The organism is Caballeronia calidae (assembly GCF_900044055.2).
Taxonomy (GTDB): Bacteria; Pseudomonadota; Gammaproteobacteria; order Burkholderiales; family Burkholderiaceae; genus Caballeronia; species Caballeronia calidae.
Window position 1 is genome coordinate 1 of sequence record NZ_FCOX02000036.1, and the last position, 55,845, is coordinate 55,845.

Sequence of the window (55,845 nt, forward strand, 5' to 3'; positions counted from 1 at the left end):
TTCGCCTTGGCCAGCAGCGCATCGATCTGTTCTTTGAGTTCCAGCTCGGCTTTCTTCATCCGCTCGTAACTCATCGCCTTATGACGCGACGCATTGGCCTTGATCTTCGTGCCGTCAACGGCAATCGTCCCGAGCTTGACCAGTCCGCATTCCTTGGCCAGCTTCACCACTTGCACAAACAGGTCCGACAGTTCCTTCAAGTGAAAGGCGCGAAAGTCGCAAAGCGTGCGATGCGCCGGATAGTTGCCCGCGGCGAGGACCCGGAACGCGACATCTTCATGCAGCTTCCTGGCCAGCTTGCGCGACGAGAACACCCCGGTCGCATAGCCGTAGACGAGCACCTTCACCATCATCGCCGGATGAAAGGGTTGATTGCGCGGGCCGCCGCCCGCATACCGCGCATGGAAGCTTGACAGGTCGAGCGAATCCACCGTGTCGCTGATGTAATAGGCCAGGTGCCCTTCAGGCAGCCAGTCTTGCAGCGCGTGGGGCAGCAACATCTGCTGCTGCGGCTCGTAGGGAAGATAGCTTATTGGCATCTCCTAACAACGCTTACCCGGCTCGGCCGGATGACATCAGATTTCTGCCGCGCATACTCCTAGCGAGCCGTGAGTTTCTAGTTTTGTTGCCGGCGCAATCGAAGCGCCGTTTCAGGTGAAATCATGTCGCTTGCCGTGGTACGCAGCCGCGCGCCCGCCCCTGGGCGCGCGCCGGAAGTCGTCGTCGAAGTCCATCTCGCCAACGGGTTGCCGTCGTTTTCGATCGTCGGCCTGCCCGATCTCGAAGTCCGCGAAAGCCGCGAGCGCGTGCGCGCCGCGCTCCAGAACTGCGGTTTCGACTTTCCCGTTCGCCGCATCACCGTCAATCTCGCGCCCGCCGACCTTCCGAAGGAATCCGGCCGCTTCGATCTGCCGATCGCGCTCGGCATCCTCGCCGCGAGTGGGCAGATTCCGGCCGAATCGCTGGAACATCGCGAGTTCGCGGGCGAGCTGTCGCTGACCGGTGCGCTGCGCCCCATGCGCGGCGCCTTCGCGATGGTCTGCGGCGCGGCCCGCCATTACACGTCCATGCGCGATGCCGGTGCGCGCATCCCCGAGATCTATGTACCGCTGGCCAGCGCGGCGGAGGCGGCGCTCGTGCCCGGCATCGAAGTATTCGGCGCCGCCGACCTGCCGACGCTCTGCGCACATCTCAACGGCGTGCCCGATGCGCGCCTGCGACCAGTGCATGCCGTCGCGCTTGCCTCGACAGCCGGACCAGGCGCCGATCTCGCCGACGTGATCGGCCATCCCGCTGCGCGGCGCGCGCTCGAAGTGGCGGCGGCGGGCGGGCATCATCTGCTGATGGTCGGGCCGCCCGGCGCGGGCAAATCGATGCTGGCCGCGCGCTTGCCGGGCTTGCTGCCGCCGATGAGCGACGACGAAGCGCTCACGTCCGCCGCGATCCTTTCGGCGAGCTCGCTCGGATTCGCGCCCGAGCAGTGGCGTCGCCGGCCGTTTCGCGCACCGCATCACTCGTCGAGTTCGGCGGCGCTGGTCGGCGGGCGCAATCCGCCGCAGCCGGGCGAGATCACGCTCGCGCATCTCGGCGTCCTGTTCCTCGACGAAATCCCCGAATTCGATCGCAAAGTGCTCGAAACCCTGCGCGAGCCGCTCGAAGTCGGGCAGATCACGATCTCGCGCGCCGCGCAGCAGGCGGATTTTCCGGCGGCATGCCAGCTCGTCGCCGCGATGAATCCGTGCCCGTGCGGCTGGCGCGGCGACCCGAGCGGGCGATGCCGCTGCTCGCCCGATGTCGCGGCGCGCTACCTGCGCAAGCTGTCTGGGCCGCTGATGGATCGCATCGACATTCAGATCGAATTGCCGGCGCTTTCGCCCGCGGAATTGTCGGCACGCGGTTCGGAACGTGGCGAATCGAGCGCCGTGGTCGCGGCGCGCGTCGCCGCTGCGCGCGACATACAGACGCGTCGTCAGGGCAAGACGAATCGCGAGCGCGACGGCCGCGAAGCCGACGACGTCTGCCGCCCCGGTGCCGCCGGCGAAGCGCTGTTGCGCGCGGCGGGCGAGCGCTTCGGCTGGTCGGCGCGCGCGTACTACCGGGTGCTGAAGGTCGTACGGACGATCGCCGATCTCGCCGGCGCCGAGATGCCCGACGCATCCCATGTCGCGGAGGCGGTGCAGTATCGGCGAGTGCTATCCGTCGCCTGAAACCTGCACCGGAGGCAATTGGCCCGAGCTCTGCTAGGTGGAAAGATGCTTGTCAAGACTTGACTTATGCACACTGTCGCGATCCTGGCCATTGTTTCATCTCATCAAACCGCTGACTCACCTCAATTTCACAGACCTTTGATTTTATTGAACTATTTAACTTGCCGCGAACGGAGGCAAAGTAACGTAAACCGCATCAACTGGGCTTTGGCGCGTTACCGCACATTGTTTTCCACAAAGTTATCCACAGACATTGTGGATAGCGGAAAAAGTCCATACAAATCCGTGAATTAGCGCGTAAACTTACGAAGGAACTTTGCCTGTCTGACGCGGCCTAAGACGCTTCTTAAGTCAGTACTCGCAGAATTCGAAGGCTTCCTCTAAAACAGTTTGAAGGACGTAAAGAACTGGTCGGCCTGCTCCGTAGGCGGCGATTTGTCTGACACGATCGCAAGTTGATAAACATGTGCGCCCCGAGCGACGAACCGCGCGCGGATCGTCCGCGATTCTTTTTTCTCTCCGCTCTCTCCCTTCACCTCGATCTCGCTGCCCGCCACGCGGCCGCCCGCCGCAAGCTCGATCTGCGTCGCACGCGCTTCCGGCTTCGCGTTCACATTGCGCGCGAGGCCTTGCTGAAGGAAATCGAGCGTCGCGCGCTGCAGGGCCGGATCGGCGCTGGGCAGCACGACCGTCCCGACGGCGAACACCGCGTCGCCGGCTTCGGCGGTCTGCATGCGCATCGTCATCGGCTGACCGGCGATTTCGATCCTGCGCTCATCCGAGCGTGGCTTCGCCGGCAGCGTCACTTCGTAGCCGTCGTCATTGTTCGTCACCGTGCGCCAGTCGTACGCGGGCGAGCAGGCGAGCAGTGCGCCGCATGCGACCGACGCGCAAACCAGCCGGCTCACGGAGGGAATGTTCGGAAGAAAGCGTGCTGCAGCACGCTGGAAACAAGAAAAACTCAGAGACAAAACTCGCTTCATGACAGATGGATGCGTGAAAACCATCATTATCACGCTGCAATGCCGGCCTTATCGGCGCGTTACGGACCCGTCTCGAAATTGGCGCTAAAATATGCGGCAGTCTCCATGGCGGCCGCGTCCGCCCGTTCGCCGGAGAGGAATTTCGAGGTTTCCCATGTCCCAAGCCACGCAAGACACATCCACGCGCGCCAAGAGCCCGCTGCGCTACATCGTGATGGCGCTCGTCGCGGGCGTGATCGCCTGCACCGGGTATTTCGCCTTCGGCGGCCAGCAGAAGGTGCCGGACGCGACGTTCACGCTGCTCTCGGGACAGAAGATTTCGACGTCGGGCGATCTCAAGGGCAAGGTCTATCTCGTCAACTTCTGGGCGACGAGTTGCGAGACCTGCATGAAGGAAATGCCGCAGATGATCGACACGTACAACAAGTTCAAGGGCCGCGGCCTGGAATTCGTCGCGGTCGCGATGAACTACGACGCGCCGATGTACGTGAGCAACTACGCGCAGACGCGCAACCTGCCGTTCAAGGTCGCGATGGACGACGGCAGCGCCGCGAAGCAGTTCGGCAACGTGCAACTGACGCCGACGACCTTCGTCATCGACAAGAACGGCAAGATCCTGAAGCGCTATGTCGGCGAGCCGACGTTCGCGGAGCTCGATCAACTGCTCGACAAGGCGCTGGGCGCGGCCTGACGGGCGTTCGAACGACCAAGCGAAAAGCAGAAAGCCCGCTGGCGACAACCAGCGGGCTTTTTTATCGCTCCGACGACTCGCCCTTTACGACGATTCCATAGCGCTTGATCTTCTCGTACAGCGTCGCCTTGCCCAACTGTAAGCGATCCGCCGCCACCGCGACCGCGCCGCCGCACTGCTCCAGCGCTTGCGCGATCACCGCCCGCTCGAACTGCTCGGTGCGCTCCTTGAGCGATTGCGTCGAGGTATCGAGCGACGCCGCGCCGCCATCGTCGAGAATGCCGAGCACCATGCGATCCGCCGCGTTACGCAGCTCGCGCACGTTGCCGGGCCAGTCGCGCTGCATCAGCTCCGCGCGCTGACGATCCGTGATGAGCGGCGCGGGCCGCTCGTAGCGCACGGCGGCGTCGAGCAGAAAGTGCTCGAAGAGCGGCACGATATCCTCGCGGCGCTCGTTGAGCGGCGGCAGCGTGATCGTCACGACGTTCAGCCGGTACAGCAAGTCGCGACGGAACGTGCCATCGGCGACGTGCTCGTTCATGTCGCCCTTCGCCGCCGCGACGACGCGCAGATTCGCGCGCACCGGCTGATTCGAGCCGAGCCGCTCCAGCACGCCGTCCTGCAAGACGCGCAGCAGTTTTACCTGCAACGAAAGTGGCATGCTTTCGATTTCATCGAGAAAGAGCGTGCCACCCGACGCATGCTCCAGCTTGCCGACGCGCCGCTTCTGCGCGCCAGTGAACGCGCCCGCCTCGTAGCCGAACATCTCCGATTCGAACATCTGCTCCGGCAGCGCGCCGCAATTCACCGCGATGAACGGCTTGTCGCGGCGCGGCGAAATCTCGTGCAGGCTGCGTGCGATCAGTTCCTTGCCGGCGCCGGTATCGCCGTTGATCAGCACGGAAGCGTCCGTCGGCGCGACGTTCGCGATCAGCCGCCGCACCTGTTCGATCGCCGGACTGCGCCCGATGATGCGGCTCTGCCCCGCCCCCGCAAGCTCGCGCCGCAGCGCCTGGTTTTCGAGGATCAGCGACCTGCGCTCCAGCGCGCGGCGCACCGCTTCGATCAGCCGTTCCGACGCAAACGGCTTCTCGATGAAGTCGTAGGCGCCATCGCGCATGGCCTGCACGGCCATCGAGATATCGCCGTGGCCGGTGACGAGGATCACCGGCACTTCGGGCGCGCGTTCGCGGCATTGCGCGAGCAGATCGAGGCCGCTCGCGCCGGGCAAACGGATATCGCTCACGATCACGCCGGGAAAACTCGCGTCGATGGCGCGCGCGGCGGATTCGACGCTGCCGTGGCCCGTCACGTCGAAGCCCGCGAGCTGAAGGCTCTGGACGCTCGCGCGCCGCACGAGTTCGTCGTCTTCGATGAAGATCACCTGCAAACCGGTGCTCATGTCTTGCCTCTGCAAAGTGTTACGCGCGTCGCAACGTCAACACGAATTCTGCGCCGTAGGAGCCGTCCGCGTCGGCCTGCGTGCCGCCTTCCGGACCGTCCGCGACGATCGGCGCAACGCGATTGCGCGCGGTGAGCGTGCCGCCGTAATCGCGCGCGATCGCCGATGAAATCGCGAGCCCGAGGCCCAGGCCCTGCCCCATTTCCTTCGTCGTGAAGAACGGCTCGAAAAGACGCGGCAGCGCGTCGGCGGGAATGCCCGGACCGTTGTCGCGCACGATGATCTCGATCGCGTCCTCGCGCGCTTCCAGCTCGACGACGATGCGCGGCCGGTCACACGACGCGACCGCATCGAGCGCATTGCCGATCAGGTTGATGAACACCTGCTCGAGCCGCAAGTCCTCGCAGCGCACGAAGACCGGCGCACTGCCTTCGGCGAGCGCCGGCGCGACATCGATGACGACGTTCTTCATGCGCGGACGCAGCATCGAGAAGACATTGCGCAGCGCCCGCGCCACGTCCGCGCGCGCGTTCTTCGGCCGCGCCTTCGTGACGAAGAGCTTCAGCTGGTTCGTGATATTGCCCATGCGCTCGGTCAGCGACGCGATCGCTTCCAGATTCTCGCGCGCCGCCGCCTGATCGCCGCGGTCGATCAAAACGCGCGTGTTGTCGGAGAAGCTGCGCAACGCGGCAAGCGGCTGATTCAGTTCATGCGTGATGCCCGCCGCCATCTGGCCGAGCGCGGCGAGCTTGCTCGCCTGGATGAGCTCGTCGTGCGCGGCGCGCAAATCCTGTTCGGCGCGCGTGCGCTCGTTCACTTCCCGCATGAGCTGCTCGTTGGCTTCGGAGAGATCCGCCGTGCGCTCCGCGACGCGCTGATTCAGCTCGGCATACGCGGTCTGCAGAAGCTCACGGCTGCGGATCATCTCGCGCACGCGCGCGCGCCGCATCCGCCAGTAAAATGCGAGCGAGCATAGCGACACGAACACGAGCGCCGTGACGACGACAGCGGTCTGCGCGGCGCTTTCGACGGGATCGAGCGCAGCCATCGTGATGAGTTGCCAGTCCGGCTCGCCGATCGAGCGATGCGTCGCGAGATACGCCGGCGCACGGCGTCCGTCCATCCCGCCGCCGACGCGCACGATCTGCGCGCCGCCCTCGAGCGTCTTCACGATGGTCATCGGCAGCGGCGTGATGGCTTGCTGCGCGTACTGGCGCGTCGCGTACACGGACGCTTCGATGTTCTGCGGCAGCGGCCGCACCGTGTGATATTTCCACGCCGGCACCGACGAAAGAAAGATCACGCCGTGGTCGTCGGTGACGATGAGCGGCTCGGATGCATCGGCGCCTTGCAGCCATTCGAGATTGAGCTTCACGACCGCGACGCCGATGATCTCTTTCGTGCCCTCGCGATAGACCGGCTGCGAAATGTAATACCCCGGTTCGATCGAAATCGTGCCGATGCCGAAGAACCGGCCGACGCCGCCCTTCACGGCATCGATGAAATACGGCCGGAAGCTGTAGTCCACGCCGACGAAGCTGTCCGCGCCGTTCCAGTTGCTCGCCGCGACGCAGGTGCCGTTCGCGCGGACCAGATAGGTGACGGTGGCGTGCGCGCGCGCGTTGAGATCTTCGAGATAGCGGTTCGCGCGTTCGACGTTCGCCTGATCCGGATGATCGAGCGCGTTTTGCACGACAGGATGCCGCGACAGCAGATACGGCAGATATTCGTAGCGGTCGAGCGTGCTCTTGAGCGTGTTCGTCGTGCGATCGACGCGCGCGGCGGCATTGAGCCGAAGCTCGTCGATACCGCTTTGCCACGCGAGATGCCACGTGAGCGCGCAGCACGCCACGAGCGCGGCGAACAGCGCGAAGTACACGAGGATGCGGCGCGTCACGTGAGCAGATTCTCGCGGTTGAGGATCTGTCATTGTGGCATACGCGCCTTCGGGATAAGGCCCTGCGGACGCCGGAAACGACTGCGGCGAAGCACTCGCTGATTGAGGCTTCGCCGCTTGCATGATCGCGTCGTCCGAGGTTGTTGCTGAACGGCTTAGACGGACTTCACTTCTTCGGTGTCGGTCACGTCGACATCGCGTGACAAGGCCGCCTTCAGCTTGCTGCGGTCGAGCTCCTTCTCCCACGCCGACACGACGACCGTCGCCACGCCGTTGCCGACGATGTTCGTCAGCGCGCGGCATTCCGACATGAAGCGGTCGATGCCGAGAATCAGCACCATCCCCGCGAGCGGGATCGTCGGCACGACGGCGAGCGTCGCCGCCAGCGTGATGAAGCCCGCGCCGGTCACGCCGCTCGCGCCCTTCGACGTGAGCATCGTCACCGCGAGCAGCGTCAACTGCTGGCCCCAGGTGAGATCGGTGTTGGTTGCCTGCGCGATGAACAGCACGGCCATCGTCATGTAGATGTTGGTGCCGTCGAGGTTGAACGAGTAGCCGGTCGGCACGACGAGACCCACGACCGAGCGCGAGCAGCCGAGCTTTTCGAGCTTGAGCATCAGTTGCGGCAGCGCGGCTTCCGACGAGCTCGTGCCGAGCACGATCAGCATTTCTTCCTTGATGTACGCGACGAACTTCAGCACCGAGAAGCCGACCATGCGCGCGATCGCGCCGAGCACGACGACCACGAAGACGATCGACGTCAGATAGAACGTGCCGATGAGCTTCAGCATCGGCACGAGCGAGCCGATGCCGTACTTGCCGATAGTGAACGCCATCGCGCCGAACGCACCGATCGGCGCGAGCTTCGTGATGATGCCGACCATGCCGAACAGGATGCTCGACAGGCCTTCGATGAAGTTCGTCACGACCTTGCCGCGCTCGCCGACGTGCGTCAGCACCGCGCCGAACAGGAGCGCGATCAGCAGGATCTGCAGGATTTCACCCTGCGCGAACGCCGATACCAGCGTGTCCGGGATCAGGTGCATGAAGAAGTCGACCGTGCTCTGGCCGTGCGCCTTGGTCGCGAAGGAATCGACGGCCTTGTGGTCGAGCGTGGACGGATCGACGTTGAAGCCGACACCCGGCTTCAGGATGTGCGTCGCCGCGAGACCGAGGATCAGCGCGAACGTCGACACGATTTCGAAGTACAGAAGCGCCTTGCCGCCGACGCGTCCGACCTTCTTCATGTCCTCCATCCCGGCGATGCCGGTCACGACGGTACAGAAGATGATCGGCCCGATCACCATCTTGATGAGTTTGATGAACCCGTCGCCGAGCGGCTTCATGTCCGTGGCGAGAGTGGGATAGAAGTGCCCGAGCGCGATGCCGATGATGATGGCAACGATCACCTGCACGTACAGGACTTTATAGATGGGTTTTTTCACGATGGTTCCAGGCAATAACAAGCAGTTGGCGGAAGGTCAGCCAGCGGCGAGCATGACGCGCGGAAGCGTTTCTCGTGCGCGGTGAATCTGTGGGATGCGCACGTCGAATCGCGCCGCGTAAGCGATAGCCGCTTCGTCGACGGATTCAGGGACGTTTGGATGCGAGAGGGGTCATCGATTTGTCTCCTTGAATTTTATGGGCGGCTCGAAGGCCGTGACGCTTATATTGCAAGGGCGATGCCAGTTTTCGATCTTTTTAAGTCTTTGATTTTTATTGGTTTTTGTTCGGCATCATTTCAGCAGAATCCGAGTTTCCGGAAATCCGGAAACCGGACGTCCGGGGTTCTGGAAGACGTCGACGCCGTGACGCTTCCAACCACTGGCGCACGCTCGAAAAAAAACCCACGGTCGCCCGTGGGTTTTCTCATTCGCCGCGCAAGCCGCAGGCCCTCACACCACGCCCGCGCCGTGCGCCTGCACGTCCGCGTGATAGCTCGACCGCACCATCGCGCCGACGGCCGCATGCGTGAAGCCCATCTTGTACGCCTCTTCCTCGTACATCTTGAAGGTATCCGGATGCACGTAAGCCCGCACCGGCAGGTGATGCTCCGACGGCTGCAGATACTGACCGATCGTCAGCATGTCCACGTCGTGCGCGCGCAGATCGCGCATCACCTGAAGAATTTCCTCTTCCGTCTCGCCGAGGCCGACCATCAGGCCCGACTTCGTCGCGACTTCCGGATGCAGCGCCTTGAAGTCCTTCAGCAGCTTCAGCGAATGGTGATAATCCGAACCCGGACGCGCTTCCTTGTAGAGGCGCGGCACCGTTTCGAGATTGTGGTTCATCACATCGGGCGGAGCGGCGGTCAGGATGTTGATCGCGCGATCCAGACGGCCGCGGAAGTCCGGCGTCAGAATTTCGATGCGCGTTTCCGGCGAATGCTCGCGCACCTGCCGGATGCACTCGACGAAGTGCGCCGCGCCGCCGTCGCGCAGATCGTCGCGATCCACGGAGGTGATCACCACGTACTTCAGCTTCAACGCGCCGATCGTGCGCGCGAGATTCAGCGGCTCGTCCTGATCGAGCGGATCGGGACGGCCGTGGCCGACGTCGCAGAACGGGCAGCGGCGCGTGCACTTGTCGCCCATGATCATGAAGGTCGCGGTGCCCTTGCCGAAGCATTCGCCTATGTTCGGGCAGCTCGCCTCCTCGCACACCGTATGCAGGCTGTGCTCGCGCAGAATCTTCTTGATCTCGTTGAAGCGCGAGTTGCCCGTTGCCGTACGCACGCGGATCCATTCCGGCTTCTTCAACTTTTCGATCGGGATGACCTTGATCGGAATGCGCGACGTCTTCGCTTGTGCCTTCTGCTTGGCAGTGGCGTCGTAAGCGGTGGGCGACGAAGCAGAAGCGGCGGTATCGCCAGCCAGGTTTGCGGTTGCGTCAGTCATTCGGTCGATCCGGTTGTTGCAGCGGCAATTGCGGGGTGGCCGCCGATTTGATGTGCCAGCCGTTCGGCGAGCACGAAGGCTACGTCGCGCCAGCCGGCAGCGACGCCGAGCGTCGCCATGTCGACTGTTTCGAGCCCCGCGTAGCCGCACGGGTTGATGGCGAGGAACGGCTGCAAGTCCATCTGCACATTCAGGCTCACGCCGTGATAGCTGCAGCCGTTGCGAATCTTGAGTCCGAGCGCGGCGATCTTCGCGCCCTGATGCAGTTGATGCAAACGAACGTTCGCGCCTCGATCCGCTTGCACCGCGGAAGGCGCTGCGACATAAATGCCCGGCGCGCCGGCCTTGCGATCGGTGGCGAGATTATACGTCGCGAGGGTTTCGATCACGGCCTCTTCGATGCGTCGCACCAGTTCGCGCACCATCAGCTTGCGGCGGCGCAGATCGATCAGCAGATAAGCGACGATCTGGCCCGGCCCGTGATACGTGATCTGTCCGCCGCGATCCACCTTGACGAGCGGAATGCCGCTTTCGGCGAGGAGAAGATGCGCCGGATCGCCCGCGAGGCCGAGCGTGAAGACCGGCGGATGCTCGACGAGCCAGATTTCGTCCTGGGTGTCGGGCGTGCGGGCGTCGGTGAACGAGCGCATCGCGTCGAAGCTTTGCTGGTAAGGCTCGACACCACGCCAGCGCAACGCGGCCGAATACTCACCGGAACTGAGCACGGTGTCGGACGCGTCGGTAAATTCTTGTGAAAGTGCAAGCGGTGTGGCGGACATGGTGCCGGTAGTTTACCGAAATCGTCCCATGCCCGCCGATGGTGAATTCGCATGCCTTCGATGGCAATTTTGAATAGTTGATGTCAGACAGTGCGCCAGCCCGAACGGAACCGTTGCGCAAGACGCTCGATGCTGGTCGAGAGCCAGTGCATCGCGCGTTCGTCGCAGCGCGGCAGGATCGTGAAGACGACATGCGCCGGACGGTCGCCTTCGACCGACAGCCACAATCGCTCGCGTTCGCGCAGCTTGAGGTTGTCGCCGGGCGCGAGCCAGTAGTCCTCGATGTCGTTGCTGCGCGTCGCCCAGACGGGCTTGCCGTGCACCGTGAGGCGCGTGCCGCGCGCGATGCGCATCGGCACGGTTTCGCCGGGCTTGATTTCGAAGGTGACGCTTGTTGATATTTCTCGCATGATCCACTCCACCAGAGGAACGTTTCGATGACTACAATCCTAGGCGTGGCAAGGCTTCAGACAAAACGATCAATTTTCACCGCTATGTGAGCCGTATTGACAACGACAACGCCGACCATCCACATGGACCTCCGCCAGCTTCCCGCCCTGAACGCGCTGCGCGCCTTCGAAGCCGCCGCCCGTCACGAGAGCTTTTCCCGCGCCGCCGACGAACTTTTCGTCACGCACGGCGCGGTCAGTCATCAGATTCGCGCGCTGGAAGCGGAGTTGGGCGTGTCGCTGTTCGCGCGCGACGGCAAGCGCGTGCGCCTGACCGATCGCGGCCGCCAGTACGCCGCCGAGGTGCGCGCGGCGCTCGTCTCGCTGGCCGAATCGACGCGCCGCATCCGTTCGGGCGATCGGGACCGTCGGCTGATCGTGTCGATGCTGTCGTCGTTCTCGGCGCGGTGGCTGACGCCGCGCGTCGGGCGCTTCATCGAAAAGCATCCGGAAGTCGACCTCGAACTGCTGTCGACGAACGCGCTCACCGACTTCAATCGCGACGATGTGGACGTCGCGATCCGCTTCGGTTACGGCAAGTACGCGGGGCTGCACGCGGAAGAGTTGCTCGACGAAGTGTTCTTTCCGGCGTGCTCGCCGAATTTTCGGGGCGGCGAGTTGCCGCGCGTGCCGCGCGATCTGGCGAACACGACGCTCCTGCGCTCGGACGAGGAACTGTGGCGGCCATGGTTCGACGCCGCCGGACTCGCCGACCTGCCGGAGCCGAAACGCGGTGTTTTGTATGAGGATTCGTCGAATCTGCTGCAGGCGGCCATCGACGGGCAGGGCATCGCGCTCGTGCGCCGCTCGCTCGCGATGCAGGAGATCATCGCGGGAAGGCTCGTCCGGCTTTTCAACGTCGACGGCCCGAGCCCGTGGAAGTACTACTTCGTGTGCCCGACCGCGCTCCTTCAGACGAAGCGCGTGCAGGCATTCAGAGAATGGATTTTCGATGAAGCCGAGCAGTTCAGGCTGCTCTACGAGCGCACGCCGGCGGTGTGCGATGCGCCCGCGGGCAAGATCAGAGCACTACCTTGACCATCGGATGGCCGGTGAGCGCGCGATAGATATCGTCGAGATGGGCGCGATTCTGCGCGCGCACGGTGCAGGTGAGGCCCGTGTAATTGCCGCCGGAAGACGGCCGCGCCTCGACCCGCGACGCGTCGAACTCGCTGTCGAACGCCTTGAGCACATCGACGATCGTGTCGTGGAATTCCGGATGCGTCTTGCCCATCACCTTGATCGGGAAATCGCAGGGGAAGTCGAACAGTTCGTCGGCGCTGTGTTTCGCGCTGTCGGTGGGGTCGATGGATTGTGGCTTGTCAGTCATGGCTTTCTCCTTCACTTCGCGCGTTTCACCTCTTCCGCGAATTCGCGCGCTTTGGCCCGCTGGTAGGCGTCGTAGAGTGCAGCATAGATCGGACCGGGGCGGCCGTCGCCGACGCTCGTTCCGTCGAGCGTGGTGATCGGCATGACTTCCTTGGTCGCGGAGCTGATCATGACTTCATCGGCCGAGCGCAATTCCGCTTCGGTGATGTCGCGCTCCTCGAAAGGGATGCCCGCCTCGCGCGCCAGTTCCTCGATGAGCCCGTAACGGATGCCTTCGAGAATGCGCGGTCCGCGCGGCGCGCCCAGCAGCGTGCCGCCCTTCACGATCCATACATTTGAGGACGAACCTTCGGTAAGCAAGCCGTCGCGCAACTGGATGGTTTCGAGCGCACCGTTTTCCGCGGCGTGTTGCGCCATCAGCACATTGCCGAGCAGCGAGATCGACTTGATGTCGCAATGCAGCCAGCGCTTGTCTTCGGCGGTCACGGCCACGGCGCCGCGCGCGCGATCCGCCATGCTCGGGAACACGAGCTGGCCGAGCATGATGAACACCGTGGGCGTGATGCCCGCCGGGAACGCATGCCCGCGACGCTTCGCGACGCCGCGCGTCACCTGAATATAGACGAGCGCATCGCCGTTGCCGGCGTTCTCCCGGATCACGCGGTCGATGAGCGCGCGCCAGCCGGCGTCATCGAACGGATTGTCGATTCGGATCTTGCCGAGACTGCGATTCAGCCGCGCGAGATGCTGCTTCAGCCGGAACGGCAGACGCGCGCCATCGGCTTGCGCGTAGAGTGGCACGACTTCATACACGCCGTCGCCGAAGATGAACCCGCGGTCGAGCACGGGAATGCGCGCTTCGGAAAGCGGCCCCCACTCGCCGTTCAGATACACCGTCGGATCGAACACTTCAGGCTGGCTCATCGGGACCGCTCCTCTTTCGACTATCGATTACTTACGTTTTTGCCACCACAGCAGCGCCGAATCCCACAGGCGGCCGAAGATGCCCGCCTCCGGCACGTCCTGGAGCGCGACGAGCGGGAACTGCGCGACTTCCTTGCCGTCCGCCATCATCTTGACGGTGCCGATCTGCTGGCCCTTCTTGATCGGCGCGACGATGAGATCGTTGCGCGAGATGGCCGGCTTGACCTTGTCGCCCAGACCCTTCGGCACGGTGATGTACTGGTCCGTCGTGACGCCGGCCTGCACGTTGTCGGCCGCGCCCTTGTACACGCGCGGCGATTCGATCACCTGATTCGCCTTGTAGAGACGCAGCGCGTCGTACGCGGTGTAGCCGTAGTTCAGCATCTTCAGGCTGTCCTGCACGCGGTTGTGCTCTTTCGGCTCGCCCATCATCACGGCGACGAGACGGCGGCTCGCGTCGGGCACACCCACGAGCGAGCGCTTCGCGGTCGCGATCAGGCAATAGCCCGCGGCCTTGGTGTGGCCGGTCTTGAGGCCATCGACGGTCGGATCGAGCCACAGCAGGCGGTTGCGGTTCGGCTGCTTGATCTTGTTGTACGTGAAGTCCCGCACCGAGAAGATGCTGTAGTACTCGGGGAAGTCGCGGATCAGGCGCGTCGACAGCACGGCGAGGTCGCCCGCGGTCGTGTAGTGCTGCGGATCGGGCATGCCGTTCACATCGGCGAAATTCGTGTGCGTCATGCCGATGCGCTTCGCCGCCGCGTTCATCAACGTGACGAAGTTGCCTTCGCTGCCGCCGACGAGTTCCGCGAGCGCGATGGCCGCGTCGTTGCCCGACTGGACGATCATGCCGTACACGAGATCGTGCACGGTGACCGGCTTGTTCGCCTCGATGAACATGCGCGATTCGTCGGTCCGCACGCGGCGCACGGCCTCGCTCGGCATGACGGTCTGATCCATGTTGATCTTCTTCGCCTTCAGCGCGTCGAAGACGAGATACGCGGTCATCAGCTTCGTGAGCGATGCCGGCTCAACGCGTTCATCCGGATTGCCCGATGCGAGCACCTGATTGCTGGTTGCATCGACGAGCACCCACGAGCGCGCGGTCACGTCGGGCGGCGGAACTTGAGCGAAAGCGCTTGCTGCCGCCAGCAGGGCGGGCAGAACGAAAGCGGTTTTGACGGAAACGGAAACAGAAGAAACGGACAGGCCGGAAGGGACAAAGCGCATAGGATCGATCGGCGGAAAAAACACGCTACGACGATGGCGATCGGGGATCGGAGGATCGGCGAAGCACGGGTTGAACAGGCAGACCGTCGCTGCCGTCGGGCTTCTCGCCATGACAGCGGCGCGCGCGGCGCCGCGGCGAAGAAGCGCTCGTTCGACAGACGGACGCGAAAACGGTTCTCGGAAGCCGGGGTTTCGAAAGAAGCGGCCGGAAACAGCGAAAAAATTCTGCGCCATTATACGCGCGGCACGCTGTCGATTTCCTTCGAATCTATGCGGTTACCGCTCGTTTTAACGTTTTTCGGGCTGCGCTTAGCCGCTTTTACCGATCACGAAACAATGCGCGCGCGAAGCCCTTCAAAGCGCTTGCGCGGCTCGCCTGATGCGGGACCGCTCAACGCCATGCGTCGACGATCACGCGCTTGAGAATGTGCAGCTTGCGGTGAAAGAAGTGCTCGCCGCCGGGAATCACGACGACCGGCAACTCCTGCGGCCGCGCCCAGTCGTAGACGGATTGAATGGGCACGGTGTCGTCGACTTCGCCGTGAATCACGAGCGTCGTATCGGGCACGGGCGCGACCTCCCAGCGGCTCGCCGCCGTGCCGACGAACACCATGCGCTCGATGTCCTTGCCCGCTTCCAGCATGCGCTTCGCGACATGCGACAGCACGAAGGTGCCGAACGAAAAGCCCGCGAGCACGATCGGCACGTCGGCCTGGCCGGGTTGCGCGCGCATGTGGTCGATCACCGCGAGCAAGTCGTCCTGTTCACCGATGCCGTTGTCGTGCTCGCCGCCCGTCTGCCCGACGCCGCGGAAGTTCGAGCGGTACGTCACGTAACCGAGCTGGACCATGGTGCGCGCGAGCGTCTGCGCGACCTTGTTGTCCATCGTGCCGCCGAAGAGCGGATGCGGATGCGCGACGAGCGCGATGCCGCGCGGCGCGGCATCGGTTTTATCGAGCGCGCATTCGATCTTGCCGACGGGCCCGTCGATGAGGAATTTTTCGGTTTGCGCGTTCATGCCGGTTGATCGATGAGAAGACGTTCGACGACTTTGCCGTTGACCAGATGCGAATCCACGATTTCGTCGATATCAGTTTCATCGACATACGTGTACCACGTGCCTTCCGGATACACGACGACGACCGGCCCGAGCTCGCAGCGATCCAGACAGCCGGCCTTGTTGATGCGCACTTTGCCTTCGCCCGCGAGGCCCAGTTGCTTCACGCGTTTTTTCGCGTGCTCCTGCATGGCCTGCGCGTTGCAGTTCGCGCAGCTCGGACGCGGGGCGTCGGCATCGCGCTGATTCAGGCAGAAGAACACGTGGTACTTGTAGAAGGAATCCATGAGCGTGGTGCGGTGAGAGTGTCGGTCGATTATAGCGAGCGACGTTCGTGCCCGCCCTGCCCGCCGGAGCCGCACGCGAGCGCTTGCGTCTTCTCACGCAGCGCGCCGCGCGCGCCGCCGTGCGAGCCACGCGCGCTCCGCCGCCGACGCGAGCCAGCCGAGCGCCGCATACGGCCACACCCACGCGAGCCAGTGCGCCAGCCCGTTGAAATGCAGATAGCGGCCCTGCCGCCAGTCCGCGAGCACGATGTCGAAGTACGGATTCACCGGCAGCAGATTGACGAGCGCGAGCGAAACGACGAGCGCCGCGCCCGCGAGCGCCGCCCTGAGGCCGCGCGGCAGCGACACCGACAGCACGCCCGCCATCGTCGCAATGGCGATGCCTTCGAGCGCGCCGTCCGTCGCCCAGTCGAAGGTCAGGCCCGCACGCGATTGCAGGAAGGTGGCACCGGCTTTCGCGAAGAGCGTCATCCCGATCAGGAAGAGCATCAGCCGGATGCGCGGCGCGCGCCTGCGCGTGAGCAGCGTCGCGAGCACGAGCGCGGCGAACAGGCTCGTCGACGTGATGAGCGCTTCCCACAGATCGTCGGGCAGCAGCGCGCCGAGCCGGTCCGGCCAGCTTTCGACGTCCCACGCGGCAGGCGTCCATGCGAGGACGGCGTCCTGCATCGCCGGGTCGAGTTCGTCCCACAGCACGCGCGGCAGGTCGCCGCCGCCGAAGAGATACGGCGCGGGGAACATCGCCGCGAACGGCCACAGCGCCGTGAGGCCGATCACGTACGCCGCGTCGCGCTCGAACCACGTGAAGCGGATGCGCCGGAGCAACCCGCGATCGAGCAGCGCGCTCGTCGCGGGCGCGATCAGTACGCCGCCGACGAGCGCGCCGAACGCATTCGCGGCGAGATCGAGATTCGAGGCGACGCGCGTCGGCAGATACGTCTGGATCGCCTCCATCGTGCCGGACAGGAACGCGCCGCCGAGCAGCGCCGCGCCCACGGCGAGCGTGCCGCGCATCCGCGGATAGAGCGCGAGCACGATCAGCGCTCCGAGCGGCATGTAGCCGAGCACGTTGGTGACGACGTCGAACGCCGTCAGATATTGCGGCACCGGATCGGCGAGATACGCGAGCGGCCCGAGACCGAGCGAGCGCCAGCCGGAAAACGGATAGAGCGAGCCATAGACGACGAGCGCCGCGTATGCGGCGAGCGCCTGCCGGGAAAACGCCGACGGGCGGCGCTGCCATTGCTTGATGGTCATGAGCCGCCCGGACGCCTCCGTGCTGGGCGGATGATGAAACAGCGAAAAGTCATCGTGAAGCGGAAAGGGGTTGCGCGGCGAGCCACGCGGAAATCTGGGCGATCACATCGTCCGATGCGGCCGCGAGCGCCCGCGCGCCGCCCGATGCATCGGCGCTCGATGCGGGCGCGCTCGCCGCGAAGCTGCGCTGGCTGAGCACGCGGCCCTGTTGCGTGAGCGTCGCGCGCACGGAGACGAGGCCGCGGCTTTGCTCGGGCGCGTCGAAGACCTGCTCGAAGCCCGTCAGCTCGACTTCGAGCAGCGGCACGGCGCGCACCGGATCGGCGCCCGACAGGATCGGGCCGCGCGCCGCGAGCGCCTCGCGCAGGCGCTGCGTCAAGAGCTGCGCGGGCGGCATCGTCCAGTGGCTCGTGGAATAGTTGCCGGTGCGCTGGGCATCGACGTAACTCAGGCGATACGCGAACGCGTCGGTTTCGAGATTGCGCGGCGCGCTGACGGCGAGCACCTTCACCGGCGGCATCGGCGCGGCGTTCGCCGCCGCGTTGGCCGTGGATATCGCGCCGAGGTCGTAGCGCGCATCGGGCGTTGCGGTCGATGTCGATCCGCAGCCCGCGAGCATCGTGATCCAGGCGAGCGCAAAGGCCGCAGCCGCTCTTTTGATGTCGAAAATTGCCATATTGTTGTCTCGATCAATGCGTCGATCAATGCGCCGGCTGCGCAGGCCACGAGAAACCGGGCTCGCCCGGCCCCGGCGCCTGCTGCGGCGCGCCGAACAGCACGCTGCGCGGATTGGTGCTGAACGCGTCGGCGGCGCGATCGACCGAGCGGGCGGCCGCGCTCACGTCGTCGCTGAAGGAGTAAAGGCGCGGCAGCGCCTCGAAGCCGACGCGCGCCGTCACGAAGCGCAGCGACTCGTTCATGTCCGCGAGCGCCGCGCTCGCGTCCTCCGCGGCCTTGCCCGCCTTGTTCAGATTGGTGACGAACGGGCCGTCCGGGCGATTCAGGTTCTGCACGAACTGATTGGTCGAGGCAAGCGTGGTGTTGACCTGCTTCAGGGTTTGCGGCAACTGTGCCGTCGCGGGCTGGACCTGGCTCGCGAGCGTCGCGATGCCATCGGCCGCGCCCTGCAGGCTCTTCGTCGTGGCCATGAGCTGGTTGCGCACGTCGTCGCTGAGAAACTTGTCGGCGTCATCCGCGAGACGCTCGAACTTCTTCAGGATCACGTCGCCGCGCTGCTGCAACTGCTCGAACAGGCCCGGACGCATCGGCACTTCGGCGACATGCTGCGGCGATGAAGCCAGCGCGGTCGGATCGGTGCCGGTGTCGTCGAGCTGCACGAACGCGATGCCCGTCACGCCCTGAAAGCCGAGCGTCGCAAAGGTCGAGTGCGTCATCGGCGCGTTCTTGTCGACGAGAATGCGGATGCGGATCTGCCCCGGATGCGCGCGGTCGAAGCGGATCGATTGCACCTTGCCGACACCGAGACCGCGATAACGCACCGACGCGTCCGTGAAAAGCCCGGTGACGTTGGTGCGCGCGATCAGGTCGTACGGCACGCGCACGGTGCGATCCACATTGAAGAAGAACACGGTGAACGCGATGGCCAGCACGAGGACGATCGTGAAGAGCCCAGTCCAGAACGCATGTGATTTGTTTTCCATCGGCAGGTTCCTTTGACTTGCGGACGCGTCGTGCGGCTACTTGTTGACGGCAATCGGCGCGTCCTCGAGCGCGGCCGGGGGCAGCTTCGCGCGACGCTCGGGCGGCAAGGCCTGCAGCGCGCGGCGCCCGCGCCGCCCCAGAAAATACTCGCGGATGAACGGATGGTCCACCGCGCACGCCTCTTCCACCGGCGCCGCGACGAGCACGCGCCGGTCCGCGAGCACGGCGACGCGCGTGGACAGCGCGACCATCGTATCGAGATCGTGCGTGACCATCACGACAGTCAGCCCGAGCGCGCGATGCAGCGTGGCGATCAGATCGACGAACTCGTCCGATGCCTTCGGATCGAGGCCGGCCGTGGGTTCGTCGAGAAAGAGCAGCTCGGGCTCGAGCGCGATCGCCCGCGCGATGCCCACGCGCTTCACCATCCCGCCCGACAGCGCCGACGGCATCTTGCTCGCGTGCTTGCACGACAGGCCGACCATTTCGAGTTTCAGCATCACGAACTCGCGGATCAGATCCTCGGGAATCTTGCCGAGCTCGCGAAACGGCTGCGCGATGTTGTCGTACACGGTCAGCGACGAAAACAGCGCACCCTGCTGGAACATCATCCCCGAGCGCGTGCGCAGCATCTTCGCGGTTTCGTCGTCCATTTGCGCCCATTCCTCGCCGAGCACGCGAATGGTGCCCGAAGTCGGCGATTCGAGCCCGAGAATCTGCCGCACGAGCGTGGTCTTGCCCGAGCCCGAGCCGCCCAGCAACGCGACGATCTCGCCGCGCCGCACGTCGAGATTCAGATGCTCGTGGATCACCGTGCGTCCGTAGCGCTTCGTCACGTCGCGCACTTCGATCACCGGCTCCGCGATGACGGGCGGCGGCTGATGGCGAACGGCGGTGGCGAGCGAGGTCGACATTACAGTCCTACGTTCTGGAACAGGATGGCGAACACGGCGTCCGCGAGAATCACGACGGTGATCGACGTCACCACGGAGGTCGTCGTGCCTTCGCCGAGACTCTGCGAGTTCGCCTTGATGCGAAAGCCGAAGTGACACGCCGCGAGCGCGATCAGCATGCCGAACACGACGCCTTTGCCGAGCCCGATCCACAAATTGGCAATCGGCACGACGGACGGCAGCGAGCGGATGAAGAAGTTGATGTCGATGGACAGCACGAGCTTCGCCGCGAGCGCGCCGCCCGTCAACGCAATGATGTTGGTCCACATGACCAGCAGCGGCATCGCGATACCGAGCGCGATCACGCGCGGCAGCACGAGCCGCAGGCCGTGCGGGATGCCCATGACCTGCATCGCGTCGAGTTCCTCGGTCACGCGCATCACGCCGATCTGCGCTGTGATCGCGGAGCCCGAGCGCCCGGCGACGAGAATCGCCGAGAGCACCGGTCCTAGCTCGCGGATCACCGAAAGCCCGAGGATGTTCACGATGTACTGGTTCGCGCCGAACGCCTGCAATTGCTGCGCGGACAGATAGCTCAGCACGATGCCGATCAGGAACGCGACGAGCGCGGTGATCGCGAGCGCCTGCGCGCCGGCGCTGTAGATATTGGCGGAAATCTCGGTCCACGGAATTCGCTGCGGACGCCGAACGAGCCCGATGAGATCGAGCACGAAGCCGCCGAACATCGCGAGACCGCCGTAGAGGTGATCGAAGAAAGCGAAGATGAGCTGGCCTAGCCGCGTGACGGGATCGACGCGATCGACGGGTTCGGGTTCCTCGCGCTCCGCATCGAGCAGCGCGACGCGCTCGAAGATTTCGCGCTGCGTATCCGACAGCGCGATGGTTGCGGGCATCTTGCGGCCCCAGACGCGCCAGAGCGCCTGCCCGCCGACGTGATCGAGCCGCTCGACCGAAAGCAGATCCCATTGGCCGATCGCCTCGCGCCCGATGGCGCGCAGCCGCCGCGTGACGCCGCTCTTCGCGCGATCGCGGGCGAGCGCGAGCGCGGTCCACTGGCCCGAGAGCCGGACCACCTTGCCCTGCTGACCGGCTTCCACTCTCAGGCGTGGCGGCGTGTCGAAGTCCAAGGATGGATGGCGCGATGAGACGCGGTTAAAGGGGAGAGGACATTGTAGCGAAGTGTTTGGTGAGGGCGGAATTGGCCGGCACGGGAGATTCGTGCTTATGCCGGTCGGCTGAGTTTTGCGGAAGCGTTGGAAGAGGAAGACTGGGACGTAATGTTCTCCAATGCAATTTAGCAAATATGCTAACATCCGAAGATGTCGATAAATGGACGATCACGTACTACAGCGAACGGATTCAGCGCGAGATTCGCGACTTGCCTTCGGGCATTTACGCCGGTTATCTGCGTCTTGTGTCGGTCATGAAGCGAAAGGGGGCGGATTTGCACATGCCGTATTCCCGCGCCCTGGGCGATAAGTTGTTCGAGCTTCGTCCGACTGGAGAGGAAGGTATTGGGCGCGTTTTTTATTGCACCCTGAAGGGAAATCGAATCGTCATGCTGCACTCCTTCGTCAAGAAAACGCAGCAGACGCCGCCGAAGGAAATGCGTCTCGCCCGCAAACGCTTGAGGGAGGTTCAACAGAATGGCTAAGACTCGATGGCAACGGGAACTGGAAGAGCGTTACAAGCCAGTTCCACACAGCGACGAAGACGTTGAGCGACAGATCGCGGCCGACCCTGAATTAAAGGCGGCATACGATGCGCTCGCCCCTCAATACGAGGCACTCACCGAATTGCTCAACGCCCGCAAGGAAGCAGGTCTCACGCAAGCGCAAGTCGCGGAACGAATGAAAACGACTGCATCGGCCGTCGCGCGCCTCGAAGGATCATTGATCAGCGGCAAGCATTCGCCGTCGATCGAAACACTGCACAAGTACGCCGCCGCCTGCGGCAAGACCTTGCGCATCGCGTTCGTTTGACGTTCTCGCGGTCGTAGCGATGCCCTTCGCGCCGCTACAATACCCGCCATGAACCCAACCCCCTTCGCCCCCGACGCGCCCTGGCGCATCGACCGCACCCGGCTCGCGGCGCTCGCCGAGCGGCCCGCCCGCGACTGGACCATCGACATCGTCGACGAAACGGGCTCGACGAACGCTGACCTGATGGAGCAGATGCGCGCCTCGCGCCATGACAGCGCGCCCGCGCCGATCGTCCGCATCGCGTACTCGCAAACCGCCGGGCGCGGGCGGCGCGGCCGTGCGTGGCTCGCCGAACCGGGCAATGCGCTCCTGATGTCGGTCGGCTGTGTGATCGGGCGTCCGATCGAAGGGCTGTCGGGACTGAGTCTCGCCATCGGCACTGCCGTGCTCGATGCGCTCGCGCGCCTGCCGCTCACGCCGTCCGCGCGGGCCGCGCTGAAATGGCCGAACGATGTCCTGCTCGACGACGGCAAGCTCGCCGGCATTCTCATCGAGACCGCGTGGAATACGCCCGAAGCGACGGCGGTCGTGATCGGCATCGGCATGAACCTGCACGGCGCGGAGCAGCTCGCCGCGCAGGTCGACGACGCGAGCCGACTCGCCGCATCGTCCGTGCAGGGCACCGCGCCCGCAGCGCTCGCGCGCGCTTGGCCCGACGCCAATCTCACCGATACCCTGGCCGCGCTACTCAACGCGCTCGACACGGCGCTGCCGCGCTTCGAAGCCGAAGGCTTCCGGCCGTTCCGCCAACGCTGGCTCGACATGCACGCCTGGGCCGGACGCGAAGTCGCGCTGATCGATCAAGGCATGGAGGTCACGCGCGGCATCGCGTCGGGCGTCGATGACAGCGGCCAGTTGCTGATCGACACACCCGAAGGACCGCGCGCCGTCACGACCGGCGAGCTCACGCTGCGCCTCACGAAGGAGCGTCCGTGAACGCATCCGCGAGCGAGGCGCCCTATCTGCTCATCGACGCGGGCAACAGCCGCATCAAGTGGTCGCTCGTCGATCACGACGGCGCGTCGCTCGTGAACGGCGCGTTCGAACACGCGCATCACTCGACGATCGCCGACGACGCCGCGCTCGACAACTGGGCCGACCTGCCGACGCCGGCGAGCGCATGGATTTCGAATGTTGCCGGGATGCCGGTGCAGAACCGCATCCAGCGTCTGATCGACGCGCGCTGGCCGACGCTGCCGCGCACCGTCGTGCGCGCCCGTGCCGCGCAGTGCGGCATCGTCAACAACTACGCCGATCCGACGCGTCTCGGCAGCGACCGTTGGGCCGGCATGATCGCCGCGCGCGCGGCCTATCCGGGCGAGCATCTGCTCGTCGCGACGTTCGGCACCGCGACGACGCTCGAAGCGTTGCGCGCCGACGGCGTCTTCACCGGCGGTCTGATCGCGCCGGGCTGGTCGCTGATGATGGAATCGCTCGGCAGCCACACCGCGCAACTGCCGACGCTCGATGCTTCCTCGGCACGCGAGGCGCTGAATCAGACACGCAGCCTCTTCGCCACCGACACGGCCGCTGCGCTTTCGGCCGGATGCCTGCTCGCGCAGGCGAGCCTGATCGAGCGTGCATGGCACGATCTGAAAGCGGACTGGCAAGCCGACGTCCGACTCGTGCTCGGCGGCGGCGCGGCAAATGAAATCGCGGGCGCGCTCAACGTCCCGCATACCCGACACGATTCCCTCGTGCTGTCCGGCCTCGCGCTCATCGCGCGCGACGCGACGGCGCGCCATTCATCCTGATTTGCTGATTTGATTGACGGACGGAGCCCAAGAATGCTGCGCTGGCTGATCGCCCTTCTGATACTCGCCAACCTGCTGATGTTCGCGGTCATGCGCGGCCTGTTCGGACCGCTTCCCGCGGCCGGCGCGCGCGAGCCGCATCATCTGTTGCAGCAGGTTCATCCCGAGGCGCTCGCGACGCGCCCGCTGCACCCCGAAGAAGCGTTCGATCAGCCGCGTGTCGGCGGACCGGCGCCGGCGGCCAACGTGCAAACCGTGCCGCTCGGCCAATGATGCGCCGAGCCCGGATCAGGACGCCGCGCGGACCTTCTTGAGGAGCGCGGTCGTCGATCGGTCGTGTTCGAACGCGATGGCGAGCGCCTTGCCGCCCCAGCCGCGCACGAGCGCCGATTCGGCGAGCTTGTCCATGTCGTAGTCGCCGCCCTTCACGAGCACGTCGGGACGCACGGCGTCGATCAGCTCCAGCGGCGTCGATTCCTCGAACTTTACGACCCAGTCGACGCTTTCCAGCGCCGCGAGCAGCGCCATGCGATCGTCCTCGCGATTGATCGGGCGATCGTCGCCCTTGCCGAGCGTGCGCACGGAGGCATCGCTGTTCACGCCGACGATGAGCGTCGCGCCCAGCGCCTTCGCATCGGCGAGATAGGTGACGTGGCCGCGATGCAGAATGTCGAAGACGCCGTTCGTGAAGACCACGGGACCGGCGAGCGTGGGACGGCGCGCGGCGAGCGCTTCGCGCGTAATGAGCTTGCGTTCGAAAATGGCGGGCATGGTGGCGCTCGCTCCGATGTCTGAAAGCGCGCATTGTGCCACGGCCCCCGGCACGCGCCCGTTTCAATGTGGATGGAAAAGCGAAACGGCCCGCCGGTTCTACCCGGCGGGCCGTTTCGTCTTCAAAGCCTCGATGCGCAGGCGATCAGGCCGGCTGCTCGGCCGCCCCGCCCGGCGCGGCTTGCAGGCGCTGCGTCACTTCCTTGCGATAGCGATTCAATTCCTGCGCGGTCACGAACGAACGCTCGAACAGAATCGACAGGTTATGCAAGATGCGCTCGACGACCTTCTTCTCCCAACTGTCGTCGAAGCGGATTTGATCGTCCAGCCAGCGCTCGAGCCATTCCGGATCGGGCAGGCGCGACTGCACGGTGTCGCGCGGGAACAGCGCCTGATTCACGTGCAGATTCGTGGGATGCAGCGGCTTTTCCGTGCGGCGCGCGGATGCCATCAACACGCCGATCTTCGCGAACGCGGCGCGCGCAGTGTCGCCCGCGGTCGAGAGCGCCTTCTTCATGTAGCGCAGATACGCGCCGCCATGACGGGCTTCATCGCGGGAAATGGTCTCGTAAATGTGCTTGATGACCGGCTCCGTGTGCCATTCGGCCGCGCGGCGATACCAGTGATTGAGGCGAATCTCGCCGCAGAAGTGCAGCATCAGCGTCTCGAGCGGCGGCGCCGGATCGAACTCGAAGCGCACGGCGTGCAGTTCCTCTTCGGTCGGCACCATGTCGGGCTTGAAGCGCCGCAGGTATTCCATCAGCACGAGCGAATGCTTCTGCTCCTCGAAAAACCACACGCTCATGAAAGCGGAGAAGTCGCTGTCATGGTGGTTGTCACGCAGGAACATTTCGGTTGCGGGAAGAGCGGACCATTCGGTGATCGCGTTCATCTTGATGGTCCTGGCCTGCTCGTCGGTGAGCAGGGAAGCATCGAACTTGTCCCAGGGGATGTCCTTCTCCATATCCCAGCGGACGGATTCCAGCGATTTATAAAGTTCCGGATAAAGCATGGTGTTCATAGTCCACCCCTGATGCCACTTATGCGACGTTATATCTATAGACTTTCGGCCCACGCACGCGCCGAAATGATTGCGCGCGAGCAGCCAAGCTTTCAATTTTACGCGGGATTCGGTCGGCCAAAGACCAAAAGCGACAACGAGCGCACAAATATGGCGCTGCGGCAACGCCTCGCGTCCCGCAAAAACACTGCACTTCCCGTGCAGATGTTACGTGTTGTGCGTCTTGTTCTACCGTGGGTGAGGAGCGAAACCTGTGCCTGAGGTAGGGTCGAGTGACGCCGGGCCTGCCGCCGAAACCGTGCCGACGCGCAGTATGGCGTGTTTGCGTGACCGCCTTGCGATGCGCAAGTCATGCGCTCGCGGCGCCGATGCGCGCCGCCGCGAGCGTTTTTGATCATAGCACGGCCGATTGACGCCAATCCGCGACAGTTTCGTCGATCGGAGTCAATCCGCCAATGTGATGCACGCCGTCCTGAAATTTGCGGCGCAGCGCCGGACTGCTTCCGCCGACCCAGATCAGCACGTGCGGCGGCAGCAGGTTGCGCAGGTCGGCGAGGCCGTTCGCGATCGCCTGCGCGGGAAGCACCGCCGTGAAGGACAGCGCGACGATATCGACCTTATGCGCGGCGACTGCATCGACGATATCGTGCAGCGGCGTCTGCAGCCCCAGCTGGATGCACTCGCAATCGGAGAGCGTGAACATCGCTTCGGCCATCAGGATGCCGAGGCCGTGGCCTTCGCCGGAAAGCGTCGTAAGCAGCAGTCGCGGACGGCCGCCGCGCCCGCGCACGGCGTCGGAGAGCGGACGCATCAGCGAGCGCATCGTCGTCTGGACCGCCTCGCTGAACAGATGCTCGTGATAGACCTGCAACGTGCCCGCCGCCCAGGCATTGCCGACGCGCGCCGACAGCGGCGCCGCGACGTCCAGCACGAAGCGCTCGAGCCCGTCGCGCGTCGCCCGTTTCAGCAAGCCGAAACGGAACTCTTCGTAGGCACTCGCGCGCAGCAGGGAAATCAGGTTGTCCAGCTCCGCATCCGGTGCGTCCTGTCCTACGCCGGAACTCTCGGCGAGTCCTTGCAACACGTCGATCGGTTGCGCGAGCACCTTGCTCGGACGATGGCCCGCATCCAGCAGGCGCTTGACGAGCCTGAGCTTGGTCACCTGCTCTTGCGGATAGAGCCGTTCGCCGCCGGGCGAGCGCATCGGCTGCGGAAAGCCGTAGCGCCGCTCCCACACGCGCAGCGTGTCCTTCGTCAGACCAATCTCCTGAGCGATCGCGCCGATGCCGATGCCCGTGGCGCCCGATGCCGGAGCGCCCCGTGGCGCGGGCTCCGGCATGTCGCCGCCATCGGAGACCGGTTCCGAATCGAAGTCTTGTTCTGATGAGTTTGTCATGGACAAATCGATGGAAACGTTGACCATACAGGCGATGCAGATTACATGCCCGACAATTCGTGCTGGACAAATTTTCCGTGCCGTCGATGTTTCATCATAGACAAAATCGAGACAATCGACGCTGCTGAGATTCGTTTCCGCACGCGCTCATCCATGGTGGCGCGACAAGCGCATGCCGATGACGGGACGCGGCTCGATGCGATTTCGCATCGACAGGTTCGCGTGCCCGGCGGCGCGTTGCGCGCCGCCGGACGTTGAGTTCAGGAAAACTCAGACGGGCTTCTTGCGTGGCGCCGCCTTGCGCGCGGGCGCCTTCTTCGCGGCCGTAGCGTCGGACTTCTCTTCGGTGCCGTTCCCCGGCTGCGCCGCATTGCTCTCGCCAGCGGCGGCCGGCTGCTCGCCCGCCGCGCCCGTCGCGTTGAGCGGGCCGGTCATGCCGGGCTGAAGCATCGCGAGATGCGCGAGCTGGTTGAACTGCGATTGCAGCACGTTCCACCAGCCGGTCGGATCGAAACCGGGCGGCGGCGCGGACGGCCCGGCAGCTGCTTCGTCGCTTTCGGCCGCTTCTTCACGGGGCTGTGCCTGGGCGCTCGCCTCCTGCTTCGCCGCGCCGCCCATCGGCCAGCCGGAGGCCGCGGACTTCGCCTTCTCCGCCGCCGCGTTCTGCGCGCTTTTTTCCACCGACGACTGCGCGAACGCGCCGAACGAGCGCAGCGTGGCGAGCGTCGCGCGCTGCACTTCGAGCGCCTGGATCGCCGACTGCAACATGTTGAGATTGAGCTTCAGCCATTGCTCGACGGCGCGCATGTCCGTCACGCGCTTGTCGAGTTCTTCGATGTTGGTGAGCGGCGCGAGCATGTCCGACATCATCGAGAGGGAGGGACCCACGCCCTGCCCGCCACCCGGCATCGCGGCGGCGAAAGGATTCAGGCGCATCAGCTCCCACATCTTGCCCATCATGTCGGCCTGGCCGAATCCGGGAAAACCGGGAATCGTGTAGGGCGGCGTGCCGCCAGCGTTATCGGTCATTCGACTCTCCTTGTTTTCGGGGTTTGATTCGCTTCGCTCAGAACGGCGCGCCGCCCGGAAAATCCGGCGCGCGCCGCTCGCGCAGAGAGCGCACGCCTTCGTGCACGTCCGGCCCCGCGAAGCCCATGAATTCCAGCGCGAGCGACGTGTCGAAGGTCGGCCCCGCCGAGCGCAGCCAGTTGTTGAGCGCGTACTTGGTCCAGCGGATCGCGGTCTGCGAGCCCTGCGCGAGACGGTTCGCGATTTCGATCGCCTTCGGCATCAGTTCGTTCTCGTCGACCGCGAGCGACACCAGCCCGATGCGCTCCGCTTCCTCGCCGCTCACCGGCTCGCACAGCAGCAGATAGTACTTGGCCTTCGCCATGCCGCACAGCAGCGGCCAGACGATCGCCGCATGGTCGCCCGCCGCGACGCCGAGCCGCGTGTGCCCGTCGATGATGCGCGCCGACTTCGACGCGATCGAGATATCGGCGAGCAGGCCCGCGACGAGCCCCGCGCCGACCGCCGGGCCATGCATCGCGGAGACGATCGGCTTACCGCAGTTGATCACGTTATAGACGAGATCGCGCGCCTCGCGCCAGACGCGCGCGCGCACGTCGAAGTCGTTGGCCATCTCCTCGACGAGCCCGAGATCGCCGCCCGCCGAAAAGCCCTTGCCTTCGCCTCGAATGAGCGCGACGCGCGTCTCCGGATCGCGATCGATGTCGCGCCAGATTTCCGCGAGCTCGCGGTGCATGCCGGCGTCGGCGGTGGACAAGGCGCTCTTGTTCGCGCCCGCGCCGGGCATCACCACTTCGAGCACGCCGTGCGGATGGCGGCGCAGCTCGAGCGACTTGTAGTTCGCGTAGAAGGAAAGATCGCTCATGTCTTCAGACCCAGTGTTAGCGCGGCTGATAGATCCATTTGCCGTCGCGGATCTCGACCATCACGCGCGCGCGCTGGTCGAGGCCGATGTGATCGTTGGGCGTCATATTGACCTGCCCGTTGGTGTCGGCGAAATTCTTCGTGCCTTCGAGCGCATCGCGCAGCGCGGCGCGGAACGCGGGCGTGCCGGGCGCGCCCGCCTTCATCGCGATGGGCACCGCGCGGTTGAGCAGCATGCCCGCGTCCCACGCATACGAGCCGAACGCCGACACGGTGCCCGCGCCCTGCTTCGCCTCATACAGTTTGATGTATTCGAGCGCGAGCCGCTTGGCCGGATGATCGTCGGGCAGCTGCGCGGCGACGAGCACCGGGCTCGCGGGCAGGAAGGTGCCGTTGCAATCCGCGCCGCACACGCGCAGGAAGTCGCGGTTGCCCACGCCGTGATTGTGATAGACCTTGCCCTTGTAGCCGCGCTGCGCGAGCGTCTTCGGCGGCAAGGCAGCGGGCGTGCCGGCCGCGCCGACGACCACCGCATCCGGCTTCGCCGCGAGAATCTTGAGGATCTGCCCGGTCACGCTCGGATCGGTGCGGTTGAAGCGCTCATTCGCTACCACTTCGATCTTGTGGAGCTGGGCGAACTTCGCGACTTCGGCATAGAACGTCTCGCCGAGCGCGTCCGCCTGACCGATGTACGCGAGCGTCTTCACGCCATGATTGCTCGCATGCTCGGCGATCGCGGAGGCCATCATCGCGTCGGTTTGCGGCGTCTTGAAGACCCAGCGGCGTTTGTCGTCCACCGGCTCGATGATCTTCGACGACGACGCGAGCGAGATCATCGGCGTTTGCCCTTGCGCGACGACATCGATCATCGCGAGGGAGTTCGGCGTGATCGACGAGCCGATGATCGCATCGACCTGATCTTCGCTGATGAGCTTCTTCGTGGTTTGCACGGCTTGCGTGGTGTCGGAAGCATCGTCGAGCACGATGTAATCGACGGGCTTGCCGCCCATTTCCTTCGGCAACAGCGCGACGGTATCGCGCGCCGGAATGCCGAGCGATGCGGCCGGCCCCGTGAGCGAGAGCACGAGGCCGATCTTCACGTGCTGCGTCTGCTGCGCGAATGCCGCTGTCGTCGCGGCGAGCGCGAACGCCGCGCCCGCCAGGAATTTCCACTTGCCTGCCGCCATCGAAAGTCTCCTTTTTTTGATCGTTCTTGTGCTGCAAAAGCAGCCCGGCAAAGTGTAAGGCGTGCCTCATGCGCACCGCATCGGGCTAAACCCGTTGCGGCGCGGAAGACCCGGCGCGGCTTCAGTGCTCCGGCTGCACGACCGCCTGATCGATCGCGCCGAAGATCGACTTGCCGTCTTCGTCGAACATCTCGATCTTCACGCTGTCGCCGAACTTCATGAAGCTCGTTTGCGGCGCACCGTGCTCGATGGTTTCGAGACACCGCTTCTCGGCGATGCAGCAGTAACCGCGCTTCGCGTCCTTGTTCGAGATCGTGCCGGAGCCGACGATCGAGCCCGCGCGCAGGTTGCGCGTCTTCGCGGCGTGCGAGATCAGCTGGCCGAAGTGGAACACCATGTCCGTGCCGCAATCCGGCTGACCGACCTTCTTGCCGTTCCAGTGCACGATCATCGGACGATGCACGCGGCCTTCGCGCCACGCGTCGCCGAGTTCGTCGGGCGTGACGGCGACCGGCGAGAACGCGGTGGCGGGCTTGCTCTGGAAAAAGCCGAAGCCCTTCGCGAGCTCGGCGGGAATGAGATTGCGCAGCGAGACGTCGTTCACGAGCATCAACAGGCGCACGCCGCGCAGCGCTTCGTCGGGCATTGCGGCCATATGGACATCGGAGGTGATGACGGCGACTTCGGCCTCGAAGTCGATGCCATACGATTCCGTCGCGCACACGATGTCGTCCGTCGGGCCGATGAAGTCGTCGCTGCCGCCCTGGTACATCAGCGGATCGGTCCAGAATTCGGGCGGCATGTCCGCGCCGCGCGCGCGCCGCACAAGCTCGACATGATTCACGTACGACGAGCCGTCCGCCCATTGGAACGCGCGCGGCAGCGGCGCCATGCAGGCCTTCGGATCGAAGGAAAACGTATTGCGCGCGCGGCCGAGGTTCAGCGCTTCGTAGACTTCCATGAGCTGCGGCGCGTAGAAGGTCCAGTCGTCGAGCGCGCGTTGCAGCGTCGACACGATTCCATCGGCGATCGCGGCCGTGCGCAGATCGCGCGAGACGACGACGAGCTGGCCGTCGCGCGTGCCGTCCTTCAATGTTGCGAGTTTCATGGAGCGGGTGCCGGTGACTTGAGGTGACGTTAAGGGAAATCTATTTTACGATGGTGAATCCCTCGCCGGCACTCGGCCGAACGGCATAGGCCTTTTCGCACATGCAATCCACCTCCCTCACCGACGACGAAGACACCGTCGACGCCGCCGAAGAGAAAACGCGCTCCGGCATTCAATCGATCGAAGTCGGCTTCCGTCTGCTCGACGTGCTCACCAACGAGCCGCGCGCGATGATGCTGCGCGACCTCGCGCAGCGCGCGGGCATGAGCCCGGCGAAGGCGCATCGTTATCTCGTGAGCTTTTTGCGGCTCGGAGTTGCGTCGCAGGATCCGGTTTCCGGGCGCTATGAGCTCGGCGGCTTCGCGTTGCAGATGGGTCTCGCGCGGCTCGCGCGCGTCGATGGCGTGAGGCTCGCGCGCATCGCGCTCGCCGAACTGCGCGACCGGCTGGACCAGACTGTCGGCATCGCGGTGTGGGGCAATCAGGGGCCGACGGTCGTGCACTGGATGGAGTCGAGCCATCCGGCGAAGGCATCGCTCAAGCTGGGCGACGTGATGCCGCTGCTGACGTCCGCGACCGGCCTGCTGTTCGCCGCCTATCTGCCGCGCAGCAAGACGCAGCCGATGCTCGATCGCGAGCTCGCCGCGATGAAGCAGACGATGGCCGATGTCGAGCCGCAGCTCGCCGACGTGCGCGAGCATGGCGCGGCGCGCGTCGAAGGCATGTTGCTGCCGACGATTCACGCGTTCTGCACGCCGGTCTTCGATTCGACCGGCGAACTCGCGCTGGGGCTGATCGCGCTGGGGCACGAAGGCACGTTCGACACGCGCTGGGGCGGCGAAATCGACTCCGCGTTGCGCGAATGCGCGCGCGGGCTGTCGTATGAACTGGGGTATAAGGCGGGCGAGCGCTGACCTGCGGGCTCGCAGCGTTTGGCGGAAGGGTCAGGAACATCGTTTCGACCGCGCTTGTCTTATGCCTTTCGCCTGACCTGCCTGATCCGCAATACGCGTCCCTTCCTCCTGCACGATGTCACTGTTCGAATCTCGCCGTCATCGCCCCGCGCCGGGCGAGCCGCTCCATGCCGCCTCCGCAACTTCCGCGCCGCGACGCTGGGTGCCCTGGCTGCTGGCCGCGTTGATCGTCGCCGGTTTGCACTGGAGCGCAATGCGGTGGATCGACCGCAGCCGGCTGCCGACGAACGCGCCGCCGGAAACGCCGCCCGTCGAAGTGCAATTGCTGACGCCGAAGCCGGTCGCGCCGCCCGCGCCCGCGCCGCCCAAGCCGGCCGCGCCGACAACGCCCACGCCGCCGAAGCACGCCGCGCCCGCGCCGAAACCGGCAGCCGCGCCCGTACTGAGCGCGACGACGCCGCAACCGGACGCGCCCGCGGCAGCCTCCGCCGGTCCCGCATCCGGTTCCGCCCAAGCGGCCGCGCCATCGCCCGCATCTCAATCCGCTTCACAGCCCGCAGCGCAGCCCACGGACGCATCGGGCGACAAATTCGATGTTCCGCCCACGGGCGAGCTACGTTACGACACGCTCGTGAACGGCATGATGAATCAGACCGGCACGATCCACTGGGCCAACGACGGCCAGCATTACGAAATGGTCGTCTCGATTCCGCTGCCTTTCGTCGGTCCGTATGTGTATTCGAGCAAGGGTCATATCGACGGATTCGGCATCGCGCCGGAACAGTATTCCGAGCAGCGCGGCCGCCGCGCCGCCGACATCGCCATCTTCAATCGCGAAACGAAGCAGATCGTCTACACGAAGACGCCGCAAGCCCAGCCGCTCGCGGACGGCGCGCAGGACCGCTTCAGCGTCGTCATGCAGCTCGCGAGCCTCGTGCGCGGCGCGCCGGACAAGTACAAGCCCGGCGTGACGCGGCAATTCAGCGTCGCGGACAACGACAGCAACGAAATCTGGCCGATCGAAACCGTCGGCGATGAAAACGTGCAGGCGCGCGGCGGCTTCACGACCGCGCGGCATTTCACCCGCCTGCCGCGCAAGGAGGGCGACCGCCGCAAGCTCGACATCTGGCTCGCGCCGTCGATCGGCTGGCTGCCCGTGCGGATTCTGCAAACCGAGCCGAACGGAATGCAAATCGAACTGCTCTGGGCGGGCAAGCTCGCGCCATCGACAGCGGCGACGGCAAGCGGAACCGCAGGCACGTCGAATGTGTCTGATGAAAGCGCACCGGCCGTGTCAGAGCCGGACAAGCCGTAACGCACGCGTCACACTTCGTGGCATCCGCATTGCGGGAAGCGTATGGCATCGCGAGCAGTCAATCGGAGACAGCATTGCAAACCGCACTCTTTACGGAGCCGATATGCAGTTGACGATCAATCGCATCGACACACGTTACGTTCTCGACAACGAAGGCGGCGGACCCTGGCTCGTCTTCATTCATCAACTGGCGGGTGATCTGTCGGTCTGGGACCAGATGGCCGGCTATTTCCGCCACGATTTCACCGTGCTGCGCTACGACCTGCGCGGGCACGGCGACACCACCGCATCGCCGGACAGCTTCACCATCGACGATCTCGCCGATGATCTCGCGCAGTTGCTCGACCAGCTCGGCGCGCCGTCCGCGCATGTGGTCGGGCTGTCGATCGGCGGCATGGTCGCGCAGAAGTTCGCGATCAACCATGCGGACAAGGTGGAATCGCTGACCGTCGTCGGCGCACCGGCGTTCATCCCCGAGGATGCGCGCCCGACCTTCGCGCAACGGGCAGCGTCCGTGCGCGAAAACGGGACTGCGAGTATCGTGGAATCAACGCTCGAACGCTGGCTCACGCCTGACTTTCGCAAGGCGCATCCCGAAGTGGTCGAGCCGATCGGGGAAACGATCGCGCGCACACCCGCCGAGGGGTTTGCACGCGCGGCGGAAGCGGTCAGCCGTTTCGATGCGCGGGACAAACTCGCTTCCGTGAACAAACGCACACTCGTGGTAGCGGGCGAGCACGACGTTGGCACACCGCATGCTGCTTCAAAGGTGATCGCGGACACGGTTCCGGGCGCGAGATTCGAACTACTCAACGCGGCGCACCTGTCACCGGTCGAGGAATCGCAGCGCTTCAGCGCGTTACTTGGGGCCTTCTTACGCGATTCCACATGATTCGTCCTGTTTGTTGCTGAAAAAGAAAGCCTCGATACAACCGGCATCACTTCGAGGCCACCCCTTGAATTCCAACCCAATCGCTCCAATTACGATTCAGGATTGCCAGGAGCAAACAAGGAATAAGGAGTGTCGCCATGCAAATGATCTACAACAGCCCCAACTATTGCGTTGTCGAGTTTCCGCCGCAAGACAACCATCTCGCCATGAAGGCGGGCGGCTACGAGATCGTCGACAAGAACACGCAACGGGAAATCTTCATCGACGGCGCACTGGCCGCGAAGTTTCGCGAGCACGTGCAGCAGCTGATCGCGGAAGAGCCTTCGCTCGAGGATGTCGATGAGTTCCTCGGCCAGTTCGATATCTTGATGAACCAGCCAGTCGTGCTTCACTGATGCACCCGTTGCGCTGACGGCCTGCCGCCAGCGCCCGCCGCCGCACGGACCTGCGGCCCAGGCGACACTCGCCACTTTCAAAAGACCCCGCCCGGCAACCGGCGGGGTTCTTTTTTGCGCGGAATCACGCCCTTCTTCACGTCTCTTCAGCCGGAAGCGACCGCTTCGCGCTGCGGCTACAATGTCAGGCTATTTCACATTTGGTGCAGGCCTTGTCCGTCATGACCCCGAACGCCATTCCAAAAGCTTCCGCGCGTGCGTACACACGCGGCGCCGCGCTGCCCGCGCTCCTGAAAAAGCGCATCCTGATCCTCGATGGCGCGATGGGCACGATGATCCAGCGCTACAAGCTCGACGAAGCCGCGTATCGCGGTGAGCGCTTCAAGGACTATGGCCGCGACATCAAGGGCAACAACGAACTGCTGTCGATCACGCAGCCGCAGGTCATCCGCGAGATTCACGAGCAATATCTGGCGGCGGGCGCGGACATCGTCGAGACGAACACGTTCGGCGCCACGCGCGTCGCGCAAGCCGACTACGGCATGGAAGACCTCGCGGCCGAGATGAACATCGAGTCGGCGAAGCTCGCGCGCGAAGCCTGCGACAAATACTCGACAACGGACAAGCCGCGCTTCGTCGCGGGCGCGATCGGGCCGACGCCGAAGACCGCGAGCATTTCGCCGGACGTGAACGATCCGGGCGCGCGCAACGTGACCTTCGACGAACTGCGCGACGCGTACTACGAGCAGGCGAAGGCGCTGCTCGACGCCGGCTGCGATCTGTTTCTCGTCGAAACGATCTTCGACACGTTGAACGCAAAAGCGGCGCTCTTCGCGCTCGATCAACTGTTCGACGATACCGGCGAACTCGTGCCGATCATGATCTCGGGCACCGTCACCGATGCATCGGGCCGCATTCTGTCGGGACAAACGGTCGAGGCGTTCTGGAACTCGCTGCGTCACGCGAAGCCGCTGACTTTCGGCCTGAACTGCGCGCTCGGCGCGGCGCTGATGCGCCCGTACATCGCCGAGCTGGCGAAGCTGTGCGATACCTACGTGTCCTGCTATCCGAACGCGGGCCTGCCGAATCCGATGAGCGATACCGGCTTCGACGAGACGCCGGATGTAACGTCTGGATTGCTGAAGGAATTCGCGACGGCGGGCCTCGTGAACGTCGCGGGCGGATGCTGCGGCACGACGCCGGAGCACATCGCGGAAATCGCGAAGGCGCTCGCCGAAGTTAAGCCGCGCGCGTTCCCGTCGCAGTATCGCGACGCAGCCTGACATCAGAAAGAGATAACAGACATGACCGATCACACGATGCGTCTCTCCGGCCTCGAGCCGTTCAACGTCACCGACGGCTCGCTCTTCATCAACGTCGGCGAGCGCACGAACGTGACCGGCTCGAAGGCCTTCGCGCGCATGATCCTGAACGGCCAGTTCGACGAAGCCCTCGCCGTCGCGCGCCAGCAGGTCGAGAACGGCGCGCAGGTCATCGACATCAACATGGACGAAGCCATGCTGGATTCGAAAGCCGCGATGGTGCGCTTTCTGAATCTGATCGCATCGGAGCCGGATATCGCGCGCGTGCCGATCATGATCGACTCGTCGAAGTGGGACGTGATCGAGGCCGGCCTGAAGTGCGTGCAGGGCAAGGCGATCGTCAACTCGATCTCGCTCAAGGAAGGCGAAGACGCGTTCAAACATCACGCGAAGCTGATCCGCCGCTACGGCGCGGCATCGGTCGTGATGGCGTTCGACGAGCAAGGCCAGGCCGACACGTTCCAGCGCAAGACGGAAATCTGCAAGCGCTCCTACGACATTCTCGTGAACGAAGTCGGCTTCGAGCCGGAAGACATCATCTTCGATCCGAACATCTTCGCCATCGCGACGGGCATCGAGGAGCACAACAATTACGCGGTCGATTTCATCGAAGCGACACGCTGGATCAAGCAGAATCTGCCGCATGCGAAGGTGAGCGGCGGCGTGTCGAACGTGTCGTTCTCGTTCCGCGGCAATGACCCTGTGCGCGAGGCCATTCACACCGTATTTCTGTATCACGCGATTCAGGCGGGCATGGACATGGGCATCGTCAACGCGGGCCAGCTCGGCGTGTATGCCGATCTCGATTCCGAGTTGCGCGACAAGGTGGAAGATGTCGTGCTCAATCGTCGCGACGACGCCACCGACCGCCTGCTCGAAAACGCCGACAAGTTCAAGACCGGCGCGGCGAAGAAGGAAGAGAACCTCGAATGGCGCAACCAGCCGGTCGAGGCGCGGCTCTCGCATGCGCTCGTGCATGGCATCACGAACTTCATCGTCGAAGATACCGAGGAAGTGCGGCAGAAGATCGACGCTGCCGGCGGCCGCCCGATCAACGTGATCGAAGGGCCGCTGATGGACGGCATGAACATCGTCGGCGACCTGTTCGGCGCGGGCAAGATGTTCCTGCCGCAAGTGGTGAAATCGGCGCGCGTGATGAAGCAGGCGGTCGCGCATCTGATTCCGTTCATCGAGGAAGAGAAGAAGCGTCTCGCCGATGCGGGCGCCGACGTGCGGCCGAAGGGCAAGATCGTCATCGCGACCGTGAAGGGCGATGTGCACGACATCGGCAAGAACATCGTGTCGGTCGTGCTCCAGTGCAACAATTTCGAAGTGATCAACATGGGCGTGATGGTGCCCTGCGCGACCATCCTCCAGAAGGCGAAGGAAGAAGGCGCGGACATCATCGGGCTTTCCGGGCTCATTACGCCGAGTCTCGAGGAAATGGCCTACGTCGCGTCCGAAATGCAGCGCGACGAATACTTCCGCGGCAAGCAGACGCCGCTGCTCATCGGCGGCGCGACGACTTCGCGCGTGCACACCGCCGTGAAGATCGCGCCGCATTACGAAGGGCCGGTCGTGTATGTGCCGGATGCCTCGCGCTCGGTGTCGGTGGCGTCGAGCCTGTTGTCGGACGAAGGCGCGGCGAAGTATCTCGACGAGCTCAAGAGCGAGTACGACCGCATCCGCACGCAGCACGCCAACAAGAAGGCGCTGCCGATGGTCACCTACGACGAGGCGCGAGCCAACAAGACGAAGATCGACTGGAACGCGTACACGCCGAAGAAGCCGAGCTTCATCGGGCGCCGTGTGTTCAAAAATTACGATCTCGCGGAACTGGCGAATTACATCGACTGGGGTCCGTTCTTTCAGACGTGGGATCTCGCCGGCCCCTATCCCGCGATTCTCAACGACGAGATCGTCGGCGAATCGGCGCGGCGCGTGTTCTCCGACGGCAAGTCGATGCTCTCGCGCGTCATTCAGGGCCGCTGGCTGACGGCGAACGGCGTCGTCATGCTCTTGCCCGCGAACACCGTGAACGACGACGACATCGAGATCTACACGGATGAATCGCGCTCGCAGGTCGCGATGACATGGCGCAATCTGCGTCAGCAGAGCGTGCGTCCCGTTGTGGACGGCGTGATGCGCCCGAACCGCTCGCTCGCGGATTTCATCGCGCCGAAGGATTCGGGCGTGAAGGATTACATCGGCATCTTCGCGGTGACGGCGGGTCTCGGCGTCGATAAAAAGGAACGACAGTTCGAGGCCGATAACGACGACTACAGCGCGATCATGCTCAAGGCCCTGGCCGACCGCTTCGCCGAAGCCTTCGCCGAAGCGCTGCACGCGCGCGTGCGTCGCGAGCTGTGGGGCTATGCGCCCAACGAAACGCTCGACAACGATGCGCTGATCGCGGAGAAGTACGTCGGCGTTCGTCCGGCGCCGGGCTATCCGGCGTGCCCGGACCATCTGGTCAAGCGCGATATGTTCGAAGTGCTTCAGGCGGATGAAATCGGCATGAGCGTCACCGAATCGCTCGCGATGCTGCCCGCCGCGAGCGTCTCGGGCTTCTATCTCGCGCATCCGGACAGCACGTACTTCTCGGTGGGCAAGATCGGCGACGATCAGCTGGCGAGCTATGCCGAACGCATGGTGATGTCCACGTCGGACGCGGAGCGCGCGCTCGCGCCGCAGCGTTGAAGGCTCGAAGCAACGACATATCGCGCGCGCTATAGCGGGAATGCGCTGGAAACCGGCGGAAAGTTTTTGGTTTCCGTAGACTTGTCAGCGCGATCAGCCGTCAACGCGACGGGCATCGCGCTCTTTTCGTCAACGGAGAAAGTCGCATGAAGAAGATGACGTCCGCCGTAACCGTAGCAATCACCGCGGCTTTGCTCGCAGCTTCGAGTTCCGCTGCGTTCGCGCAGGCGAGCAGCACTCAGGCGTCCTCGTATTCGCCGCCGCAGTCGGAGCACAAGAAGAAACCGAAGAAGCCGAAGAAGCCGCACACGCCCGCGCAACCGGCAGAACCGGAAGGCGGCCAGTCCAAGTAACGCTCGATAGCGCGACCGAAGCCGTCAGACGTTTCATCGGAAGAAAAAAACCCGCATCGGAAGCGATGCGGGTTTTTCTTTGTCGACGCCTTGGACGCCGGGAAATCAGACGCCCCAGAGAATATCCGCGTTGTGCTTTTGCGCGAGCCGCAGCATGTCGACGAACGGAAAGGCGCGCTGCGCGAGTCCGACTGCATGCTCGTGCGGATGGTGGCCTTCCTCGCCTTCGTGAAAATGGCCCTCGTGCTCGGCGCGCTCTTTCTTGTCGGTGGCGACAGCCGTTTCGAGTTTCTGGATGGCCGCAGGGATGTCTTCGTGCGTGATGACGCCCCGTGCGGTGAGCGGCTTGCCGATGATACCGAGCAGGTACTCCGCAAGATCCTCCATCATGATGACGTCCGGCGCGGCGGGGCTTTTGAATGTGATCAGCATGGCATGGTCCTTTTGCTTATGTTGGGTTATTGGCGGTTCGAACACGCAGACGAGCCGGTCTCCCTGACAACATGACGACACCCTGATTCGACATATTAGCACCTGCTAAAATCCCAGTTTTATACGTATATAAATGGCCTCGGTCCGTTATATGTCTGCGAGGCTTCGCAGACATGGCGAGTGGCGTTTCCTTTGCCGCAAGCGCGCCACGGTCGATCCATCGCCATACCGGCATCAACGCTCCGGACTCGCTCCACTGGATCACATTCAGCATGCTGCCCGCACATAAACACACTCTCGAAACGCTCCTCACCGACGCGGTCAAGCAGGTCGCGCTAGCCACTCAAGGCGCCAGCGAAGCCGCCTTCGTCACGCCCGCGATCGTCCTCGAACGGCCGAAGGTCGCGGCGCACGGCGACGTCGCATCGAATGTCGCGATGCAGCTCGCCAAGCCGCTGCGCGCGAATCCACGCCAGCTCGCGCAGCAAATCGTCGATGCGGTGCTCACTCTGCCGGCGGCGAAAGGTCTCGTCGAAAGCGCCGAAGTGGCGGGTCCCGGCTTCATCAATCTGCGTCTTGCCGCCACGGCGAAGCAAGACGTGATCCCGGCCGTGCTGGGCGAAGGCGCCGCGTTCGGCCGCTCGACGCGCGACGCGGGCAGGCACGTGCTCGTCGAATTCGTGTCGGCGAATCCCACGGGTCCGCTGCACGTGGGCCACGGCCGTCAGGCCGCGCTCGGCGATGCGCTCTCGAATCTGCTCGAAACGCAGGGCTACGACGTGCATCGCGAGTTCTACTACAACGACGCGGGCGTGCAGATCAACAATCTCGCGACCTCCACGCAACTGCGCGCGCGCGGTCTCAAGCCGGGCGACGCGCAATGGCCCGAAGCCGCGTACAACGGCGAGTACATCGCCGATATCGCGCATGACTACATGGCGGGCGAAACGGTCGCGGCGAAGGACGGCGAGCCCGTGAAGGGCAAGGGCGACGTCGACGATCTCGAAGCCATCCGTCATTTCGCCGTCGCGTATCTGCGCCACGAGCAGGACATGGACCTGACCGCGTTCGGCGTCAAGTTCGACCAGTTCTATCTGGAGTCGTCGCTGTACAAGGAAGGGCGCGTCGAGAAGACGGTCGCCGAACTCGTCGATGCCGGCAAGACCTACGAGCAGGACGGCGCGCTGTGGCTGCGCACCACCGACGACGGCGACGACAAGGACCGCGTCATGAAGAAGTCCGACGGCACGTACACGTACTTCGTGCCGGACGTCGCGTATCACGTGACGAAGTGGGAACGCGGCTTCACCAAGGTCATCAACATTCAGGGCTCGGACCATCACGGCACGATCGCGCGCGTGCGCGCGGGTCTGCAGGGACTCGGCATCGGCATTCCGAAGGGCTATCCCGACTACGTGCTGCACAAGATGGTGACCGTCATGCGCGACGGCCAGGAAGTGAAGATCTCCAAGCGCGCAGGCAGTTACGTGACGGTGCGCGATCTGATCGAATGGTCGGGCGGCCTCACGCCGGGCCACGAGACCGCGCCCGATCAGATCGACGAAGACACCATCCGCCGCGGCCGCGACGCCGTGCGCTTCTTCCTGATCTCGCGCAAGGCCGATACCGAATTCGTGTTCGACATCGACCTCGCGCTCAAGCAGAACGACGAGAACCCGGTCTACTACGTGCAATACGCGCACGCGCGCATCTGCACGATCCTCAACGACTGGAAGGAGCGCTACGCCGGCGATCTCGCGCAAGCCGCGAAGGCCGATCTCTCGCCGTTGTCGAGCGACCGCGCGATGGCGCTGCTCAACAAGCTCGCCGAGTTCCCCGAGATGCTCGCGCACGCCGCCGAGGAACTCGCGCCGCACGCGGTCGCGTTCTATCTGCGCGATCTCGCTGGCGAATTTCACTCGTTCTACAATGCGGAGCGCGTGCTCGTCGACGACGACAAAGAGCGCACCGCGCGCATCGCATTGCTCGCGGCGACGCGCCAGGTTCTCGAAAACGGTCTCGCGACCATCGGCGTCTCCGCTCCTCAAAAGATGTAATCGTCCGCGGTCCTTCGCCGCACGCGCTCCGAAATCGGAAGATTCCGGCGCGTGCGGACGGGAGCGTGGCGCAGGTGTGTCTTGACCCACGGCTATAATCGTCGCCCAACCAGAAGACTTTCTCGCAGGTGATTCATACGATGGCAAAACCACGCCGCACATCGAAGCAGTCGAAGCAAACCGGGGGAACCTTTCTCGGCATCGTGCTGGGGCTGATCGTCGGCCTCGCGATCGCCGTGATCGTCGCGCTTTACATCACGCGCGCGCCCACGCCGTTCGTGGCGAAGGTCGCGCCGCCGCCGTCCGAAGCCAACTCCGCACCGTCCGCCGCGCAACCCTACGATCCGAATCGTCCGCTGCAAGGCAAGACGCCGGGCCAGCCGGTGCCGCAAGCCGCGCAGCCCACGCCGCCGAACACCGCGCCCGGTCAGAGCACCAATCAGTCGCAGTCGTCGGGCATGCTCGACGAGCCGCAGATCGTCGAAGTGCCGCCCTCGGGCGCGACCGCTTCCGCCCCGAAGACCGCCAGCCCGGCCATCGCGAAGAAGCCCGAGACCGCGCCCGCCGCACCGGGTGCGACGAGCAACGCCAACGCCACGCCGCCGAAGGGCGGCTCGGCGCCCGCGACCGCCAAGACCACGCCGCCCGCGCCGGGCGAGCCCAATACCGGCTACTTCCTGCAAGTGGGCGCGTACAAGACGCAGGCGGATGCCGAACAGCAGCGCGCGCGCCTCGGCTTCCAGGGCTTCGAGTCGAAGGTCACGCAGCGCGATGCGGGCGGCGTGACGTACTATCGCGTGCGCATCGGTCCGTTCGCGAAGTTCGAGGAGATGAACACCGCGCGTCAGCGTCTGTCCGACGCCGGCGTCGATACGGCCGTGATCCGCTTCTCGAAGCAATAAGGCAGCAATCGAAGTCGACGCGCCCGCGCTGCCGCGAGACGGCGGCGCAGGCGCGGACGCTCAGGCATTTAAGCGTGGCTTAAGCGTCGTATGTCCCACTAACGGGCCTGCTTGTGTCGTTCTTGCGTACCCATTGCGTACTCTCTCCAATCATGAAAAAACTGTTTAGCGCGTTGGCTCTTTCCGCTGGCATCGCAGCCGCTTCGTTGAGCGTCGCCGGATCGGCGACGGCCGCGCCCACCGCGGGCAAGGACTACACGGTGCTGCAGGCCGCGCAGCCGGTCGCCGCGCCCGCTGGCAAGGTCGAAGTCATCGAGTTCTTCTGGTATGGCTGCCCGCACTGCAACGAGTTCGAGCCGTACCTCGAGGCATGGGCGAAGAAGCAAGGACCGGACGTCGTGTTCAAGCGCGTGCCGGTGGCGTTCCGCGACGACTTCATCCCGCACTCGAAGATGTACCACGCGCTCGACGCGCTCGGCGTCGCCGAGAAGGTCACGCCCGCCGTGTTCAACGAAATCCACGTGAAGAAGAACTATCTGCTGACGCCGCAGGCGCAGGCGGACTTCCTCAAGACGCAGGGCGTCGATCCGAAGAAGTACATGGACGCCTATAACTCGTTCTCGACGCAAAGCGCGGTGCAGCGCGACACCAAGCTCCTGCAGGACTACAAGATCGACGGCGTGCCGACTGTCATCGTGCAGGGCAAGTACGAAACCGGCCCGGCGATGACCAACAGCCTGCCAGGCACGACGCAGGTGATGGACTTCCTCGTCCAGCAAGTCCGCGACAAGAAGCTTTAAAGCCTCTCGCGCCGGCATGAACGCAGTTCCCCTGAAGGTCTTCATCACCGGCGCATCGAGCGGCATCGGCCTCGCACTCGCCGAGGAATACGCGAAGCGCGGGGCCGTGCTCGGTCTCGTCGCCCGCCGTGTCGATTCCCTCGAGGCCTTCGCGGCCCGCCATCCTCAAAGCTCCGTTTCGATCTACCCCGCCGACGTGCGCGACGCCGACGCGCTCGCCGATGCCGCGCGCCGCTTCATCGCGGAGCACGGCGCGGCGGATATCGTCATCGCCAATGCGGGTATCAGCCGCGGCGCGCTGACGGGCCACGGCGATCTCGACACCTTCCGCGCCGTGATGGACACCAACTACTTCGGCATGGTCGCGACCTTCGAGCCGTTCGTCACGTCGATGACGTCCGCGCGGCGCGGCACGCTCGTCGGCATCGCGAGCGTCGCGGGCGTGCGCGGGCTGCCGGGCGGCGGCGCGTACAGCGCGTCGAAATCGGCGGTGGCGAAGTATCTGGAAGCGTTGCGCGTCGAGATGCGGCCGCTCGGCGTGGCCGTCGTCACGATCGCGCCGGGCTATGTGCGCTCGGAGATGACCGCGCACAATCCCTATCGGATGCCGTTCCTCATGGACGCCGACCGCTTCGCCGCAAAAACCGCCGACGCCATCGAACGCAAGGTGCGCTACGCGACCTTTCCGTGGCAGATGCGCATCGCGGGCATGGTGTTGCACGCGCTGCCGCGCTGGCTCTACGACGCGATCTTCGAACGCGCGCCGCGCAAGCCGCGCGCGAGCGAATGACGTAAAAAAACCGGCTGCGCAAAAACGCAGCCGGTTTTTTATCTGCCGACCGTAGTCCGACCGGGGCGCACCCCGGTCAGGCGAAGATCAGAACGCCACGTACGCCGGGCTGTTCGGCAACTCGAATCCGACATACACGTGCCGCCCGAAGAAGAACGGCAAGCCGAAGTCGAAGAAGTCGGTCATGCCCAACTGGCCACCCAGGCTGTTGAACGCGAACTTGCCGCCGCCCTGCGTCAGACTGCGCGCGCTGACGAGCTGGAACGGCACGGTGGCGCTGTTGCCTTCAGTGCCGCGAATCGTCGCCGACAAGGACTGCTCCGAGCTCGGGCAATAGAACGCGCTCGTGCTCGAGCACAGCGGGAAGCTGTCCTGGAAGAAGTTGCCATTCGATCCGGAATCGAAGAACGTCTGGTAGCTCTTCCCCTTGTAGGTGCCGCTCAGATCGCCGTACGGGTCCGTGCCGTATTTCGTGACGCCGGAAAGCCCGTTGTTGCTCTGCGTGCCGATGCCGAATATCAGCACGCCGGTCGCGCTCGCCGCGCCGTTGTCGGGAACCGGCGGCAACTGCACGATCACGCCGTTGTTGTTGGCCGCGAACTTCGCGACGGGATTCGCGACCTGCTGCGCGAGCGGCACGGCGATGCCCGTGCAATTCGCGCCGTTGACGCACGAGAAGTACATCGCGTTGAGCGACGTGCTCACGCATCCGCTGCCGCAGTCGTAGGTCTGCGGGCCGATGCCGAGAATGCCGTTCGCGCCGATGTCGCCGACCGTGTTCTCGTCGTTGCCGGACGGGCAGCCGTTGGAGCCTGTCGGCGCCGCCGATGCGTCCAGGTCGCCGATGATCTGCACCGGCACGCCCGACGCCACCTGGGTGCCCATCTTCACGTCGGCCGTGCGCACGGTGCCCCACGTGTAGCCGTCGGCGAAGCCTGCGCACTCGGCGAGCTGGCCGCCGTTCGATGCGCGCGTGGCGGGCAGGCTGCCGAGCACGGATTGCGCCGCCGAGCCGAGAATGCGCAGACCGAACGAAGCCGTATCGAGCTGAATATTGTCGATGGTCTGACACACCGACGAGCCCGGCGCGCACACCGTCACCGACACGTTCGGAATGTTGACGAAGCCCGCGACGCCGGAGTTCACGTTGATCGGCACCGCGTTCGTGCCGTTGGGCGCGATCGGCTGCGCGGTCGCGGTGCTGGTGTTCGAGCTGCCGCCGCCCGAGCCGCCGCCGCCGGAGCCGCCGCCTGAACTCCCGCCGCTGGAACTGGAACTGTCGTCGCCACCGCCGCCGCAGGCCGCGAGCATGACGGAAAGACATAGCACGCCGAGCCAGCGGATCAGGCCGCTGCGTCGAAGAGAGGAGATGGCGGGAAGGCCGAGTGTCGTTCTATGCATACTGGATTCTCCCCTCGCTTACTGGATATCGCTGGCGGACACGCCGGCCGGCAACGATTGCGGCAGATACGCGCTGCCCCCGAACGCGCCCATATGACCGCCCGATTCCACGACGAGCCCGGAATCCTGCACGCTCACCGGCCCACGGCCGCCGCGTGCGGCGCGCTGCGCCTTCAGGCCTTGCTGATACTGCGGAAAGTAGGTGCCGAGCAGGCCCGCGAGATCGGGCATGCGCGGACCATGCCATGCGATCCCGAATACGACGCCCGCATCGGAAAGATATTCATTGACGACGGTGCCGCTCGCGAGCGTGGTCGAGCGAACGGTGTAATTCGATGCCGATGCCGCCGATGCGCCCGACGCACCGCTTGCGACAGCCGAGCGCGCGACAGCCTTGGCGGACGTGGCGCCTTGCGGCGCGCTCATCGGCTCGCCGCCGAGCACTGCGTAGGCGGGCGCAGCCGCGCACACGCCGAGCGCGCCGGCAACGAACGCCAGCACGCTTATGAGATGCCCATGAGGGGGTTGCTTCGGTGCCTTCACTGGGCCTCCTATCGGATATCGGCCGTCCGCGCGCCCTCTGCTTACGGCCGGCCCTTGACGATTGAGTGACAGATGCGCCACCGCTTTTCGCGCTGCTTTTTCGGCGCGAATACCATAAGTATGCCAGCCAAGAGGAATAGTCCTAACGTTCGCAAGCGCACACAAGAAAAAACGCGAAGCACAATGGTATGCGCTTCGCGTCGTTTTTAACCGCTGAGTACGTCGAACCGATGACTACACGGATGAGCCTCAGAAGCCGAGGCTGGCGAGCAGATCGTCCACTTGCGACTGATCCTGCACGACGTCGCTGCGGCCTTCGGGATTGATCTGCGGCCCGTTGAGCAAGCCTTCCGGACTGCCGCTCGCCGATGACATCAGCGCCGCCGCCGATGCCGCGAACTGCTCGCGCCGCTCGGGCGCGATGTTCTCGAGCAGCACGCCCAGCAATTGCTGTTCGATCAGATACACGACGTCCGTGATCTTCTTGATCACCTGGCCGGTCAGATCCTGGAAGTCCTGCGCGAGCATGATTTCCAGCAGTTGCGCGTTGGTCGCCTGAGTGCGTTCCGGCACGCTTTGCAGAAACGTGCGCGTTTGCGCGAGCAGCGCGCCCGCTTCGCCCTGCGCGAGCGGCGCGTCGTACCATTTGGCCCAGCGCGCGTCGAGCGCCTGCGCTTCCGCCTGCATCGCTTCCTGCATCGGCTTCGCGAGCTCGATCGCGTTGAGCGCGCGCTCGGCGGCCTGCTCGGTCATCGTCGCGACATATTTCAGGCGGTCGCGCGCGTCGGGCACGGCTTGCGCCGCGGCTTCGACCTGCTTGTCGAGGCCGAGCTCGCGCATCGAGTCGCGCAACGTGCGCGTCAGCTGACCGATGCGCGCGAGGATGCGGTCGCTGGACTGGCCGCCCTCGCTTTCACTCTCGGCAACCGCGGCTGCGAATTCAGTGGTCAGATCGTTCACGATCAGCTCCCCGTTTTGGCCATCTTCTCGAGAATCTTGGTGAGCTTCTCGTCGAGCGTGGCGGCCGTGAAGGGCTTCACCACGTAACCGTTCGCGCCCGCCTGCGCGGCCGCGATGATGTTCTCCTTCTTCGACTCCGCCGTCACCATCAGCACCGGCAGATGCGAAAGCGCCGCGTCCGCGCGGATCTGCTGCAGCATCGAGAGGCCGTCGAGATTCGGCATGTTCCAGTCGGTGATCACGAAATCGAAGCCGCCGCCGCGCAGACGCGCGAGACCCGCCGCGCCGTCTTCGGCTTCGTCGACGTTGCCGTAGCCCAGCTCCTTGAGCAGGTTACGCACGATACGGCGCATCGTCGGAAAATCGTCGACGACGAGGATCTTCATGTTCTTGTCCATCACTACTCCCTTGAGTTCTCAATGCGGCAGCGCCGCGTATTCAATCCAGATGATTCAGACGCGCTGCACGCGTTCGCCCATCGAGGCAAGCCGCGCCATCACGCGCCGGCTCATTTCAGAGAGCGGCGCGATCTCGCTCGCGCCGCCCATTGCAATCGCTTCGCGCGGCATGCCGAACACCACGCAACTCGCTTCGTCCTGCGCGAGCGTGTACGCGCCCGCCTGCTGCATTTCCAGAAGACCGGCGGCGCCGTCGCGGCCCATGCCGGTCAGGATCACGCCGATCGCGTTCTTGCCCGCGTGCTGCGCCGCCGAGCGGAACAGCACGTCGACCGAAGGCCGATGCCGGTTCACCGGCGGCGCATCCGACAGATGCGCGACATAGTTCGCACCGCTCCTCGCGAGCACCAGATGCGCGTGGCCCGGCGCGATATACGCATGACCCGGCAACACGCGCTCGCCGTGCTCCGCTTCCTTCACCGTGATGCGGCACAAGCCGTTCAGGCGCTGCGCGAACGACTTCGTGAAACCCGGCGGCATGTGCTGCGCGATCAGCACCGCGGGTGCATCGGGCGGCAGCGGCATGAGCACTTCGCGAATCGCTTCCGTGCCGCCCGTCGATGCGCCGACGATCACGAGCTTCTCCGTCGACACGAGCGGGTTGTTGAAGTGCGGCGCGGGCTTGTGCGCCGTTGCGCTCGCGGGTGCGCTCGGCGCATGCGTGGTTTGCTTCACGCGTGCGCGCGATGCGGCGCGCACCTTGTCGGCGAGCTTTTCGGCGTAGTCGAGCATGCCGTCGCGAATGCCGACCTTCGGCTTCGTGACGAAATCGACCGCGCCGAGCTCCAGCGCCCGCAGCGTGATTTCGTTGCCGCGCTCCGTCAGCGACGACACCATCACGACCGGCATCGGCCGCAGGCGCATCAGCTTTTCGAGGAAGTCGAGGCCGTCCATGCGCGGCATTTCGACGTCGAGCGTCAGCACGTCCGGGTTGTGCAGCTTGATCAGTTCGCGCGCGACGAGCGGATCGGGCGCGGTCGCGCACACGTGCATGTCGGGCTGGGAATTGATGATCTCGGTCATCAGGCTGCGCACGAGCGCCGAATCGTCGACGCACAGCACCTTGATCTTCGACGCGGCCTGCGTCTTCGTGTTCATGGCGTGGGCGAGTGTCATGCTTCCTCCACGGTCTTCATGCGCGACGTGAACAGTTCCGCGCGCGGGCGCTTCACGTTCGATGCATTCGTCGTGAACAATTCCGCACGCGGCTTCGCGCCCGCCGCGTTCGACTGAAACAGCTCGACGCGCGCACGCGCCTTCGCGAGCCGCTCCGCGCGCTCTTCCGGCGTGCGCTGCACGAGCGCCTGCTCGCGCTCGACCACGACCGGATCGTGCTGCGTCTTGAGCTTCTTGACCATCACCTGGCCCGAGCGCGGCATGAACGCGACCTTGCGCGGATGCATGCCCTGCAAGTCCTCGGCGACGATGCGAATCTTTTCCAGCGCGAGATAGCGCCGCACGAACTCCGAGTTCCGGTCGCCGATATTGATGGTCGTCATGCCCGCGAGCACGGCGCCGCCGCCGAACACCTTCGCTTCGAAACGCTCGCGCCGTCCGCCGCGCTTGATGAGCTCGTTGATGAGCACTTCCATCGCGTACGCGCCGTAGCGCATCGAATCGGACGCTGCGTGCGATGCATCGGAGCCGTCATCGGGCAGCATGAAATGATTCATCCCGCCGATGCCCGCCGTGCGATCGTGAATGCACGCCGCGACACACGAGCCGAGCACGGTCACGAGCACCATGTCCTCGCTCGTCATGTAGAACTCGTTCGGCAGGAGCTTCACGCCCTGCTTCTTGAAGTGGTTGTCGAAGTAGAGGTTCGACGCCATCGGGAGTCCGCTCATGCCGTCTCTCCCGCGAGCGCACGCGACGCTTTCGGTGTGGCCGCCGGCTTCGCGTCGCGGCTCAGTTCATAAACGGTCTGCCCGCGCAGCCTGAACGCCTGCGACACATACGTGAAGTTCTCCGAATGTCCCGCGAACAGCAGCGCGCCCGGCTTCATCAGCGGCTCGAAGCGCGTGAGGACTTGCGCCTGCGTCGGCTTGTCGAAGTAGATCATCACGTTGCGGCAGAAGATCGCGTCGAACGGGCCTTTCACGTCGTAGCGCGCGTCGGTGAGATTCACGCGGCCGAAGTTCACCATCGCGCGCAGTTCGGGGCGCACCTTCACGAGGCCCGCGTGCGAGCCCGTGCCCTTCAGAAAGAAGCGCTTCAGACGCTCGACCGGCAAGGCCTTCACCTGATCGAGCGAATAGACGCCCGCTTCGGCCTTCGCGAGCACCTGGCTGTCGATGTCGCTCGCGAACACGGTGCACTGGCGCGCCGCGTGATCGCCCAACGCTTCGACGAGCGTCATCGCGATGGAATACGGCTCCTCGCCGGTCGAAGCCGCCGAGCACCACACCGAGAAAGGCTGCTGCCGGCGCTTCACGAACTCCGCAAGAATCGGAAAGTGATGCGACTCGCGAAAGAACGCCGTGAGATTCGTGGTGAGCGCGTTGGTGAACGCTTCCCACTCGGCGTTGTCCTCGTGGGTTTCGAGGCGGTCGAGATACTGCCTGAACGTATCGATGCCGCATGCGCGCAGACGGCGCGCGAGGCGGCTGTACGCCATGTCGCGTTTATGGTCCGACAGCGAGATGCCCGCGCGCCGATGAATCAGCTCGCGAATGCGGGCGAAGTCCGCTGCCGTGAATTCGAAATCGCGCTCGACTTCCGGGCCGCGCACGGCGCCGGGCAAGTCGATGCGCGGGTTGCGCGTTGCCATCATGATGTTTCGTGCTTCGTCGCGCTCGACCATGCGAGCTCGCGTGTCCCGTGCGTTTCGATGAAACGCCGCCTATCGATCCTGTAGCGCGATGCCTGCATGGCCGTCTCGTTTCAGACTCGGTTAGAAGGTTTCCCAGTCGCCGTCGTCGGCGGTCGTCGCCTTGGCGCGCGGCGCGGGCTTCGCGGCGCTTGCCGGCTTGACCGCCGGCTTGCTCGCGGGCTTCGCCGCTTCGCTGGCTGCTTCCTTGATAACGGCCGCTTCCGGCGCAACTTTTGGCGTCTCGACAGACTTCGCTTTCGACGCCACGGCAGGCGCCGAAGGCTCGACGCGCGCCGCCGGCGCGAGACGCGCCACAGCCGTCGATGCGCTCGTGCGCACCGGCGCCGCCGCGCTTTCCACGCACCATTGCCCGACCACGTCCTTCAGCTGACGCGTCTGCTCTTCGAGCGATGCGGCGGCCGCTGCCGCCTGCTCGACGAGCGCGGCGTTCTGCTGCGTCACGCTGTCCATCTGCGTGACGGCGCGATTGACCTGCTCGATGCCGTCCGACTGCTCTTCCGACGCCGCGCTGATCTCGCCCATGATGTCGGTCACGCGGCGCACGGCCTGCACGATCTCGCCCATCGTCTGGCCGGCGCGCGCAACGAGTTCCGTGCCGCTGTCCACCTTCGCGGCCGAATCGCCGATCAGCGTCTTGATTTCTTTCGCCGCCGCCGCGCTGCGCTGCGCGAGCGAGCGCACTTCGCCCGCGACCACCGCGAAGCCGCGGCCTTCCTCGCCGGCGCGCGCCGCTTCGACGGCCGCGTTCAACGCGAGAATGTTGGTCTGGAACGCGATGCCTTCGATCACGCCGATGATGTCGACGACCTTGTTCGAGCTCGACGCGATCGCGTGCATCGTCTCGACGACCTGCTCGACGACGTCACCGCCGCGCGACGCGATATCCGACGCATTCACCGCGAGCTGGCTCGCCTGGCGCGCGTTGTCGGCGTTCTGCTTCACCGTGCTCGTGAGCTCTTCCATGCTGGACGCCGTTTCCTGCAGCGACGCGGCCTGCTCTTCCGTGCGCTGCGACAGATCGGTGTTGCCGCTCGCGATTTCATGCGCGCCGACATCGATCGATTCCGCCCCGCGATGCACGGCGCCGACCATCGCGGTCAGATTGCCGCGCATGCGCTCGATGCCCGCGAAAAGGCGGCCGATCTCGTTGGTCGTGTCAGTGTGTGCGCGCTGCGTGAGATCGCCGCGCGAGATGCGATCGAAGTGATCGACGGCATCGTTGATCGGCTTCACGATCAGGCTGGAGAGCGCCATGCGCGTGCCGATGAGCATCAGCACCGCGAGCACGAGCACCGCGCCGATCGTCATGTTGAGCGCCGCGATATGCGAGGACGTATCCACGCGCGATTTGTCCGCGTGATCCTGATGCGACGCGACGGCGGCGGTCACGGCCTGATCGAACGAAACGAACATCGGGCTGATCTTCGTATCGGCGATCGCGTGATACGCGGCCATGTCGTTCGCGCGGATCGCGGCGAACTCCGGCTCCACGCCGGTCTTCACGAGCGTCTCGCGCTGCGCGACGAGCGCGTCGAGCGTTTCCTTCGGCAGCGTCGGCTTCGGCGTGTCGAGATAGAGCTTCCAGTTCTCGTTGCTCTTGTCGAGCAGATACTGGCCGCGATCCAGCGCCTTCTTCGCGTCCTCCTCGCTGCCCGCTTCGGCCAGCGAGCGCACCTTGTCCAGCGTCACGCGTGCGCGCAGCAGATACGACGAGGTCTCGGAAAGCGCGCGCATCGCGACCATGTCTTCCTGCGCGAGCGAGGTAAGCGACGCACCGGCGGAGTTGAGCCCGACCAACGCGAGCGCGCCGATCAGCGCCGCGCATCCGGTGAACAACAGGCCGACGAGCGTCAGCGTCGTACGGATCGACAACTTCTTCAGCATGGCTTCGTTCCTGCGTGTATTTCCAAGTGCTTGTTTGCTTTATGCGGCGACGGAGTCGATCAACTCCATCTCGCGGCTCGTCATGAGCTTTTCGATGTCCATCAGGATCAGCATGCGGCCGTCGACCGTGCCGAGGCCCGTCAGATACTCGGTCGCGAGCGTGCCGCCGAATTCGGGCGCGGGCATCACCTGCTCTTGCGTGAGCGTGAGCACGTCCGACACGCCATCGACCACCATGCCGACCACGCGATGCGCGACGTTCAGGATGATCACGACCGTCTGGTTGTCGTACTCGACGCGGCCGAGATTGAACTTGATGCGCATATCGACGATCGGCACGATGATGCCGCGCAGATTGATCACGCCCTTGATGAACGCAGGCGCATTCGCGATGCGTGTAACGTTGTCGTAGCCGCGAATTTCCTGCACCTTCAGAATGTCGATGCCGTATTCCTCGGCGCCGAGCGTGAACACCAGAAACTCCTGTCCGGCGGCTTCGGCTTGCTGCGCGTCACGTCGCGAAGGCGCAGCGGTATGAATCGATTGAACGTCTGCCATGAAAGGCTCCTTCGGTATCAGTGAGAGTGCGCGCCGTGCTGTGCGCGCGATTCGCGGTTGAGCGCGGCCACGTCGACGATGAGCGCGACACTGCCGTCGCCCAGGATGGTCGCGGCGGAAATGCCGTGCACCTTGCGGTAATTCGTTTCGAGGTTCTTCACGACGACCTGCTGCTGGCCGACGAGCTCGTCGATCAACATCGCGAAGCGGCGTCCTTCCGTCTGCATGATCGTGACGATGCCCTGCGTCGGATCGGTGCGTGCGCCTTCGACATCGAACACGCCGTGCAGCGCGACGAGCGGCAGATATTCGCCGCGCACGCGCACGACGCGCTCACCGTTCGCGACCGTGTAGATGTCTTCGGCCACCGGCTGCAGCGACTCCATCACGAAGTTCAGCGGCAGAATGAAGATCTCGTTGCCGACCTTGACCGACATGCCGTCGAGGATCGCGAGCGTGAGCGGCAGCACGATCTTCGTCGTCGTGCCCGCGCCCTGACGCGACATGATTTCGACGTGACCGCCCATCGACTGGATGTTGCGCTTCACCACGTCCATGCCGACGCCGCGGCCGGAAATATCGGTGACTTGCTCGGCGGTCGAGAAGCCCGGCATGAAGATGAGCTGCCAGACTTCTTCATCGCTCATCGAATCGGATACCTGCATGCCCTGCTTCTGCGCCTTCGCGAGAATCTTGTCGCGGCGCAGGCCGGCGCCGTCGTCGCTCACTTCGATCACGATGTTGCCGCCGTGATGCGCCGCCGACAGCACGAGCTGGCCGGTCGTCGATTTGCCCGCCGCGCGGCGCGCTTCCACGGTTTCGATGCCATGATCGAGCGAGTTGCGCACGAGGTGCGTGAGCGGATCGATGATGCGCTCGATCAGGCTCTTGTCGAGCTCGGTCGCCTGACCGAACGTGACGAGCTCCACGTCCTTGCCGAGCTTGCCGGCAATGTCGCGCACGAGACGCGGGAAGCGGCTGAATACGTAATCCATCGGCATCATGCGGATGGACATGACGGCCTCTTGCAGGTCGCGCGCGTTGCGCTCGAGCTGCGCCATGCCGTTGAAAAGACGGTCGTGCAATGCGGGATCGAACGTGCTCGTGGTTTCCGCGAGCATCGCCTGCGTGATGACGAGCTCGCCCACCAGATTGATGAGCTGATCGACCTTTTCCACACCGACGCGAATCGAGCTGCCTTCCGCCGATGCGGCCGCCTGCGGGCGCGCTTTCTTGTCGGCGTCGCCCGATGCTGCCTTGGACGGCTGGGCGGCGGGCGCGTTGTGCAAACTCGCCGCCGCCGGCACCGCTTCTTGTTGTACTGCGTCGATGCCGGCCGCGGATGCGGGCGCTTCATTCGCCCGCGATTGCTTCGGCTCTTCGTGTAGCGTGGGTTGCACAGCCGTCGCCGGCTGCGCCTGCATGGATTGCGCGGATTGCGCCGCAACATCGCCACGGCCGATCGTGATCTGCGTTTCATCGATCACGAAGCAGCACACGGCGACGATATCGTCGGCCGGGACGTCCGAGTCGAGCCAAACCACGTACTCGGCGTCCGTCTTCTTTTCTCCGACGATGCTTCCCAGATTTCCCAGTTCCTCGATCAGAGTCGCCAGGTCCTTCTCGCCCACCCCCCGTAGCGTAATTTTCAGGTGGGGTCCAACTTCCGCCGCCGGCGCGCCGGTGTGTCCCGGCATTGCATCGGCGGCGGTTCCTGCATGCGTTCCATCGGCGAGTTCGAATGCGCCGTCCCAGTTGCCGTCGTCCTCGATCGCGTCCATCGCCTGCGCGAGCACATGCGCGGGCGGCGCGTTCGGGCCTTCGTACGCCGGCGCGACATTCACGTGCGCCGCATCGTGTTGCGTGCCCGGCAGCGCGGGCGGCTCGATCCGGCCGGGCGCGGCGCCTTCGGCGTTCTCGTTCTTCAGGCGCTCCAGCTTCGCGCAGATCGCGGCGGCAGCGGCCGAATCCGGCTCCGTGCTCGCGCGATACGCGGCGAGCTGATCGGAGAGCACGTCCTTCGTCGCGAGGAAGGTGTCGATCATGTCGCGGCGCAGGACGAGCTCGTTGTTGCGCGCGCGATCCAGCAGCGATTCGAGGATGTGCGTCGTTTCGGTCAGCGCCGTGAAGCCGAACGTCGCCGCGCCGCCCTTGATCGAGTGCGCCGCGCGGAAGATCGCCGCGAGATCTTCCGGGTCCGGATTCCCGATGTCCAGAACGAGCAGCAGCTGCTCCATCTGCGCGAGCAGTTCATCCGCTTCGTCGAAGAAGGTTTGATAGAACTGGGTAATGTCGAGTGTCATGCTTGAGTCACCATCGGCGCGTGCGTGCGCGGGTTGTCTTTTGCTTGTGGCTTCAGTGCTGCGTGTCTTCCGAGAGCGCGGCGACCAGCTCGGTCAGCAGGTCCGGATCGAGCGGCTTCTCGATCCAGCCCGTCGCGCCCGCCGAGCGCGCCGCATTCTTGAACGGCTCGCCGTCCTCGGTCGTCAGCACGAGAATCGGCGTCGCCTTGTATGCGGGGTTCCCGCGCAGCGCCACGATCAGATCGAGCCCGCTTCTGCCCGGCATGTGCTGATCGGTCAGAACGAGATCGAAGCGCTCGGCGAGCGCCCACTCCAGGCCTTCGTCGCCGTCCGACGCGACGGTCACTTCGTACCCCGCCGTCGTGAGCGTCGCCGAGAGGATTTGCCGCATGGCGGCGGAATCGTCGATTGCCAGAATGTGTTTGATCATGTTTGTCTCTTGCCGTGATGACGGTCGAAACGTGCCGACTCTTGAGCGTGTTGCGCGTGTTTTTCGGGGAACTTGCTCAGTGCGCGGCGGACCTGGGGGCGATGCCCGGAATCAGCTGGCCGAGCGCCGCCGATGGCGCGCCGTTCGCGTCCGTGCCGTTGTCGAGCGTGGCGCCGGGCGAGCCGTCGTCGCGCAGCATCGACATCTCCGCTTTCCGGTTGAGCACGATCACGCTGATGCGCCGGTTCTCCGGATCGAGCGGGTCCTGCCTGTTCAGGTTTTGCGTCGACGCGAGGCCGAGCACGCGCAGCACCTTCGCTTCGTCCATGCCGCCCGCTACCAGCTCGCGCCGCGATGCGTTCGCGCGGTCCGCCGACAGCTCCCAGTTGCTGTAGCCCTTCTCGCCGCCCGCGTACTTCACGGCGTCGGTGTGTCCTTGCACGACGATGCGGTTCGGCACGTCGTTCAGGCTCTTGCCGATCTCGCGCAGGATGTCGCGCATGTACGGCTGCACCGTATTGCTGGA

59 protein-coding genes (1 of these 59 only partly in view) are annotated in these 55,845 nt (G+C 64.7%); 21 read left to right on the forward strand and 38 right to left on the reverse strand.

What is annotated here, in order from left to right:
• On the reverse strand, positions 1-539 hold a 539-nt coding region (locus tag AWB78_RS27115; RefSeq protein ID WP_198399358.1), incomplete at its 3' end, for a transposase.
• 123 nt (positions 540-662) lie between these two features.
• On the opposite strand from AWB78_RS27115, the gene AWB78_RS27120 reads away from it, so the two are divergent.
• Positions 663-2,207 carry a YifB family Mg chelatase-like AAA ATPase gene (locus AWB78_RS27120; protein WP_062609061.1) on the forward strand — a complete coding sequence of 515 codons (1,545 nt, stop codon included), beginning with the start codon at positions 663-665 and terminating at the stop codon, positions 2,205-2,207.
• 380 nt (positions 2,208-2,587) lie between these two features.
• On the opposite strand, the gene AWB78_RS27125 is transcribed toward AWB78_RS27120, so the two are convergent.
• On the reverse strand, positions 2,588-3,115 hold the full coding sequence (locus tag AWB78_RS27125; protein WP_062609062.1) for a hypothetical protein: 528 nt from the start codon (positions 3,113-3,115) through the stop codon (positions 2,588-2,590).
• 229 nt (positions 3,116-3,344) lie between these two features.
• On the opposite strand from AWB78_RS27125, the gene AWB78_RS27130 reads away from it, so the two are divergent.
• The gene (locus tag AWB78_RS27130; protein ID WP_062609063.1) at positions 3,345-3,881 is read left to right on the forward strand and encodes a peroxiredoxin family protein; all 537 of its coding nucleotides are present in this window, start codon (positions 3,345-3,347) and stop codon (positions 3,879-3,881) included.
• Positions 3,882-3,942: 61 nt separating this feature from the next.
• Here the strand turns inward: AWB78_RS27130 and AWB78_RS27135 are convergent, their stop codons facing one another.
• The 6 genes from AWB78_RS27135 to AWB78_RS27160 all read right to left on the reverse strand — a co-directional run bounded on the left by AWB78_RS27135 (position 3,943) and on the right by AWB78_RS27160 (position 11,266).
• Positions 3,943-5,283, reverse strand: coding sequence for a sigma-54-dependent transcriptional regulator (locus tag AWB78_RS27135; RefSeq protein WP_062609064.1), 1,341 nt, complete (start codon positions 5,281-5,283; stop codon positions 3,943-3,945).
• A gap of 19 nt (positions 5,284-5,302) precedes the next feature.
• Complete coding sequence (locus tag AWB78_RS27140) at positions 5,303-7,303, reverse strand: sensor histidine kinase (protein ID WP_374729492.1); 2,001 nt, start codon at positions 7,301-7,303, stop codon at positions 5,303-5,305.
• Positions 7,304-7,335: 32 nt separating this feature from the next.
• Positions 7,336-8,625 (reverse strand): dicarboxylate/amino acid:cation symporter, encoded by a 1,290-nt coding sequence (locus AWB78_RS27145; RefSeq protein WP_062609065.1) that lies wholly within the window; start codon positions 8,623-8,625, stop codon positions 7,336-7,338.
• A gap of 450 nt (positions 8,626-9,075) precedes the next feature.
• Entirely contained in the window at positions 9,076-10,077 is a 1,002-nt protein-coding gene (gene lipA, locus AWB78_RS27150; protein ID WP_062609066.1) for a lipoyl synthase, read from the reverse strand.
• Complete coding sequence (gene lipB, locus AWB78_RS27155) at positions 10,074-10,856, reverse strand: lipoyl(octanoyl) transferase LipB (protein WP_062609067.1); 783 nt, start codon at positions 10,854-10,856, stop codon at positions 10,074-10,076. The genes lipA and lipB overlap by 4 nt, the downstream gene beginning before the upstream one ends.
• Positions 10,857-10,939: 83 nt before the next feature.
• Entirely contained in the window at positions 10,940-11,266 is a 327-nt protein-coding gene (locus AWB78_RS27160) for a DUF2917 domain-containing protein (protein ID WP_062609068.1), read from the reverse strand.
• A gap of 123 nt (positions 11,267-11,389) precedes the next feature.
• Here AWB78_RS27160 and AWB78_RS27165 point away from each other — a divergent pair, with 123 nt between their 5' ends.
• Positions 11,390-12,343 carry a transcriptional regulator GcvA gene (locus AWB78_RS27165; protein WP_062609069.1) on the forward strand — a complete coding sequence of 318 codons (954 nt, stop codon included), beginning with the start codon at positions 11,390-11,392 and terminating at the stop codon, positions 12,341-12,343.
• Here the strand turns inward: AWB78_RS27165 and AWB78_RS27170 are convergent.
• Genes AWB78_RS27170 through AWB78_RS27180 form a run of 3 tightly spaced genes read right to left on the reverse strand, consistent with a single transcriptional unit; the run spans position 12,327 to position 14,788 of the window.
• Positions 12,327-12,635 (reverse strand): DUF493 family protein, encoded by a 309-nt coding sequence (locus tag AWB78_RS27170; RefSeq protein WP_062609070.1) that lies wholly within the window; start codon positions 12,633-12,635, stop codon positions 12,327-12,329. The two genes, AWB78_RS27165 and AWB78_RS27170, sit on opposite strands and share 17 nt — an antisense overlap.
• A gap of 11 nt (positions 12,636-12,646) precedes the next feature.
• A complete protein-coding gene (locus AWB78_RS27175; protein WP_062609071.1) occupies positions 12,647-13,558 on the reverse strand; it encodes a D-amino acid aminotransferase in 912 nt (303 codons plus the stop codon).
• A gap of 27 nt (positions 13,559-13,585) precedes the next feature.
• A complete protein-coding gene (locus AWB78_RS27180) occupies positions 13,586-14,788 on the reverse strand; it encodes a D-alanyl-D-alanine carboxypeptidase family protein (RefSeq protein ID WP_062609184.1) in 1,203 nt (400 codons plus the stop codon).
• On the opposite strand from AWB78_RS27180, the gene AWB78_RS46750 reads away from it, so the two are divergent.
• On the forward strand, positions 14,684-15,211 hold the full coding sequence (locus tag AWB78_RS46750; RefSeq protein WP_198399363.1) for a hypothetical protein: 528 nt from the start codon (positions 14,684-14,686) through the stop codon (positions 15,209-15,211). The two genes, AWB78_RS27180 and AWB78_RS46750, sit on opposite strands and share 105 nt — an antisense overlap.
• Here the strand turns inward: AWB78_RS46750 and AWB78_RS27185 are convergent.
• The 7 genes from AWB78_RS27185 to AWB78_RS27215 all read right to left on the reverse strand — a co-directional run bounded on the left by AWB78_RS27185 (position 15,180) and on the right by AWB78_RS27215 (position 21,092).
• Entirely contained in the window at positions 15,180-15,806 is a 627-nt protein-coding gene (locus AWB78_RS27185) for an alpha/beta hydrolase (protein ID WP_062609072.1), read from the reverse strand. The genes AWB78_RS46750 and AWB78_RS27185 overlap by 32 nt on opposite strands.
• Positions 15,803-16,132, reverse strand: coding sequence for a (2Fe-2S) ferredoxin domain-containing protein (locus AWB78_RS27190; protein WP_062609073.1), 330 nt, complete (start codon positions 16,130-16,132; stop codon positions 15,803-15,805). Before AWB78_RS27190 ends, AWB78_RS27185 begins: the two co-directional genes overlap by 4 nt.
• A gap of 93 nt (positions 16,133-16,225) precedes the next feature.
• Entirely contained in the window at positions 16,226-17,389 is a 1,164-nt protein-coding gene (locus AWB78_RS27195) for a VanZ family protein (RefSeq protein ID WP_062609074.1), read from the reverse strand.
• Positions 17,390-17,438: 49 nt separating this feature from the next.
• Positions 17,439-18,065, reverse strand: a complete 627-nt coding sequence (locus AWB78_RS27200; protein ID WP_062609075.1) for an ABC-type transport auxiliary lipoprotein family protein — start codon at positions 18,063-18,065, stop codon at positions 17,439-17,441.
• Between the two features lie 25 nt (positions 18,066-18,090).
• On the reverse strand, positions 18,091-19,050 hold the full coding sequence (locus AWB78_RS27205; protein ID WP_062609076.1) for an MlaD family protein: 960 nt from the start codon (positions 19,048-19,050) through the stop codon (positions 18,091-18,093).
• 36 nt (positions 19,051-19,086) lie between these two features.
• Positions 19,087-19,965, reverse strand: coding sequence for an ABC transporter ATP-binding protein (locus tag AWB78_RS27210; protein WP_062609077.1), 879 nt, complete (start codon positions 19,963-19,965; stop codon positions 19,087-19,089).
• Positions 19,965-21,092: an MlaE family ABC transporter permease gene (locus AWB78_RS27215; RefSeq protein ID WP_062609078.1), complete on the reverse strand. Its 1,128-nt coding sequence runs from the start codon at positions 21,090-21,092 to the stop codon at positions 19,965-19,967. The genes AWB78_RS27210 and AWB78_RS27215 overlap by 1 nt, the downstream gene beginning before the upstream one ends.
• Before the next feature lie 176 nt (positions 21,093-21,268).
• Here AWB78_RS27215 and AWB78_RS27220 point away from each other — a divergent pair, with 176 nt between their 5' ends.
• From AWB78_RS27220 to AWB78_RS27240, 5 genes are read left to right on the forward strand one after another with little or no spacing between them, the layout of a single operon-like run.
• Complete coding sequence (locus tag AWB78_RS27220) at positions 21,269-21,619, forward strand: type II toxin-antitoxin system RelE/ParE family toxin (RefSeq protein WP_062609079.1); 351 nt, start codon at positions 21,269-21,271, stop codon at positions 21,617-21,619.
• Positions 21,612-21,947, forward strand: a complete 336-nt coding sequence (locus AWB78_RS27225; RefSeq protein ID WP_074173545.1) for a helix-turn-helix domain-containing protein — start codon at positions 21,612-21,614, stop codon at positions 21,945-21,947. Before AWB78_RS27220 ends, AWB78_RS27225 begins: the two co-directional genes overlap by 8 nt.
• A gap of 48 nt (positions 21,948-21,995) precedes the next feature.
• Positions 21,996-22,883, forward strand: coding sequence for a biotin--[acetyl-CoA-carboxylase] ligase (locus AWB78_RS27230; RefSeq protein ID WP_062609080.1), 888 nt, complete (start codon positions 21,996-21,998; stop codon positions 22,881-22,883).
• A complete protein-coding gene (locus AWB78_RS27235; RefSeq protein ID WP_062609081.1) occupies positions 22,880-23,701 on the forward strand; it encodes a type III pantothenate kinase in 822 nt (273 codons plus the stop codon). The genes AWB78_RS27230 and AWB78_RS27235 overlap by 4 nt, the downstream gene beginning before the upstream one ends.
• A 33-nt stretch (positions 23,702-23,734) precedes the next feature.
• Entirely contained in the window at positions 23,735-23,974 is a 240-nt protein-coding gene (locus AWB78_RS27240) for a hypothetical protein (protein ID WP_062609082.1), read from the forward strand.
• Positions 23,975-23,989: 15 nt separating this feature from the next.
• On the opposite strand, the gene rfaE2 is transcribed toward AWB78_RS27240, so the two are convergent.
• The 3 genes from rfaE2 to AWB78_RS27255 form a co-directional block, all read right to left on the reverse strand.
• Positions 23,990-24,472: a D-glycero-beta-D-manno-heptose 1-phosphate adenylyltransferase gene (gene rfaE2 / locus AWB78_RS27245; protein ID WP_062609083.1), complete on the reverse strand. Its 483-nt coding sequence runs from the start codon at positions 24,470-24,472 to the stop codon at positions 23,990-23,992.
• Positions 24,473-24,617: 145 nt separating this feature from the next.
• Positions 24,618-25,493 (reverse strand): ferritin family protein, encoded by an 876-nt coding sequence (locus tag AWB78_RS27250; protein WP_062609084.1) that lies wholly within the window; start codon positions 25,491-25,493, stop codon positions 24,618-24,620.
• 394 nt (positions 25,494-25,887) lie between these two features.
• Positions 25,888-26,889: a MerR family transcriptional regulator gene (locus AWB78_RS27255; RefSeq protein ID WP_062609188.1), complete on the reverse strand. Its 1,002-nt coding sequence runs from the start codon at positions 26,887-26,889 to the stop codon at positions 25,888-25,890.
• 45 nt (positions 26,890-26,934) lie between these two features.
• On the opposite strand from AWB78_RS27255, the gene AWB78_RS46755 reads away from it, so the two are divergent.
• Positions 26,935-27,147, forward strand: a complete 213-nt coding sequence (locus AWB78_RS46755; protein WP_157697630.1) for a hypothetical protein — start codon at positions 26,935-26,937, stop codon at positions 27,145-27,147.
• A gap of 12 nt (positions 27,148-27,159) precedes the next feature.
• Here the strand turns inward: AWB78_RS46755 and AWB78_RS27260 are convergent, their stop codons facing one another.
• The 4 genes from AWB78_RS27260 to AWB78_RS27275 all read right to left on the reverse strand — a co-directional run bounded on the left by AWB78_RS27260 (position 27,160) and on the right by AWB78_RS27275 (position 31,077).
• On the reverse strand, positions 27,160-27,918 hold the full coding sequence (locus tag AWB78_RS27260; RefSeq protein WP_062609086.1) for a PhaM family polyhydroxyalkanoate granule multifunctional regulatory protein: 759 nt from the start codon (positions 27,916-27,918) through the stop codon (positions 27,160-27,162).
• 37 nt (positions 27,919-27,955) lie between these two features.
• Positions 27,956-28,783, reverse strand: a complete 828-nt coding sequence (locus AWB78_RS27265; protein ID WP_062609088.1) for an enoyl-CoA hydratase/isomerase family protein — start codon at positions 28,781-28,783, stop codon at positions 27,956-27,958.
• A gap of 16 nt (positions 28,784-28,799) precedes the next feature.
• A complete protein-coding gene (locus AWB78_RS27270) occupies positions 28,800-29,969 on the reverse strand; it encodes an ABC transporter substrate-binding protein (protein WP_062609090.1) in 1,170 nt (389 codons plus the stop codon).
• 121 nt (positions 29,970-30,090) lie between these two features.
• Positions 30,091-31,077, reverse strand: coding sequence for a fumarylacetoacetate hydrolase family protein (locus tag AWB78_RS27275; protein ID WP_062609092.1), 987 nt, complete (start codon positions 31,075-31,077; stop codon positions 30,091-30,093).
• A gap of 101 nt (positions 31,078-31,178) precedes the next feature.
• Here AWB78_RS27275 and AWB78_RS27280 point away from each other — a divergent pair, with 101 nt between their 5' ends.
• From AWB78_RS27280 to AWB78_RS27310, 7 genes are all read left to right on the forward strand, one after another.
• The gene (locus tag AWB78_RS27280) at positions 31,179-31,991 is read left to right on the forward strand and encodes an IclR family transcriptional regulator (protein WP_062609095.1); all 813 of its coding nucleotides are present in this window, start codon (positions 31,179-31,181) and stop codon (positions 31,989-31,991) included.
• A 115-nt stretch (positions 31,992-32,106) separates the two neighbouring features.
• Positions 32,107-33,306, forward strand: coding sequence for a DUF3108 domain-containing protein (locus AWB78_RS27285; protein ID WP_062609097.1), 1,200 nt, complete (start codon positions 32,107-32,109; stop codon positions 33,304-33,306).
• Positions 33,307-33,409: 103 nt separating this feature from the next.
• Complete coding sequence (locus AWB78_RS27290) at positions 33,410-34,198, forward strand: alpha/beta fold hydrolase (protein WP_062609099.1); 789 nt, start codon at positions 33,410-33,412, stop codon at positions 34,196-34,198.
• Positions 34,199-34,335: 137 nt separating this feature from the next.
• Entirely contained in the window at positions 34,336-34,593 is a 258-nt protein-coding gene (locus tag AWB78_RS27295; RefSeq protein WP_008351849.1) for a BTH_I0359 family protein, read from the forward strand.
• Positions 34,594-34,814: 221 nt separating this feature from the next.
• Positions 34,815-35,876 (forward strand): homocysteine S-methyltransferase family protein, encoded by a 1,062-nt coding sequence (locus AWB78_RS27300; RefSeq protein WP_062609190.1) that lies wholly within the window; start codon positions 34,815-34,817, stop codon positions 35,874-35,876.
• A gap of 21 nt (positions 35,877-35,897) precedes the next feature.
• A complete protein-coding gene (metH, locus tag AWB78_RS27305) occupies positions 35,898-38,615 on the forward strand; it encodes a methionine synthase (RefSeq protein ID WP_062609102.1) in 2,718 nt (905 codons plus the stop codon).
• A gap of 146 nt (positions 38,616-38,761) precedes the next feature.
• Positions 38,762-38,968 carry a hypothetical protein gene (locus tag AWB78_RS27310; RefSeq protein WP_062609103.1) on the forward strand — a complete coding sequence of 69 codons (207 nt, stop codon included), beginning with the start codon at positions 38,762-38,764 and terminating at the stop codon, positions 38,966-38,968.
• A gap of 105 nt (positions 38,969-39,073) precedes the next feature.
• Here the strand turns inward: AWB78_RS27310 and AWB78_RS27315 are convergent, their stop codons facing one another.
• Positions 39,074-39,400: a DUF1840 domain-containing protein gene (locus AWB78_RS27315; protein ID WP_062609105.1), complete on the reverse strand. Its 327-nt coding sequence runs from the start codon at positions 39,398-39,400 to the stop codon at positions 39,074-39,076.
• A 272-nt stretch (positions 39,401-39,672) separates the two neighbouring features.
• On the opposite strand from AWB78_RS27315, the gene argS reads away from it, so the two are divergent.
• The 4 genes from argS to AWB78_RS27335 all read left to right on the forward strand — a co-directional run bounded on the left by argS (position 39,673) and on the right by AWB78_RS27335 (position 43,949).
• The gene (gene argS, locus AWB78_RS27320) at positions 39,673-41,457 is read left to right on the forward strand and encodes an arginine--tRNA ligase (RefSeq protein WP_062609193.1); all 1,785 of its coding nucleotides are present in this window, start codon (positions 39,673-39,675) and stop codon (positions 41,455-41,457) included.
• 140 nt (positions 41,458-41,597) lie between these two features.
• Complete coding sequence (locus AWB78_RS27325) at positions 41,598-42,359, forward strand: SPOR domain-containing protein (protein WP_062609107.1); 762 nt, start codon at positions 41,598-41,600, stop codon at positions 42,357-42,359.
• 152 nt (positions 42,360-42,511) lie between these two features.
• Positions 42,512-43,159, forward strand: coding sequence for a thiol:disulfide interchange protein DsbA/DsbL (locus tag AWB78_RS27330; RefSeq protein WP_062609109.1), 648 nt, complete (start codon positions 42,512-42,514; stop codon positions 43,157-43,159).
• Between the two features lie 16 nt (positions 43,160-43,175).
• Positions 43,176-43,949, forward strand: a complete 774-nt coding sequence (locus AWB78_RS27335) for an SDR family oxidoreductase (protein ID WP_062609112.1) — start codon at positions 43,176-43,178, stop codon at positions 43,947-43,949.
• A gap of 87 nt (positions 43,950-44,036) precedes the next feature.
• Here the strand turns inward: AWB78_RS27335 and AWB78_RS27340 are convergent, their stop codons facing one another.
• The 12 genes from AWB78_RS27340 to motB form a co-directional block, all read right to left on the reverse strand.
• A complete protein-coding gene (locus tag AWB78_RS27340; RefSeq protein ID WP_062609114.1) occupies positions 44,037-45,350 on the reverse strand; it encodes a DUF3443 domain-containing protein in 1,314 nt (437 codons plus the stop codon).
• Positions 45,351-45,368: 18 nt separating this feature from the next.
• The gene (locus tag AWB78_RS27345; protein WP_082883434.1) at positions 45,369-45,893 is read right to left on the reverse strand and encodes a DUF2844 domain-containing protein; all 525 of its coding nucleotides are present in this window, start codon (positions 45,891-45,893) and stop codon (positions 45,369-45,371) included.
• A 249-nt stretch (positions 45,894-46,142) separates the two neighbouring features.
• Positions 46,143-46,844, reverse strand: a complete 702-nt coding sequence (cheZ, locus tag AWB78_RS27350) for a protein phosphatase CheZ (RefSeq protein WP_062609198.1) — start codon at positions 46,842-46,844, stop codon at positions 46,143-46,145.
• An 11-nt stretch (positions 46,845-46,855) separates the two neighbouring features.
• Positions 46,856-47,251 (reverse strand): chemotaxis response regulator CheY, encoded by a 396-nt coding sequence (gene cheY, locus AWB78_RS27355; RefSeq protein ID WP_062609116.1) that lies wholly within the window; start codon positions 47,249-47,251, stop codon positions 46,856-46,858.
• Between the two features lie 54 nt (positions 47,252-47,305).
• Positions 47,306-48,409, reverse strand: coding sequence for a protein-glutamate methylesterase/protein-glutamine glutaminase (locus AWB78_RS27360; RefSeq protein WP_062609118.1), 1,104 nt, complete (start codon positions 48,407-48,409; stop codon positions 47,306-47,308).
• Between the two features lie 14 nt (positions 48,410-48,423).
• A complete protein-coding gene (gene cheD / locus AWB78_RS27365; RefSeq protein ID WP_062609121.1) occupies positions 48,424-49,158 on the reverse strand; it encodes a chemoreceptor glutamine deamidase CheD in 735 nt (244 codons plus the stop codon).
• The gene (locus tag AWB78_RS27370) at positions 49,155-50,084 is read right to left on the reverse strand and encodes a CheR family methyltransferase (protein WP_062609201.1); all 930 of its coding nucleotides are present in this window, start codon (positions 50,082-50,084) and stop codon (positions 49,155-49,157) included. Before AWB78_RS27370 ends, cheD begins: the two co-directional genes overlap by 4 nt.
• Before the next feature lie 120 nt (positions 50,085-50,204).
• Positions 50,205-52,028, reverse strand: coding sequence for a methyl-accepting chemotaxis protein (locus AWB78_RS27375; RefSeq protein WP_062609124.1), 1,824 nt, complete (start codon positions 52,026-52,028; stop codon positions 50,205-50,207).
• A 39-nt stretch (positions 52,029-52,067) separates the two neighbouring features.
• Positions 52,068-52,586 (reverse strand): chemotaxis protein CheW, encoded by a 519-nt coding sequence (gene cheW / locus AWB78_RS27380; protein ID WP_062609127.1) that lies wholly within the window; start codon positions 52,584-52,586, stop codon positions 52,068-52,070.
• Positions 52,587-52,603: 17 nt separating this feature from the next.
• Positions 52,604-54,889, reverse strand: coding sequence for a chemotaxis protein CheA (gene cheA / locus AWB78_RS27385; protein ID WP_062609129.1), 2,286 nt, complete (start codon positions 54,887-54,889; stop codon positions 52,604-52,606).
• A gap of 52 nt (positions 54,890-54,941) precedes the next feature.
• A complete protein-coding gene (locus AWB78_RS27390; RefSeq protein WP_062609131.1) occupies positions 54,942-55,319 on the reverse strand; it encodes a response regulator in 378 nt (125 codons plus the stop codon).
• Between the two features lie 76 nt (positions 55,320-55,395).
• Positions 55,396-55,845: the final stretch of a flagellar motor protein MotB gene (gene motB / locus AWB78_RS27395; RefSeq protein WP_062609133.1), read on the reverse strand. 552 nt of this gene lie beyond the right edge of the window; 450 of the gene's 1,002 nt are visible here — the last part of the coding sequence; its start codon lies off the right edge, out of view; its stop codon occupies positions 55,396-55,398.

Coding starts and splice junctions, on each gene's coding strand:
- AWB78_RS27120 (WP_062609061.1), top strand. CDS start 663: ATGTCGCTTGCCGTGGTACGCAGCCGCGCGCCCGCCCCTGGGCGCGCG.
- AWB78_RS27130 (WP_062609063.1), top strand. CDS start 3,345: ATGTCCCAAGCCACGCAAGACACATCCACGCGCGCCAAGAGCCCGCTG.
- AWB78_RS27135 (WP_062609064.1), bottom strand. CDS start 5,283: ATGAGCACCGGTTTGCAGGTGATCTTCATCGAAGACGACGAACTCGTG.
- AWB78_RS27140 (WP_374729492.1), bottom strand. CDS start 7,303: ATGCAAGCGGCGAAGCCTCAATCAGCGAGTGCTTCGCCGCAGTCGTTT.
- lipA (WP_062609066.1), bottom strand. CDS start 10,077: ATGACTGACGCAACCGCAAACCTGGCTGGCGATACCGCCGCTTCTGCT.
- lipB (WP_062609067.1), bottom strand. CDS start 10,856: ATGTCCGCCACACCGCTTGCACTTTCACAAGAATTTACCGACGCGTCC.
- AWB78_RS27160 (WP_062609068.1), bottom strand. CDS start 11,266: ATGCGAGAAATATCAACAAGCGTCACCTTCGAAATCAAGCCCGGCGAA.
- AWB78_RS27165 (WP_062609069.1), top strand. CDS start 11,390: ATGGACCTCCGCCAGCTTCCCGCCCTGAACGCGCTGCGCGCCTTCGAA.
- AWB78_RS27170 (WP_062609070.1), bottom strand. CDS start 12,635: ATGACTGACAAGCCACAATCCATCGACCCCACCGACAGCGCGAAACAC.
- AWB78_RS27175 (WP_062609071.1), bottom strand. CDS start 13,558: ATGAGCCAGCCTGAAGTGTTCGATCCGACGGTGTATCTGAACGGCGAG.
- AWB78_RS27180 (WP_062609184.1), bottom strand. CDS start 14,788: ATGCGCTTTGTCCCTTCCGGCCTGTCCGTTTCTTCTGTTTCCGTTTCC.
- AWB78_RS27185 (WP_062609072.1), bottom strand. CDS start 15,806: ATGAACGCGCAAACCGAAAAATTCCTCATCGACGGGCCCGTCGGCAAG.
- AWB78_RS27190 (WP_062609073.1), bottom strand. CDS start 16,132: ATGGATTCCTTCTACAAGTACCACGTGTTCTTCTGCCTGAATCAGCGC.
- AWB78_RS27195 (WP_062609074.1), bottom strand. CDS start 17,389: ATGACCATCAAGCAATGGCAGCGCCGCCCGTCGGCGTTTTCCCGGCAG.
- AWB78_RS27200 (WP_062609075.1), bottom strand. CDS start 18,065: ATGGCAATTTTCGACATCAAAAGAGCGGCTGCGGCCTTTGCGCTCGCC.
- AWB78_RS27205 (WP_062609076.1), bottom strand. CDS start 19,050: ATGGAAAACAAATCACATGCGTTCTGGACTGGGCTCTTCACGATCGTC.
- AWB78_RS27210 (WP_062609077.1), bottom strand. CDS start 19,965: ATGTCGACCTCGCTCGCCACCGCCGTTCGCCATCAGCCGCCGCCCGTC.
- AWB78_RS27220 (WP_062609079.1), top strand. CDS start 21,269: ATGCTAACATCCGAAGATGTCGATAAATGGACGATCACGTACTACAGC.
- AWB78_RS27225 (WP_074173545.1), top strand. CDS start 21,612: ATGGCTAAGACTCGATGGCAACGGGAACTGGAAGAGCGTTACAAGCCA.
- AWB78_RS27230 (WP_062609080.1), top strand. CDS start 21,996: ATGAACCCAACCCCCTTCGCCCCCGACGCGCCCTGGCGCATCGACCGC.
- AWB78_RS27240 (WP_062609082.1), top strand. CDS start 23,735: ATGCTGCGCTGGCTGATCGCCCTTCTGATACTCGCCAACCTGCTGATG.
- rfaE2 (WP_062609083.1), bottom strand. CDS start 24,472: ATGCCCGCCATTTTCGAACGCAAGCTCATTACGCGCGAAGCGCTCGCC.
- AWB78_RS27250 (WP_062609084.1), bottom strand. CDS start 25,493: ATGAACACCATGCTTTATCCGGAACTTTATAAATCGCTGGAATCCGTC.
- AWB78_RS27255 (WP_062609188.1), bottom strand. CDS start 26,889: ATGACAAACTCATCAGAACAAGACTTCGATTCGGAACCGGTCTCCGAT.
- AWB78_RS46755 (WP_157697630.1), top strand. CDS start 26,935: ATGCCCGACAATTCGTGCTGGACAAATTTTCCGTGCCGTCGATGTTTC.
- AWB78_RS27260 (WP_062609086.1), bottom strand. CDS start 27,918: ATGACCGATAACGCTGGCGGCACGCCGCCCTACACGATTCCCGGTTTT.
- AWB78_RS27265 (WP_062609088.1), bottom strand. CDS start 28,783: ATGAGCGATCTTTCCTTCTACGCGAACTACAAGTCGCTCGAGCTGCGC.
- AWB78_RS27270 (WP_062609090.1), bottom strand. CDS start 29,969: ATGGCGGCAGGCAAGTGGAAATTCCTGGCGGGCGCGGCGTTCGCGCTC.
- AWB78_RS27275 (WP_062609092.1), bottom strand. CDS start 31,077: ATGAAACTCGCAACATTGAAGGACGGCACGCGCGACGGCCAGCTCGTC.
- AWB78_RS27280 (WP_062609095.1), top strand. CDS start 31,179: ATGCAATCCACCTCCCTCACCGACGACGAAGACACCGTCGACGCCGCC.
- AWB78_RS27285 (WP_062609097.1), top strand. CDS start 32,107: ATGTCACTGTTCGAATCTCGCCGTCATCGCCCCGCGCCGGGCGAGCCG.
- AWB78_RS27290 (WP_062609099.1), top strand. CDS start 33,410: ATGCAGTTGACGATCAATCGCATCGACACACGTTACGTTCTCGACAAC.
- AWB78_RS27295 (WP_008351849.1), top strand. CDS start 34,336: ATGCAAATGATCTACAACAGCCCCAACTATTGCGTTGTCGAGTTTCCG.
- AWB78_RS27300 (WP_062609190.1), top strand. CDS start 34,815: ATGACCCCGAACGCCATTCCAAAAGCTTCCGCGCGTGCGTACACACGC.
- metH (WP_062609102.1), top strand. CDS start 35,898: ATGACCGATCACACGATGCGTCTCTCCGGCCTCGAGCCGTTCAACGTC.
- AWB78_RS27310 (WP_062609103.1), top strand. CDS start 38,762: ATGAAGAAGATGACGTCCGCCGTAACCGTAGCAATCACCGCGGCTTTG.
- AWB78_RS27315 (WP_062609105.1), bottom strand. CDS start 39,400: ATGCTGATCACATTCAAAAGCCCCGCCGCGCCGGACGTCATCATGATG.
- argS (WP_062609193.1), top strand. CDS start 39,673: ATGCTGCCCGCACATAAACACACTCTCGAAACGCTCCTCACCGACGCG.
- AWB78_RS27325 (WP_062609107.1), top strand. CDS start 41,598: ATGGCAAAACCACGCCGCACATCGAAGCAGTCGAAGCAAACCGGGGGA.
- AWB78_RS27330 (WP_062609109.1), top strand. CDS start 42,512: ATGAAAAAACTGTTTAGCGCGTTGGCTCTTTCCGCTGGCATCGCAGCC.
- AWB78_RS27335 (WP_062609112.1), top strand. CDS start 43,176: ATGAACGCAGTTCCCCTGAAGGTCTTCATCACCGGCGCATCGAGCGGC.
- AWB78_RS27340 (WP_062609114.1), bottom strand. CDS start 45,350: ATGCATAGAACGACACTCGGCCTTCCCGCCATCTCCTCTCTTCGACGC.
- cheY (WP_062609116.1), bottom strand. CDS start 47,251: ATGGACAAGAACATGAAGATCCTCGTCGTCGACGATTTTCCGACGATG.
- AWB78_RS27360 (WP_062609118.1), bottom strand. CDS start 48,409: ATGAACACGAAGACGCAGGCCGCGTCGAAGATCAAGGTGCTGTGCGTC.
- cheD (WP_062609121.1), bottom strand. CDS start 49,158: ATGAGCGGACTCCCGATGGCGTCGAACCTCTACTTCGACAACCACTTC.
- AWB78_RS27370 (WP_062609201.1), bottom strand. CDS start 50,084: ATGATGGCAACGCGCAACCCGCGCATCGACTTGCCCGGCGCCGTGCGC.
- AWB78_RS27375 (WP_062609124.1), bottom strand. CDS start 52,028: ATGCTGAAGAAGTTGTCGATCCGTACGACGCTGACGCTCGTCGGCCTG.
- cheW (WP_062609127.1), bottom strand. CDS start 52,586: ATGGCAGACGTTCAATCGATTCATACCGCTGCGCCTTCGCGACGTGAC.
- cheA (WP_062609129.1), bottom strand. CDS start 54,889: ATGACACTCGACATTACCCAGTTCTATCAAACCTTCTTCGACGAAGCG.
- AWB78_RS27390 (WP_062609131.1), bottom strand. CDS start 55,319: ATGATCAAACACATTCTGGCAATCGACGATTCCGCCGCCATGCGGCAA.